Source organism: Gemmatimonadaceae bacterium, assembly GCA_036496605.1.
Classification (GTDB): Bacteria; Gemmatimonadota; Gemmatimonadetes; order Gemmatimonadales; family Gemmatimonadaceae; genus AG2.
In genome coordinates this window covers 1-55,696 of sequence record DASXKV010000020.1, presented here as the reverse complement: position 1 = coordinate 55,696, position 55,696 = coordinate 1, and the positions used below count along the sequence as shown (strand labels likewise).

Annotated in this window: 60 protein-coding genes and 2 tRNA genes (1 of these 62 cut by a window edge); 29 read left to right on the top strand and 33 right to left on the bottom strand. The window is 63.7% G+C overall.

From position 1 onward, the window contains the following. From VGH98_07515 to uvrA, 11 genes are all read right to left on the bottom strand, one after another. Positions 1–31: transfer RNA gene (locus VGH98_07515), tRNA-Tyr, on the bottom strand; it reaches 52 nt to the left of the window's first position. Between the two features lie 93 nt (positions 32–124). After that, positions 125–197, bottom strand: a tRNA-Thr gene (locus VGH98_07510). 138 nt (positions 198–335) lie between these two features. Beyond that, positions 336–1,748 (bottom strand): cysteine--tRNA ligase, encoded by a 1,413-nt coding sequence (gene cysS, locus VGH98_07505; protein HEY2375810.1) that lies wholly within the window; start codon positions 1,746–1,748, stop codon positions 336–338. A gap of 31 nt (positions 1,749–1,779) precedes the next feature. After that, positions 1,780–2,310 carry an ATP-binding cassette domain-containing protein gene (locus VGH98_07500; protein HEY2375809.1) on the bottom strand — a complete coding sequence of 177 codons (531 nt, stop codon included), beginning with the start codon at positions 2,308–2,310 and terminating at the stop codon, positions 1,780–1,782. A 128-nt stretch (positions 2,311–2,438) separates the two neighbouring features. Beyond that, positions 2,439–3,539: a DUF1611 domain-containing protein gene (locus tag VGH98_07495; GenBank protein ID HEY2375808.1), complete on the bottom strand. Its 1,101-nt coding sequence runs from the start codon at positions 3,537–3,539 to the stop codon at positions 2,439–2,441. Then, positions 3,536–4,732: an AI-2E family transporter gene (locus VGH98_07490; protein ID HEY2375807.1), complete on the bottom strand. Its 1,197-nt coding sequence runs from the start codon at positions 4,730–4,732 to the stop codon at positions 3,536–3,538. The genes VGH98_07495 and VGH98_07490 overlap by 4 nt, the downstream gene beginning before the upstream one ends. Then, the gene (locus VGH98_07485) at positions 4,729–5,529 is read right to left on the bottom strand and encodes a PspA/IM30 family protein (protein ID HEY2375806.1); all 801 of its coding nucleotides are present in this window, start codon (positions 5,527–5,529) and stop codon (positions 4,729–4,731) included. Before VGH98_07485 ends, VGH98_07490 begins: the two co-directional genes overlap by 4 nt. 12 nt (positions 5,530–5,541) lie before the next feature. Beyond that, complete coding sequence (locus tag VGH98_07480; GenBank protein HEY2375805.1) at positions 5,542–5,946, bottom strand: YbjN domain-containing protein; 405 nt, start codon at positions 5,944–5,946, stop codon at positions 5,542–5,544. A gap of 205 nt (positions 5,947–6,151) precedes the next feature. Next, on the bottom strand, positions 6,152–7,030 hold the full coding sequence (sdaAA, locus tag VGH98_07475; GenBank protein HEY2375804.1) for an L-serine ammonia-lyase, iron-sulfur-dependent, subunit alpha: 879 nt from the start codon (positions 7,028–7,030) through the stop codon (positions 6,152–6,154). Positions 7,031–7,146: 116 nt separating this feature from the next. After that, positions 7,147–7,821: an L-serine ammonia-lyase, iron-sulfur-dependent subunit beta gene (gene sdaAB / locus VGH98_07470; GenBank protein HEY2375803.1), complete on the bottom strand. Its 675-nt coding sequence runs from the start codon at positions 7,819–7,821 to the stop codon at positions 7,147–7,149. 33 nt (positions 7,822–7,854) lie between these two features. Continuing rightward, the gene (gene uvrA / locus VGH98_07465) at positions 7,855–10,695 is read right to left on the bottom strand and encodes an excinuclease ABC subunit UvrA (protein HEY2375802.1); all 2,841 of its coding nucleotides are present in this window, start codon (positions 10,693–10,695) and stop codon (positions 7,855–7,857) included. A 128-nt stretch (positions 10,696–10,823) separates the two neighbouring features. Between uvrA and cutA the strand changes: the two genes are divergently transcribed. From cutA to VGH98_07430, 7 genes are all read left to right on the top strand, one after another. After that, a complete protein-coding gene (gene cutA, locus VGH98_07460; protein HEY2375801.1) occupies positions 10,824–11,156 on the top strand; it encodes a divalent-cation tolerance protein CutA in 333 nt (110 codons plus the stop codon). 86 nt (positions 11,157–11,242) lie between these two features. Then, entirely contained in the window at positions 11,243–11,935 is a 693-nt protein-coding gene (locus VGH98_07455) for a tetratricopeptide repeat protein (protein HEY2375800.1), read from the top strand. After that, on the top strand, positions 11,932–12,435 hold the full coding sequence (locus VGH98_07450; GenBank protein ID HEY2375799.1) for a macro domain-containing protein: 504 nt from the start codon (positions 11,932–11,934) through the stop codon (positions 12,433–12,435). Before VGH98_07455 ends, VGH98_07450 begins: the two co-directional genes overlap by 4 nt. Continuing rightward, entirely contained in the window at positions 12,432–14,003 is a 1,572-nt protein-coding gene (locus tag VGH98_07445) for a transglutaminase-like domain-containing protein (protein HEY2375798.1), read from the top strand. The genes VGH98_07450 and VGH98_07445 overlap by 4 nt, the downstream gene beginning before the upstream one ends. A gap of 72 nt (positions 14,004–14,075) precedes the next feature. Beyond that, the gene (locus tag VGH98_07440) at positions 14,076–14,834 is read left to right on the top strand and encodes an ABC transporter ATP-binding protein (GenBank protein HEY2375797.1); all 759 of its coding nucleotides are present in this window, start codon (positions 14,076–14,078) and stop codon (positions 14,832–14,834) included. Between the two features lie 10 nt (positions 14,835–14,844). After that, positions 14,845–16,560 carry a hypothetical protein gene (locus tag VGH98_07435; GenBank protein ID HEY2375796.1) on the top strand — a complete coding sequence of 572 codons (1,716 nt, stop codon included), beginning with the start codon at positions 14,845–14,847 and terminating at the stop codon, positions 16,558–16,560. Positions 16,561–16,733: 173 nt separating this feature from the next. Further along, complete coding sequence (locus VGH98_07430) at positions 16,734–17,000, top strand: hypothetical protein (GenBank protein ID HEY2375795.1); 267 nt, start codon at positions 16,734–16,736, stop codon at positions 16,998–17,000. A 71-nt stretch (positions 17,001–17,071) separates the two neighbouring features. Here the strand turns inward: VGH98_07430 and VGH98_07425 are convergent, their stop codons facing one another. The 9 genes from VGH98_07425 to VGH98_07385 all read right to left on the bottom strand — a co-directional run bounded on the left by VGH98_07425 (position 17,072) and on the right by VGH98_07385 (position 24,131). Further along, entirely contained in the window at positions 17,072–17,572 is a 501-nt protein-coding gene (locus tag VGH98_07425; GenBank protein HEY2375794.1) for a zinc ribbon domain-containing protein, read from the bottom strand. Further along, positions 17,569–18,171: a cytochrome c-type biogenesis protein CcmH gene (locus VGH98_07420; GenBank protein ID HEY2375793.1), complete on the bottom strand. Its 603-nt coding sequence runs from the start codon at positions 18,169–18,171 to the stop codon at positions 17,569–17,571. Before VGH98_07420 ends, VGH98_07425 begins: the two co-directional genes overlap by 4 nt. Positions 18,172–18,186: 15 nt before the next feature. Next, positions 18,187–20,223, bottom strand: a complete 2,037-nt coding sequence (locus tag VGH98_07415) for a heme lyase CcmF/NrfE family subunit (protein HEY2375792.1) — start codon at positions 20,221–20,223, stop codon at positions 18,187–18,189. Then, on the bottom strand, positions 20,220–20,675 hold the full coding sequence (locus tag VGH98_07410) for a cytochrome c maturation protein CcmE (GenBank protein HEY2375791.1): 456 nt from the start codon (positions 20,673–20,675) through the stop codon (positions 20,220–20,222). The genes VGH98_07415 and VGH98_07410 overlap by 4 nt, the downstream gene beginning before the upstream one ends. Positions 20,676–20,709: 34 nt before the next feature. After that, positions 20,710–20,922, bottom strand: a complete 213-nt coding sequence (locus VGH98_07405; GenBank protein ID HEY2375790.1) for a hypothetical protein — start codon at positions 20,920–20,922, stop codon at positions 20,710–20,712. Between the two features lie 115 nt (positions 20,923–21,037). Continuing rightward, the gene (locus tag VGH98_07400) at positions 21,038–21,355 is read right to left on the bottom strand and encodes a DUF2279 domain-containing protein (protein HEY2375789.1); all 318 of its coding nucleotides are present in this window, start codon (positions 21,353–21,355) and stop codon (positions 21,038–21,040) included. A gap of 1 nt (position 21,356) precedes the next feature. Then, the gene (locus VGH98_07395) at positions 21,357–22,007 is read right to left on the bottom strand and encodes a uracil-DNA glycosylase family protein (GenBank protein HEY2375788.1); all 651 of its coding nucleotides are present in this window, start codon (positions 22,005–22,007) and stop codon (positions 21,357–21,359) included. Next, positions 22,004–23,029: an S-methyl-5-thioribose-1-phosphate isomerase gene (gene mtnA / locus VGH98_07390; GenBank protein ID HEY2375787.1), complete on the bottom strand. Its 1,026-nt coding sequence runs from the start codon at positions 23,027–23,029 to the stop codon at positions 22,004–22,006. Before mtnA ends, VGH98_07395 begins: the two co-directional genes overlap by 4 nt. Before the next feature lie 58 nt (positions 23,030–23,087). Then, the gene (locus VGH98_07385) at positions 23,088–24,131 is read right to left on the bottom strand and encodes a hypothetical protein (protein ID HEY2375786.1); all 1,044 of its coding nucleotides are present in this window, start codon (positions 24,129–24,131) and stop codon (positions 23,088–23,090) included. A 111-nt stretch (positions 24,132–24,242) separates the two neighbouring features. On the opposite strand from VGH98_07385, the gene VGH98_07380 reads away from it, so the two are divergent. The 5 genes from VGH98_07380 (at position 24,243) to VGH98_07360 (ending at position 29,609) form a co-directional block, all read left to right on the top strand. Then, positions 24,243–25,022: an enoyl-CoA hydratase-related protein gene (locus VGH98_07380; GenBank protein ID HEY2375785.1), complete on the top strand. Its 780-nt coding sequence runs from the start codon at positions 24,243–24,245 to the stop codon at positions 25,020–25,022. Next, on the top strand, positions 25,019–26,164 hold the full coding sequence (gene recF / locus VGH98_07375; GenBank protein HEY2375784.1) for a DNA replication and repair protein RecF: 1,146 nt from the start codon (positions 25,019–25,021) through the stop codon (positions 26,162–26,164). The genes VGH98_07380 and recF overlap by 4 nt, the downstream gene beginning before the upstream one ends. Next, on the top strand, positions 26,157–26,468 hold the full coding sequence (locus VGH98_07370) for a DUF721 domain-containing protein (protein ID HEY2375783.1): 312 nt from the start codon (positions 26,157–26,159) through the stop codon (positions 26,466–26,468). The genes recF and VGH98_07370 overlap by 8 nt, the downstream gene beginning before the upstream one ends. Positions 26,469–26,648: 180 nt before the next feature. After that, a complete protein-coding gene (gene gyrB / locus VGH98_07365; GenBank protein HEY2375782.1) occupies positions 26,649–28,604 on the top strand; it encodes a DNA topoisomerase (ATP-hydrolyzing) subunit B in 1,956 nt (651 codons plus the stop codon). Between the two features lie 267 nt (positions 28,605–28,871). Further along, on the top strand, positions 28,872–29,609 hold the full coding sequence (locus VGH98_07360) for a hypothetical protein (GenBank protein HEY2375781.1): 738 nt from the start codon (positions 28,872–28,874) through the stop codon (positions 29,607–29,609). On the opposite strand, the gene VGH98_07355 is transcribed toward VGH98_07360, so the two are convergent. Then, positions 29,606–32,188 carry a glycoside hydrolase family 3 N-terminal domain-containing protein gene (locus VGH98_07355; GenBank protein HEY2375780.1) on the bottom strand — a complete coding sequence of 861 codons (2,583 nt, stop codon included), beginning with the start codon at positions 32,186–32,188 and terminating at the stop codon, positions 29,606–29,608. The two genes, VGH98_07360 and VGH98_07355, sit on opposite strands and share 4 nt — an antisense overlap. A gap of 507 nt (positions 32,189–32,695) precedes the next feature. Continuing rightward, positions 32,696–33,250: a DUF4136 domain-containing protein gene (locus VGH98_07350; GenBank protein ID HEY2375779.1), complete on the bottom strand. Its 555-nt coding sequence runs from the start codon at positions 33,248–33,250 to the stop codon at positions 32,696–32,698. 225 nt (positions 33,251–33,475) lie between these two features. Between VGH98_07350 and VGH98_07345 the strand changes: the two genes are divergently transcribed. Continuing rightward, the gene (locus VGH98_07345) at positions 33,476–34,717 is read left to right on the top strand and encodes a tetratricopeptide repeat protein (protein HEY2375778.1); all 1,242 of its coding nucleotides are present in this window, start codon (positions 33,476–33,478) and stop codon (positions 34,715–34,717) included. Positions 34,718–34,736: 19 nt separating this feature from the next. Here the strand turns inward: VGH98_07345 and VGH98_07340 are convergent, their stop codons facing one another. Next, the gene (locus tag VGH98_07340) at positions 34,737–34,979 is read right to left on the bottom strand and encodes a hypothetical protein (GenBank protein ID HEY2375777.1); all 243 of its coding nucleotides are present in this window, start codon (positions 34,977–34,979) and stop codon (positions 34,737–34,739) included. Between the two features lie 80 nt (positions 34,980–35,059). Continuing rightward, positions 35,060–36,394, bottom strand: a complete 1,335-nt coding sequence (locus VGH98_07335; protein HEY2375776.1) for a thymidine phosphorylase — start codon at positions 36,392–36,394, stop codon at positions 35,060–35,062. 122 nt (positions 36,395–36,516) lie between these two features. Between VGH98_07335 and VGH98_07330 the strand changes: the two genes are divergently transcribed. Beyond that, complete coding sequence (locus VGH98_07330; protein HEY2375775.1) at positions 36,517–37,284, top strand: hypothetical protein; 768 nt, start codon at positions 36,517–36,519, stop codon at positions 37,282–37,284. On the opposite strand, the gene VGH98_07325 is transcribed toward VGH98_07330, so the two are convergent. After that, positions 37,281–37,754: a YtxH domain-containing protein gene (locus tag VGH98_07325; GenBank protein ID HEY2375774.1), complete on the bottom strand. Its 474-nt coding sequence runs from the start codon at positions 37,752–37,754 to the stop codon at positions 37,281–37,283. The genes VGH98_07330 and VGH98_07325 overlap by 4 nt on opposite strands. 151 nt (positions 37,755–37,905) lie before the next feature. Between VGH98_07325 and VGH98_07320 the strand changes: the two genes are divergently transcribed. The 5 genes from VGH98_07320 to VGH98_07300 are packed head-to-tail and all read left to right on the top strand — an operon-like array spanning position 37,906 to position 42,736. Then, positions 37,906–38,295, top strand: a complete 390-nt coding sequence (locus VGH98_07320; protein HEY2375773.1) for a response regulator — start codon at positions 37,906–37,908, stop codon at positions 38,293–38,295. After that, complete coding sequence (locus VGH98_07315; GenBank protein HEY2375772.1) at positions 38,285–39,364, top strand: diguanylate cyclase; 1,080 nt, start codon at positions 38,285–38,287, stop codon at positions 39,362–39,364. The genes VGH98_07320 and VGH98_07315 overlap by 11 nt, the downstream gene beginning before the upstream one ends. Further along, entirely contained in the window at positions 39,267–40,121 is an 855-nt protein-coding gene (locus VGH98_07310; GenBank protein ID HEY2375771.1) for a GAF domain-containing protein, read from the top strand. Before VGH98_07315 ends, VGH98_07310 begins: the two co-directional genes overlap by 98 nt. A gap of 6 nt (positions 40,122–40,127) precedes the next feature. Next, positions 40,128–42,176, top strand: coding sequence for an NAD-dependent DNA ligase LigA (ligA, locus tag VGH98_07305; GenBank protein ID HEY2375770.1), 2,049 nt, complete (start codon positions 40,128–40,130; stop codon positions 42,174–42,176). Next, on the top strand, positions 42,176–42,736 hold the full coding sequence (locus tag VGH98_07300; GenBank protein HEY2375769.1) for a V4R domain-containing protein: 561 nt from the start codon (positions 42,176–42,178) through the stop codon (positions 42,734–42,736). The genes ligA and VGH98_07300 overlap by 1 nt, the downstream gene beginning before the upstream one ends. Positions 42,737–42,840: 104 nt before the next feature. On the opposite strand, the gene VGH98_07295 is transcribed toward VGH98_07300, so the two are convergent. After that, the gene (locus tag VGH98_07295; protein ID HEY2375768.1) at positions 42,841–43,368 is read right to left on the bottom strand and encodes a phosphoribosyltransferase family protein; all 528 of its coding nucleotides are present in this window, start codon (positions 43,366–43,368) and stop codon (positions 42,841–42,843) included. 224 nt (positions 43,369–43,592) lie between these two features. On the opposite strand from VGH98_07295, the gene VGH98_07290 reads away from it, so the two are divergent. The 4 genes from VGH98_07290 (at position 43,593) to VGH98_07275 (ending at position 47,530) form a co-directional block, all read left to right on the top strand. Then, a complete protein-coding gene (locus VGH98_07290) occupies positions 43,593–44,003 on the top strand; it encodes a tetratricopeptide repeat protein (protein HEY2375767.1) in 411 nt (136 codons plus the stop codon). Position 44,004: 1 nt separating this feature from the next. Next, the gene (locus tag VGH98_07285; GenBank protein ID HEY2375766.1) at positions 44,005–44,769 is read left to right on the top strand and encodes a ParA family protein; all 765 of its coding nucleotides are present in this window, start codon (positions 44,005–44,007) and stop codon (positions 44,767–44,769) included. Beyond that, entirely contained in the window at positions 44,766–45,593 is an 828-nt protein-coding gene (locus tag VGH98_07280) for a hypothetical protein (GenBank protein HEY2375765.1), read from the top strand. The genes VGH98_07285 and VGH98_07280 overlap by 4 nt, the downstream gene beginning before the upstream one ends. 98 nt (positions 45,594–45,691) lie before the next feature. Continuing rightward, the gene (locus VGH98_07275) at positions 45,692–47,530 is read left to right on the top strand and encodes a long-chain fatty acid--CoA ligase (protein ID HEY2375764.1); all 1,839 of its coding nucleotides are present in this window, start codon (positions 45,692–45,694) and stop codon (positions 47,528–47,530) included. A gap of 48 nt (positions 47,531–47,578) precedes the next feature. Here VGH98_07275 and VGH98_07270 read toward each other — a convergent pair whose 3' ends face one another. Genes VGH98_07270 through VGH98_07260 form a run of 3 tightly spaced genes read right to left on the bottom strand, consistent with a single transcriptional unit; the run spans position 47,579 to position 49,373 of the window. Next, positions 47,579–48,211, bottom strand: coding sequence for a hypothetical protein (locus VGH98_07270; GenBank protein ID HEY2375763.1), 633 nt, complete (start codon positions 48,209–48,211; stop codon positions 47,579–47,581). Between the two features lie 11 nt (positions 48,212–48,222). Continuing rightward, a complete protein-coding gene (locus VGH98_07265; protein HEY2375762.1) occupies positions 48,223–48,936 on the bottom strand; it encodes an SDR family oxidoreductase in 714 nt (237 codons plus the stop codon). Positions 48,937–48,959: 23 nt separating this feature from the next. Further along, positions 48,960–49,373 (bottom strand): 6-carboxytetrahydropterin synthase, encoded by a 414-nt coding sequence (locus VGH98_07260; protein ID HEY2375761.1) that lies wholly within the window; start codon positions 49,371–49,373, stop codon positions 48,960–48,962. Positions 49,374–49,726: 353 nt separating this feature from the next. Here VGH98_07260 and VGH98_07255 point away from each other — a divergent pair, with 353 nt between their 5' ends. Further along, positions 49,727–49,903, top strand: coding sequence for a hypothetical protein (locus VGH98_07255; GenBank protein ID HEY2375760.1), 177 nt, complete (start codon positions 49,727–49,729; stop codon positions 49,901–49,903). 10 nt (positions 49,904–49,913) lie between these two features. Here the strand turns inward: VGH98_07255 and VGH98_07250 are convergent, their stop codons facing one another. Next, positions 49,914–51,158, bottom strand: coding sequence for an anion transporter (locus VGH98_07250; GenBank protein HEY2375759.1), 1,245 nt, complete (start codon positions 51,156–51,158; stop codon positions 49,914–49,916). 57 nt (positions 51,159–51,215) lie between these two features. Here VGH98_07250 and VGH98_07245 point away from each other — a divergent pair, with 57 nt between their 5' ends. Then, positions 51,216–52,055: a YdcF family protein gene (locus VGH98_07245; GenBank protein ID HEY2375758.1), complete on the top strand. Its 840-nt coding sequence runs from the start codon at positions 51,216–51,218 to the stop codon at positions 52,053–52,055. On the opposite strand, the gene VGH98_07240 is transcribed toward VGH98_07245, so the two are convergent. Beyond that, entirely contained in the window at positions 52,052–52,342 is a 291-nt protein-coding gene (locus VGH98_07240; protein ID HEY2375757.1) for a hypothetical protein, read from the bottom strand. The two genes, VGH98_07245 and VGH98_07240, sit on opposite strands and share 4 nt — an antisense overlap. 122 nt (positions 52,343–52,464) lie before the next feature. Here VGH98_07240 and VGH98_07235 point away from each other — a divergent pair, with 122 nt between their 5' ends. From VGH98_07235 to VGH98_07220, 4 genes are all read left to right on the top strand, one after another. Then, on the top strand, positions 52,465–52,929 hold the full coding sequence (locus VGH98_07235) for a hypothetical protein (GenBank protein ID HEY2375756.1): 465 nt from the start codon (positions 52,465–52,467) through the stop codon (positions 52,927–52,929). A gap of 252 nt (positions 52,930–53,181) precedes the next feature. After that, complete coding sequence (locus VGH98_07230) at positions 53,182–53,442, top strand: hypothetical protein (protein HEY2375755.1); 261 nt, start codon at positions 53,182–53,184, stop codon at positions 53,440–53,442. A 48-nt stretch (positions 53,443–53,490) separates the two neighbouring features. Further along, complete coding sequence (locus VGH98_07225) at positions 53,491–53,985, top strand: hypothetical protein (GenBank protein HEY2375754.1); 495 nt, start codon at positions 53,491–53,493, stop codon at positions 53,983–53,985. After that, a complete protein-coding gene (locus VGH98_07220; GenBank protein HEY2375753.1) occupies positions 53,982–54,374 on the top strand; it encodes a hypothetical protein in 393 nt (130 codons plus the stop codon). The genes VGH98_07225 and VGH98_07220 overlap by 4 nt, the downstream gene beginning before the upstream one ends. A 6-nt stretch (positions 54,375–54,380) precedes the next feature. Here the strand turns inward: VGH98_07220 and VGH98_07215 are convergent, their stop codons facing one another. Together VGH98_07215 and VGH98_07210 are read right to left on the bottom strand one after the other, a co-directional pair. After that, complete coding sequence (locus VGH98_07215; GenBank protein HEY2375752.1) at positions 54,381–54,539, bottom strand: hypothetical protein; 159 nt, start codon at positions 54,537–54,539, stop codon at positions 54,381–54,383. An 824-nt stretch (positions 54,540–55,363) separates the two neighbouring features. Continuing rightward, the coding region (locus tag VGH98_07210) for a hypothetical protein (GenBank protein ID HEY2375751.1) at positions 55,364–55,696 on the bottom strand (333 nt) is incomplete at its 5' end.

Genomic DNA, 55,696 nt, shown 5'->3' with positions numbered 1-55,696 from the left:
CTGCTCCCGTTGGCCGCTTGGGTACCCCACCGGACACGCGCCTCCCTTCCTCCGCTTCGCCCTCCACCCTCGTGCTACACGCGCGCTCTCGGCGCTCGACGACGAACGGTGCGTCTCGTCCGAGAGCTGACGGTGGGAATCGAACCCACAACCGCCGGTTTACAAAACCGGAGCTCTGCCGATTGAGCTACGTCAGCAAGGGCCGTTTTTGCGCGAGACTCGTACAATAGTCGGCCAGAAAATGAGTGTCAAGCCGCGACCTCACGCGGAGTTACGGCTCCCTTCGCTCGCGCGGCCAATCTGGAGTCGTTCGCGATGCGCTCGCTCTCCGTCCACTACCTGCTCAAACGCCATGTCGTTCCCTCCGGCGTGTCCTCGATCTGTACGCCTCGGTCTGCCAGCTCCTGTCGAATCCGATCCGCCGTGGCGAAATCCCGCTTCGCCCGCGCCTCCCGACGAGCCGCCAATCGCTCCTCCACCCACACCTTCAGCGCCGATTCGGCTTCCTCGGATTCAGGGACGATGTCCAGGACGCCATTGACCCGGGCGAATGCTTCGCGCGCCTTGACGATCGCCGCCGCGTCGTTGCCACCACGGTCAAATTCGGCGTTCGCCCGGTTGACGAAGACCGACAGCGCCGCCATGGCCTCCGGCGCATTCAAGTCGTCGAACAAGGCAGACTCGGCATCGCGGGTCAGCTCGTCGGCCGCCTTGGCCAGCGCGGGAGTGCCCCCGCTCGCTCGCCTCAGCCGGTCGGCGAAGGTGCCGATTCGCCGCACGGCGTCGATCGACGCCTCGAGCGCCTCCTCGGTGAGGTTCAGCTCCTTCCTATAATGAGTGTTGTAGACGAAGCGACGCGCGGCCGCGGCCGGTATCCGCGACTCTCGCATGTCCTTCACGGTCGTCACGTTGCCGAGACGCTTCGCCATCTTCGCGCCCTCGGTTAGAAGGAAGGCTCCGTGACACCAAAAGCGTGAAAAGGTGCGATCGGTCGCGGCTTCTGACTGGGCGATCTCGTCCTCGTGATGCGGAAAGATGAGATCGATGCCACCGCAGTGGATGTCGAGTGTTTCGCCGAGCAGATCGATCGCCATCGCCGAGCACTCGAGGTGCCAACCGGGGCGACCGCGGCCCCACGGCGAATCCCACGCCGCGTGGACCCGTTCGTCTTCCGGCTTCGCCGCTTTCCAGAGAGCGAAGTCCTGGGCGTTCTCTTTCGAGTAGTCGTCCTGCGCGACACGCGCGCCGGTCTTCACCTCGCGCTTGTCGAGCCGTGACAACCTGCCGTACGAGGGAAAGCGATCGATCGCGAAGTACACGGATCGATCCTCTGCCTGATACGCCACGCCCTTGTCGATGAGCCGCTGCACGAGCGCGATCATCTGCGGCACGTAATCCGTCGCCTTGGGATAGGCCTCTGCCGGCTCGATGCGGAGATAGTCGCGGTCACGGAAGAAGATCTCCGTGATTGGCTCGGTGACTTCGCGGATTGTCTTTCCCTGCTCCGCCGCGCGACGAATGATCTTGTCGTCGACGTCGGTGAGGTTCATGACCTGACGCACCTTCCAGCCGCGCAAGCGCAGCGTGCGCCGAAGGAGATCGACGAAAAGAAAGGTGCGAAAATTTCCTAGGTGCGCAGGGTTATAGACCGTTGGACCGCAGCTGTAGATGCGGACGGTGTCGCCGTCGGCAGGAGCGAACGGCTCGACTTGGCGAGTGAGCGTATTGTAGAGCCTGAATTCCTGCATTCGCGAATGCTAGACGCACCCGGAATGACGGTCAACGGACGACGATCTCCGCAACCCTCGATCTCACGGACGCGTACATCGTCGGCGCGATTGAAGAAAGGCGACCGCGCTCGATGCGCAGAATGCGATCGGCAATTCTCTCGACCGCCCGTGCTTCGCGCGCGGCGACCAGCATGGCGGCGCCAGCCTCGCGCGCACGACGTGCCGCCGATAGCAACACAAAGGCCGCGGCAACGTCACCATACACTCGATCGACGTTGTCGATGAGCGCGAGATCCCACGCCGGCGCGTCCGCGCACGCCTTGGCATGCAGGACATCGCGAAAATACATGGCATGTCCGGCCCGATCGATGACACCGTCATCGCAGGCGAGCGAGCCAGCCGCACAGAGCAACAGCGTCGTTTTGCCGGCGCCTTCGGGACCGACGACCGCTACGACTTCCCCGCACTTCACGTCGAGGTGGACGTCGTGGAGCGCGCGAGCGCTCGCCGTACATCCCACCAGTCCGGCCCGATACGTCTTGCTCAAGCCGAGAACGCGAACCACACAGGCACTGCTCACTGCCGCTCCTGACAACGTTAGGCGAATGACTAATGCGGTGCGCCCCGATCGCACAACCGTTCGCTGTCCCGAATCATCATTTCACTTGCGTGGTCGTCAGTCGAGCCCGGATCTTTGTGCCGCCGCGTTCAGCGCTGCGATTGCGACGCCGAAAGCCGGTTGCGATGGTGGACGGCACCAAAACGCCCTCGGTGGAATTCATCGATCGCGTCGATGATCGGCGTGGGATCGAAGCGAACGGGATCGGTTGCCGGCAGTTCGGTCTCGCGCATGGCGCGGTCAATTGCGGCGCGCGCATCGTTTTCGCTCAGATCGTAGGTGTTGAGCGCCACCGCGATGACTGGCGCGGGCCTCAGAGGCGCGACGGCCGCTTCTTGCATCTCGATGAACTCCGCGAGCGGTGGAATCTTCACCCAGGAATGGTTGTTGATCGCCGTCCGCGACGGCTGCGCGCACATGATCATCGCGTGCGGAAGCGAGCCGTGCAGCAGGCCGTAGGTCACGCCCGAGTAGCTCGGGTGAATGATGGAGCCCTGCCCCTCGACGAGAACGATGTCGGCTTCCTTGCCCGCCTGTAGCGTTAGGCGTTCGGCTGCCCCAGCAATGAAATCGGCGATCACCGCGTCGACGGAAATGCCCCAGCCCTCGACGAGGATGCCGGTCTGTCCGGTCGCCGCGAAGGCGACACGCATGCCGCGCGCGCGCATCGCATCGCGCAGCTGCAGCTGCGTCGTCATCTTGCCGATGTTGCAATCGGTGCCGACGGTGAGGATGACCGTCGCGCGATCGTCGAGCTCGCGCACGCGTCCCCGCGCGACGTCGATGTCGTTAGGCGGCCGCCGCAGATCGTGGATCGTCACGCCCGTATCCCGAGCGCACGCGGCAAACTCGTCGTCGTCGCCAAGCAGCGTGTGGAGACCGCTCCAGATGTCGAGCCGGTGATCGATGGCGTCGAGGATCAGCGAGCGCCAGCTCGCCGGCAGCTGACCTCCCGGCGGCGCGATGCCAATGAGCAACGCATTTGGCTTTCGCCGGAGACCTTCCGCGAGCGAGGCAACGACGGGGATCGCGCCCCCGAAGCCGAGGACGTCCTGCGCAGTCTGCCCGGCGCGCGTCGAGTCGATGACGGCAACGACGCTCTCGGGCGTGTACCGGATGCAGGCATTGGCTGTCTTCGACCGAAGGGGGCTGAAGGCGCCTTCGGCGAGAATGAGAAAACGCGAATTCATTGAGTGCCGTGTCGTCCGTTCGTCGTGGTAACTTCGGCGATGGACACGACGTCGATTGGCGGTCCCGCGGGCACGAGGACGCCGCCGCCGGGCGCTGGCAGTCGCAGCACGAGCGGCCGCTCGCGCGTGGTACGCCGGAAGCCCTGCCCTTCGTAGATGCGTGTGATGAGGATGCGTCGCACGATCACCATCAACATCGCGAGTGTCGGCAGCGCGACGATGAGTCCGATGCCGCCGAGCAGCTGGCCCATGATCAGCACGGACATGATCGTCAGCACCGGCGGGAGATCCACCTTCTTCGACATCGCGTACGGGGACACGATGTTCCCCTCGGTGAGGTGCACAATCACGCCGACACCAAGGACGGCGAGTGCACGGAAGCCGCCATTCGGCGTGTTGAGCACGAAGAGCGCCGGCAGCGTCGTCGACAACAACGTGCCGAAGAAGGGAATGATCGCGACGAGCCCGGTGAAGATCCCGAACGTCAGGGCAAACGGAACGTTGAGGATATAAAGAAAGATCGCGGTCAGCGCGGCGAGAAAAGCCATGACGAGGAGCTGCCCGACGATGTACGAGCGCAGCGTGTCGCCGAGGTCACCGAGGAGGTCACGAACCAGGTCGCGATGGATCGGCGGGAACAACGCGATGAGCCACTCGCGATAGAGCGCGGGGTGGAGCGACAGGTAGATCGCGATGACCGAAATCGAGAAGATGCTGATCGCACCCTGGACGACGCTCAACACTCGCGTCGGTATGGTGGCAAAGGTGCTGGAGATTTCATTGTAGATAGCGCCGAGGATCTTGTGCTCCCCCGGGGGCCAGAACTCTCGGAGCGCCGGCACACGGCCGATCGTGCGATCGAGGCTATCCTCCCAACCGGTGATGTAGTTCGGGAGCACCTTGATCAGTGCCTGGGTCTGCGAGATCACCGGCGGGACGAGGATATAGAAGATCGCGACGACGCCGGCGAGGCTCAGCAGCAGCGACGTCAAGAATGCCAGCCGCTCCGGAAAGTGCCATCGGCGCTCGAACCATCCGGCGACCGCCCGCAGGTAGAGCGACAGCAGAACGCCGATGAAGAGCAGGATGAGAACTTGCGCAACCCTGGCAAACAGCCACAGTCCCAGAACCGTGAGGACTGTGGCCGTCAGAATTGGCGCAAATTTGAAGCGTCGCGGTGAATCGTTGCTCAACTTCCCTTTTTCTCGCTCTCGATGTCCTCGTCGATCTCGGCGTGCACTGTCTCTTCGTCGTGCTTGGCGTTACCGCCACCGATCTGACGCTGGGCCTGCGCCGGCGACGGTGGCGGAAGCATTCCCATTTTCTGCTTCAGCTCGATCAATCGCATGTCGACGCTCGTCGACGCCGCACCTCGCTCGAGCTGCTTGAATTGATTCGAGAGCTGGTCGCCGGTGAACTCCTCGTCAATCTCCACCGCGGCTTTGAGCTGCCGCTCGTTCTGCTCGATGCGCTCTTCCATCCGCGCGAACGCCTCGAACGCCGACTTCTCGGAGAGCGACGACATCGTTTCGGCGATGCGCTTCTGTGCCTGCGCGCGTCGCTGGCGCGCGACGAGGAGATTCTTCTTGCGCTTCGCTTCCTCGATCTTGTCGTTCAGATCGCGGAGCGAGTTCTTGAGCTTCTCGGTCTCGAGCCGGTGGGCTTCCCACGTCTGCTCGAGCTGCTGCGCATGCGACATGTGCTCGCTCTGTCGAACGAGCGCCTGCTTCGCCAGATCTTCGCGATTTTCCTGGAGCGCGAGCATCGCGCGTTTTTCCCAGTCCGCGGCCTGACGATATTCGCCATCGGCCTGGTCGCGCAGCCGCTTCTCGTCCGCGATCGCCGTTGCGACCTGCTGCTTCGCCTTGGCAAGCTGCGACCGCATGTCGACGAGTATCTGACCGAGCATCTTCTCGGGATCCTCGGCCCGAGAAATCAAATCATTGATATTCGACCGCAGCAGCGTCGACAGTCTATCGAAGAGTCCCATGTTGGATTGGCCTCAGTGTGCCTGCCGATAGGTCCCAAGCTCGCGCAAGTGCGACGCGAGAGCGAGGCTGATGCTCTCGTAGGCGGCCTGAAACTCCTCGTAATCCAGGTGCGCAAGCTCGAGCGCCTCCGTCATGACGATCGAGTCTTCCTCGATGCCATACGACCCGTGGACCAGATCCGTCGCGTTTAGCTCGAGGAGACGACGACTGAGCGTAGCCAGTTCGTTCTCGTTCTTCGGCAGCGACATCACTTTCACGCGCATCAGCACGACCGGCGGCGTGTAGTTCACGACGACCGCGAAATCGAGCTCGCCGCCGGGTTTGACGATCCACAGTCCGGGCTCCACCTCGCGATAACTCGCGCCTTCAGCGCTGATGCGATCGAGGAAGCCTTCGACGTCTTCCTTGGTGACCATCGCTTGACCTGGTTTGAAGTACGTGAAGCCCACTACGGGAGTCGGGGATAGAACGGTTTCGACAACGGTAGCGTGCAGAGGGTAGAAGGCAGAGGGTAAGAGCCTCCGCCGGCGCAAGATAGCGCCATGCCGAGCGATGAGACAGACACGCATCGACATACGCTCTGCCCTATGCCCTCCGCCCTCTACCCACTACCCGCAAACCTCAGCCTTTCTTGATCTGCACCAATCGCTCGCGTGCCAGCCGACGACCCGTAGGCGTTGCAGCGAGTCCGCCGCCGGCGGTCTCGCGATAGCGCACGTCCATCTCACGCCCGATCTCGCCCATGGTGTCGATGACTTCGTCGGCCGGGATCGCGAAGGTGATTCCGGCAAGCGCCATCTCGATCGCCGCGAGCGCGATCGCGGCGCCCGTCGCGTTACGGAAGACGCAAGGAAGCTCGACCAAACCGCCGAGGGGATCGCACACGAGGCCCAACGTGCCCTGCTGCGCCAGCGCGACCGCGTGCGCGACTTGTGTCGGTGTGCCACCGAGCATCTCCGTTGCTGCGCCCGCGGCCATCGCCGCCGCCGCTCCCGTCTCGGCCTGACAACCGCCCTCGGCTCCGGAAAGCGAGGCCCGCTCCGCGACGACGGCACCGATCAAGCCGGCGGTGGCTAGCGCGTCGACGATTTGCTCATCCTCGAGCTTGCGCGCGTCCGCGAGTCCGGTGAGCACCGCTGGCAGCACGCCGGCACCGCCGGCGGTCGGTGCGGCGACGATCACTCCCATAGCGGCATTCACTTCCTGTACGGCGAGCGCGCGAGACAGGATATCGCGAAACGGTGTGTCAGCGAGCGGGCCGGCGGCCGCCGTGTGCAGCTTGGCCGCGTCACCGCCGACGAGCCCACTCGCCGAGCGGAGCTCGCCGGTGAGTCCCTGCGCGATCGCACCGCGCATCACGTCGAGCGCCCGCTGCAAGGCTCCGCGTATCTCGGCGACAGGCCGGCCCTGATCGCGCGATTCCGTTTCAAGCGCCAACTGGGCGAGGCTCTTCTTCTGTGCCTCGGCGTCGCGGACGGCTTCATGGAGTGAGCGATACATGACTCAAAGTTGCTAGGGGCTAGGGGCTAGGGGCTAGGGCTAGGGCTAGGGCTAGGGGCTAGGGCTCTTCCGCCGTCCTCTAACACCCAGCAACAAGCACTCAGTACCTCCTCTCTTCACGCGGAAACCTTGTCGAGCCGGAACGCCCACTTCACCCACGAGAGGGTCCGAATCTCATCCCGGACCTTTTCGTCCGGCACGTCGTCGGTTTCGATGACCATGAATGCATCGCCCCCGCGCTCTTTTCTCGTTAGGCGCAACGTCGCGATATTGATGTGATGGTCGGCGAGAATGCCGGCGATGCGCGCGACCGACCCGGGAATGTCCTCGGCGACGAGTACGACCGTGTGATAGTTGCCGGTGACCTCGACCGGATAGCCATCGATCTCGGTCACGAGGACGCGCCCCGCCCCCAGCGACGAGCCGACCATCACCGACTTGCGATCGCCCCGCTCGACGGAGATGCGCGCCGTGTTCGGATGCACGACGCCTTCCTCGCCGAGCTTCGTTTTCTCGAATTGATAATCGAGCCCTTCGTGCTCGGCGATCTCGAGCGACGTTCGTAAACGCTCATCATCGGGACGAAAGCCCATCAAGCCGCCGACGATTGCCTTGTCCGTACCGTGCCCTTCACCCGTGCGCGCGAACGAGCCGTGCAGCTCGATGCGCGCGCGCTCGGGCGTTCCACCGACGAGACAACGCGCGAGTAATCCGAGGCGGCACGCTCCAGCCGTGTGCGAGCTGGAGGGGCCGACCATCACCGGGCCAATGATATCGAGAAGGCTGACCATTTTCTCAATTCGCTGTGCTCAGGGTGACAACCGTTACCCAATGGCTGAAAGTGCTCGCCGCGACTGCCGCTTCCGCTCGAGCAAGGGCTTGAGGTAGTGCCCCGTATGACTGTCCTCAATCATCGCGACTTCTTCCGGCGTTCCCGCGGCGACAACAGCGCCGCCGCGGGTCCCGCCCTCCGGCCCGAGATCGATGATCCAATCCGCTGTCTTGATCACGTCGAGATTGTGCTCGATCACGAGCACCGTGTTCCCCCGATCGACCAGACGATGCAACACGTCGAGCAGCAGACGCACGTCCTCGAAGTGCAGGCCGGTCGTCGGCTCGTCGAGGATGTATAACGTGCGGCCTGTGTCTCGCTTCGAGAGCTCGGTCGCGAGCTTCACTCGTTGCGCCTCTCCACCGGACAGCGTCGTCGCGCTCTGGCCAAGATGGATGTAACCGAGCCCGACATCGTTTACGGTCTCGAGCTTCTGTCGAATCCGCGGTTGGTTCTCGAAAAAGTGCAATGCGTCCTCGACGGTGAGCTCCAAAACGTCGGCGATGCTCTTGCCGCGGAATCGCACCTCGAGCGTCTCTCTATTGTAGCGCTTCCCCTTGCACACCTCGCACGGAACGTAAACGTCGGGGAGGAAGTGCATCTCGATTTTGACGAGGCCGTCGCCCTGGCACGCCTCACACCGACCTCCCTTCACATTGAAGGAGAATCGGCCAGGGCCGTAGCCGCGAATCTTCGCTTCCGGCAGTTCGGCGAACAGCTCGCGAATCGGCGTGAAAAGTCCGGTGTACGTTGCCGGATTCGAGCGAGGCGTGCGACCGATTGGGCTCTGATCGATGTCGATGACTTTGTCGATGTGCTCGAGACCAGTGATCCGCCGGTGCTGCCCGGGAATGACACGCGCCCGATAGAAATGCCGCGCGAGTGATCGATGGAGAATGTCCTCGATCAACGTCGACTTCCCCGAGCCCGACACACCCGTCACGGCGACGAATACGCCTAACGGCACTTCGACGTCGAGATTCCGCAAGTTGTGCTCGCGCGCGCCCTCGACGCGAATCACACGCCGCCGATCCACAGAACGGCGGCCACTCGGCGTGCGGATCTCCATCTCGCCGCTAAGGTACTTGCCCGTGATCGAATTCGAGTTCTGCACGATGTCGCGGATCGTCCCCACGGCGATCACCTCTCCACCGTGCTTTCCGGCGCCAGGACCAAGGTCGATGATGTAGTCCGCGGCGCGCATCGTCTCTTCGTCGTGCTCGACGACGATGACGGTGTTTCCGAGGTCGCGCAGCTGCTCGAGCGTGGCGATGAGACGGGCGTTGTCGCGCTGATGCAGCCCGATCGACGGCTCATCGAGGATGTACAACACGCCCACGAGTCGCGAGCCAATCTGCGTGGCCAGGCGAATGCGTTGCGCCTCGCCGCCGGAGAGCGATTCGGCCGCTCTGCCTAACGTGAGATAGTCCAACCCCACGTCGACGAGGAAACGGAGCCGCTCGCGCACTTCCTTGAGGATCGGACCGGCGATCTCCGGATCGATGCCCGGACGTCCGTGACCGCGCACCGGAACCCTCTCGAAGAACTCCAACGCCTCCGTGACGGCAAGCTCCGTGAGCTCCCCGATGTTCCGGTCGGCCACGGTCACGGCAAGGGCTTCGCGCTTGAGCCGGCGTCCGCCACACTCGGCACACGGCACCGCAACCATGTAGGCCTCGAGCTCGGCCCGCACGGTGTCCGAGTCCGTCTCTGCATAACGACGCTCGATGTTGGCGAGCACTCCTTCCCACTCGAACTCGCCCTTCTTCTTGCCGCCGTCGCCGCCGAGGATCGTGTCGCGCACGCTCTTCGGGAGCTCGCCCCACGGCGCGTTGAGATCGAACTTGAGCGCGCGAGCGATCGCCGGCAGTACGATCTTGCGCAGATATCCCTGAGGCTCTCCCCAGGGAATTATCACACCCTCGAGAATCGAAATGCGCGGATCACCGAGGATGAGCTCTTCGCTGACACGCCGTCGCGTGCCGAGACCGCCACACGCGGTGCAGGCGCCAAAGGGCGAGTTGAACGAGAAGTGGCGCGGCTCGAGCTCCGGCAACGAGATACCGCAGGTCGGGCAGCCATACCGTTCCGAGAAGAGCTCGACGTGCTCGTCCTCCGCTCGGCTCACCTGCACGAGTCCGTCCGCGAGCTTCAGCGCCGTCTCGAGCGAGTCAGCGAGTCGTCCGCGATCTTCCGCGCGCACGACGAGACGATCGACCACTACCTCGATGGTGTGATTCTGACGGCGATTGAGCTTCGGCGGATCGGAGACTTCGATCAGCTCTCCATCGACATACGCGCGAATGAATCCTTGCTTGCGCACCGTCTCGAAAAGCTCGCGGAACTCGCCCTTTCGACCTTGCACGAGCGGCGCTCGCACCTCGATGCGCGCGCCTTCCGGCCATGATAGGATAATGTCCGCGATCTGGCCGGCGCTCTGGCGCTGAACGGGCCGGCCGCAGTTCGGGCAGTGCGGCGTGCCGACCCGTGCGTACAGCAGACGCAAGTAATCGTAGATCTCGGTGACCGTGCCCACCGTCGATCTCGGATTGTGGCCCGCCGACTTCTGTTCGATGGAGATCGCCGGCGACAATCCTTCGATCGAGTCGACGTCGGGCTTCTCCATGAGACCGAGGAACTGCCGCGCGTACGCCGACAGCGACTCGACATACCGTCGCTGCCCCTCGGCGTAGATCGTATCGAACGCCAGCGAGGACTTTCCCGAACCCGACAGGCCGGTGACTACCGTCAGCCGATCGCGCGGGATCCTGACGTCGATGTTCCGAAGATTGTGCTCGCGCGCGCCGCGAATGACCAGTGCGTCTTCTGCCATAGCCAGGGAAAGCTGTGGCGCGAACCGGATCGAGACAAGGGAAAGGGTCGGTGGTGGGCGGAAGGTTGCTGGTGGTTGGTTGCTGGTGGCTCGATACATTGCACCAGTCACCAATCACCATCCACCACGTGCACACCGACGCCATCGTCGTTCTCACAACCGTCGCCTCCGAGGATGAGGCCGTAAAATTCGTACGGACCTTGCTCGAGCGTCGGCTGATCGCCTGCGGGACACTTCTTCCCGCCGCTCGGTCGCTTTATCGCTGGCAAAGCAAGATTGCCGACGAGCGTGAAGTGGTCGTACTCCTCAAGACGCGATCGGCGCGATTGGAATCGTTGCAAACTGCTTTTGGCGAGCTGCATCCGTACAAAGTGCCGGAGCTGCTCGCGCTGCCGGTTTCGGCAGGGTTAGGCAAATACCTCGATTGGATCAATGGCGAGACTTCTTTGGCCTTGACGTGAAGATGACGCAGTCGAAGAACCCAACGGACCGCTCCGATGCGAATCGTGAAGCTCGGAGTCCACAGCAGCCGCCTGAGCAAATACCGATGGAGATCGATCGTAGCGCCGCACCGGTTCCCGCGCCGCTCGCGGATGCGAGCAGCGGGCCAGCCGATCGAGCGCAGCGCGAGAATGATCCGGTCGCACGGGCGGCGGAGCTCGCGAACAACGGGGATCTCATGGAAGCGGCAAGCGCATATCGCGCACATCTCACGCGTCATCCGGATGACGTCAGCGCGCGTCGCGGGCTCGCCGATGTTCTCGAGCAAAACGGCGACTTCCTCGGCGCGCTCGGGGAGCTCGGACGCGCCATCGACGCCCAACCTGACGATGTGTCGCTGCTTTGTGGACGCGCCGCGGTCCAGATGGCACTGCAGCGGTATGAGCAGGCCGAGGCAGACCTTCGCCGCGCGGCGAAGATCGATGTCGACAGCGCCGAGGTGCTGTTCAACCTCGGCGTGCTCTTTTGCAAGAAGGCGCGGTGGCGTGAAGCCATAGAGCCATTGCAACGCGCGGCGGAGCTCGATCCATCCAATCCCCAAGGGCACTATTACCTGGGCGAGGCGTACAACCAGACGGACCAGCACAAGCTTGCGTTGGCGTCATATGAAGAAGCCGCCAAGCTCCAGCCGTCGAACTACCGTGCCCTGAAGGGCGTCGGAATCGTCCTCGACAAGCTAGGGCGGCCGGCCGAAGCCACCGCCGCATACCAGAGAGCCCGAGAAGCCCAACGACGGTGATTCGAGTCCGCATCGATGATCTCGCGTTCTTCGACGGAGAGGCAATCGTCCGGCCGGTGAACGAAGATCTCGGTGCGACGACACCGCTTCTCCGGCGGCTCGAGCTCGCCGCGGGGGCGCAATTGCACGATCAGATTCGTCTTCAAGAGCCGCTGCCGGTCGGTGCGGCCGTCGTCACGGCGGCGGGAGCGCTTTCCGCGAAGTTGCTCGTGCACGCCGTTGTAATGAGTCGCAACGAGCGCGTGACCTCCGATTCCGTGCGTCGAGCGCTGACGAGCGCGCTGCAACGCGTCGAGTCGTGGCAGATCAAGGATGTCGCCATCCCGCCTTTTGGACTCGGCGCCGGCAATCTCGAGGTCGACGAGAGCGCGAAGATCATGCTTGGTGTGATTTCTCAGCACCTGCTCGGTGCACGCTATCCCGAATCGATCACGCTCGTCGCCGAAACGCCTGAGGAAGAACGAGCCCTGTCACTGGCGCTCGCCCGGATTGGCCCATGACTACGCGACTCCGCCCCACGAGTCCGCGGGCGCTGGCGGCGTTGCTCGTGCTCCTGCTCTGGATGGGCGGGCTCGGATTTCTCGTTAGGCGCGAGTACTTCCGGCCGAATACGGAGCGTCTCGCGGAAGCAGCGATGCGCGTTTCGCCGGGCGCGGTGTATTACGCGGTGATGCAGGGCAATCGGCAGATTGGCTTCGCGTCGTCCTCGATCGACACGGCGACGACGACGATCTCGGTCGACGACTACCTCGTCGCCGATTTGCCGGTGGGCGGCCGAACGCATCGCGCGTCGGCGCGCACCCATGTCGTGCTCACGCGCGCGCTGCGGACGAAGGCCTTCGTCGTCACCTTCGAGGCTGACGCGGGACCAATCGTGGCCCGCGGTCGCGTTCTCGGTGACTCCCTACTGATTCTCATGCTTTCCACCGGCAATGATGCGCCGGTGGACACGCAGCGCATCAAGCTCTCCGGGCCGATTCTCCTGCCCACGCTCCTCCCGCTCGCCGTTGCCCTCGGCGAACAACCGAAGGTTGGCCGCAAGTACAACATGCCGGTCTTCGATCCTGTCGGTCTCACGCCGCGCGATGTGTCACTCCGCATCGCCGCCGAATCGAGCTTCGTTGTGAACGACAGCTCGGCGCTCGATCGAGCGACGGAGATCTGGCATGGCGTACAGCCCGACACGTTGCGTGCCTACCAAGTCGTCACCGATACGGGCGCAGGCGCGGCCGGCTTCTCGGGCTGGATCGACGAGCAGGGACGAGTCATTCAGACGTCACAGCTGGGATTCGAGTTGCGACGTTCGCCGTACGAGGTGGCATTCGAGAACTGGCGACTCTCGACGGTCAAGCGCGTCGTGGCGGAGCCGATCTCGGAGGACCGCGACATTCTCGAGACGACCGCGATCGGTGCGAATCGGCGCGTCGATCCGAACATTGCATCGCTCCGTGTCACGTTAGGCAACGCCGACCTCCGCGGCTTCGATCTCCGTAGCCCGCGCCAGAGCATGCACGGCGACACGATGATCGTGACGCGAGAACCACCGGAAGCACTCGCTGCGCCATATGCGCTGCCCGACGGCGGCCGGAAGATACTGCCGGAGCTCACGATGGCCGAGCCGCTCGTACAGAGCAATCACCCGGACATCGTGCGTTTGGCGCGGCGGCTTGCGCGCGGCCAGCACGATCCACGCATCGTCGCCCAGCGAATCAATCAGTGGGTTTATGATTCGCTCACGAAGCGTATCACTTTTGGTATTCCCAGCGCACTTCAGGTGCTACGGGCGCGCGGCGGGGACTGCAACGAGCACGCGCAATTGTTCGTCGCGCTGGCGCGAGCGGCAGGCATCCCAGCGCGCGTCGACGCGGGCCTCGCCTACATCGACGGCAAGTTCTACTACCATGCGTGGCCGGAGGTCTTCCTTCGCGACTGGGTATCGGTCGATCCGACCTTTGGCGAATTCCCCGCCGACGCTGCGCACCTGCGCTTCACCGTGGGCGGCTTGGGACGCCAGGCCGAGATGATTCGTCTAATGGGAAGACTGAAACTCAACGTACTGAGGGGCTAGAGCCTGGGGGCTCGGGTGTATCGATCCGGCTCGTTTCTCTAGCCCCTAATCCCCTAGCCCCTAGGCTCTCCGATGATCCGGCTCTCGTCCCTGTCCAAGCGCTACGGCTCGTTCACCGCCGTCGACAGCATCGATCTTTCGGTGCCGCGCGGTGAGCTGTTTGGGTTTCTCGGGCCTAACGGCGCTGGCAAGACGACGACGCTCCGCATGATCGCTGGTATCCTGCGTCCTACCGCCGGCCGCATCGAGATCGCGGGCATCGACATCGTCGCCGATCCGACGGCGGCCAAGTCCAAGCTCGGATTCATTCCGGATCGCCCTTTCATATACGAAAAGCTCACCGGCGCGGAATTCCTCCGATTCGTGGCCGGACTCTACGATCAGAGCGGCCCAAAAATCGACCATCGCGCGCGCGAACTGCTTGCACTGTTCGACCTCGAGGAGTGGCGCGACGAGCTGGTCGAGAGCTATAGCCACGGCATGCGCCAGAAACTGATCATCTCGAGCGCGTTCGTTCATCGTCCCGACGTCATCGTCGTCGATGAGCCGATGGTCGGTCTCGATCCGAAAGCGGCAAAGATCCTGAAGGATCTCTTCCGCGAGTACACGCGTCGCGGCCATACGATAATGATGTCGACGCACACGCTCGAGGTCGCGCAGGCGTTGTGTGATCGGATCGGGATCATCCAGGGCGGGAAGATTCGCGCGTGCGGCACCATGGACGAGCTGCGCCGCGATGCCGAAGCAGGCGCAACGGGCCTCGAGCACATCTTCCTCAAGCTCACAGGCGAGAACGCGGCGCGCGAACTGGTCGCGGTCTTGAACGCGTAGAGGGCTGAACGTGGATCCGAGAGCGGACACGGAGCCAGTCGGCGTACCGAATCCTGGACTTCTTCACCTGCTATTGCCGAAATACCTAACGGCGAAATCGCGCGCGCTCGCTGGCGAGCGCCGTCGCGGCGCGCGTTGGCTCGTCCTCGGAGTTTTCGGTGTGTTCTTCTGGGCGTTCATCTTCGGCGTCGTCTTTCGGCTGCTGCGGTATTTCCGGGACGTGCAGGAGATTGGTCCGTTGCTCGCGGGGAAGCTGCTCGGCCTGATTCTCATCGGCTTCTTCTCGATCTTGCTGCTGTCGAACGTCATCACCGCGCTCTCGAGCTTTTTTCTCGCGCGAGACCTCGACCTTCTGGTCGCCGGACCAGTCGATTGGCTCAAGTTGTATGGCGCGAAACTGCTCGAGACGCTCGTGTACTCGAGCTGGATGGTCTTGCTGATGGCCGTACCGCTTTTCGCGGCGTTCGGCGTGGTGTTCTCTGGTGGCTGGTTTTTTCCGCTCGTCGTCGCCGCGCTGCTGATTCCCTTCTTCGTCATTCCCGCGGCAATCGGCTCCGCCGTCACCCTTCTCCTCGTCAACATTTTCCCGGCGCGGCGGACCCGCGATATCCTGAGCGTGATCGCGATTCTGACGGCGAGCGGAATCGTACTACTCTTCCGCCTCGTCCGGCCGGAGCGCTTCGCCAAGCCCGAGGGTTTTCGCTCGCTCGTCGATTTCATCACGCTGCTGCGGACGCCGACGTCGCCGCTGCTGCCTAGCGAGTGGGTGCAGCGCGCAACGATGGCATGGCTCACCTACAAGATCGATCTCCTTCCCTGGTATCTGCTCTGGTCGACTGCTGCGGCAGCGGTCGTACTCGGCGCGCTGCTGCACTGGCGCCTGTATCCCCAAGGCTTCAGCAAGGCGCAGGAGAGCGCCGAACGGTGGGTGCGGGGGACGCTGCTGCGCCGGTTCGCCGATTGGGCACTCGCACCGTTAGGCGTGTTACGTCGGGAGCTCGTCCTCAAAGAGCTGCGAGTCTTCTTTCGCGACACCACGCAGTGGTCGCAGCTGCTGCTTCTTGCAGTGCTGGTCGTCGTGTATGTGTTCAACATCAAGTTTCTCCCGCTGAAGGGCGACGGCATGACGTTTTTCCTGCGCAATGTCGTGCCCTTTTTGAATCTCGTTCTGGCTGGCTTTGTGCTCGCCTCCATCGCCGCGCGCTTTATTTTCCCTGGAGTGAGCCTCGAGGGGCGTACGCTGTGGCTGCTGCGATCGAGCCCCATGTCCGTGCGCGATCTGCTGTGGTCGAAGTTCTGGGTCGGAACGCTGCCCCTTCTCGTGCTGGCCCTCGTCATCGTCGGCGTGACGAACTATCTGCTCCAGGTGAGCGCGTTCATGTTCGTGGTGTCGGTCGTGACCATCGCGGCGATGACGCTTGCGCTCGCGGGTCTCGCCCTTGGCTTTGGAACGCTGTTTCCGCAATTCGAAACCGAGAACGCCGCGCAGATTCCAACCTCGTTCGGCGGCCTTCTCTTCATGATGGCGTCGGTGGCGGTCATCGGCGGCGTCGTGGTCCTCGAAGCGCGTCCGGTGTACGGCTATTTGAGCGCCCGCGCTTTTGGGGGCCCAAGCGACATTGGCGAGATGGTCCTCGGCTTCGGCCTCGCCGCCGGGCTCTGTCTGTGCTCGACGCTCGTTCCGATTCGTGTTGCGTTGAGACGACTCGCCTCGATCGAGCGATAAGAGACAACGCCGCCATACGGGGCAACGCCGTGCGTCGGTTGCGCCCTCGATCAGCTGCGCCGTCAGGCAGTTACGCGCTTCCCGCCAAGACTGTGACGCCCCGGTGAAAGCGAGGGTCGATGATGTCAGGCCACGTTTTCTCGTGTGCCCCCACCCACCCTTTCGGAGGAAGTATGAAGCGCCTCACCATCGCCGCGGCTGCCGCGGCTCTGATGCTTGCTGTTGCTCCACGGCTCCACGCCCAGGCCACGCAGCAGGCGAAGCCGGACACGACCGCCGCTGCGAAGAAGGGCGCCAAGTCGTCCAAGAAATCGGCCTCCGCCAGCGCCGCTGCGCCCAAGTCGGAAGCGTCGGCCAAGACGGCCAGCACCAAGTCGAAGAGGGCCAAGAAGTCGACCAAGGCCAAGACCGACAGCACGGCCGCGAAGAAGAGCGAATAAGTTCTATCTGGTTCGAACAGAAAGCCCCGGACGAGTCGTCGTCCGGGGCTTTTGGTATCTTGAGTGTCTGCTCATGCCGCGAGTCGATGGCCGCACGCCGCGCAATAACGCGCGCCTGGCTCCTCGACGTGCCGTCCGCACTGCTCGCAGCGCCCCGCCAGATAGCGACCGCACTCGGAGCAGAAGATCGCGTTCGGCTCCGGCCGTGGTCCGTGCACCGCACACGTCGGACGCGCCGCTCGATAGGCCCGGATCGCCGTCTCGACATCGTCGTCGTTGGCGGCGTCGGTCTCGGAGTGTGGAACCGACGCTCGCATGCTCGCGAGTGCCTGACGAGTGTACTGCTCTTTGAGCTGCGCGTAGTCTGCCTCGGAGAGCTTGCCAGTCGCACGATCGAACTCGATCTCCCGGAGCGCGGCGACCGCGATGTCGTCGGACAAGGCACGCGGACGCTTCGTCGCGGCTACCGGGCGCGACCGTGCCGGCTCGAAGAAGAGCGGGTATAAGACGAAGCCGAGCGCGCCAATGGCGAGCAGCGTGCCCACGACGAGCGCAGCGATCGCTGCGCTCATCGATCGTCGCGCACTGCTTGTTCGAGCCGTGCGATCTCGTCATCGGTTGCGCCTTCGGGACGCGCGGATCGCTTCGGCGCGGACACGACCGCGGGCGTCGTCTTCTTCCAGTTGCGCAACACGACGAGGACGAACGCCGCCCCGCCCGCGAGCGCGACAAATGGCGCGAGCCAGCCGAAGAGATTGAATCCTGCTGCCGGCGGCGCCATGAGCACTCGCTCACCATAGGTGCCCACGAACGCCTCGATGATCTCCTGCGCACTGTAGCCGCCGGAGACGAGCGCCATGACGTCGCGGTGCATCCCTGGAGACACCTGGCAGGTGAAATCAGTCGTACGACACGTGTAGACGTCGAGCGTGCACCCGCACTGGCAGCGGATGCGGTGCTCGAGGTCGTCCCGCTCCGCGGCGCTGACGACGATGCGCGCCCCTGGCTTCGGCGGCAGACGGACTGGCCGCGACGCGGATTGATCCATCGCGAACAGGTTGGCCGAATCGAGTCGGCTCCCGGCTTGCGGCGCCTGCGCACCGAGCGAGGGGGCAAGGGCCACTCCGGCTGCCCCCGCGATGGCACGCGTGAGAAAGTCCCGCCGTTGCATCAGCAATTACTCAACTCAAACCATGGCCGCGGCAACGGGCTCGGCGTGGGCCGGCGCGAGCACGGACACGTAGCCTGCCTGACGAACACGGCGCCGTTCGGCCTGGGGCCACATGACAATCAAGCCGCCGATCGCCATGAGCGCGCCACCGAGCCACACCCACACGACGAGCGGGTTGAAGGTCACGCGCAGCTCGGCGACGTCTCCGCGAACGCCCGCAAGCACGACGTACGTGTCCAATTTCGCCGTCGTCCGGATGCCGACTTCGGTCGACGGGTCGAACGTCGGCCGCTCGGCGCTGTCGAAATACTGGCGCTTCTCCGACTTGATGAACCCCGTCGGTTGCCCATCACGGAACGTCTCGAGGGCGACAGACGTGACCATGCGATTCTCACGCTTGTCAGTCGAAGCGCCCTGGCTGACGAAGCGCCAGTGATGGCCGTAGGGATCATTCGTCTCAAACTCCTGTCCCGTCCGCAGCGTGATATCGTACTCGCTCTTGAACGCGAGCCCCGCGAACGCGGCGAAGAGCATCACGATTCCGGCATGAACGATGTAACCGCCGTAGCGCCGGCGATTCCGCGCGACGAGCCTGACGAATCCAACGGGAATGCTCTCGCCGTGAATGGACCGTCGCGCCGAAACCCCCTTGTAGAACTCCTGGATGATCGTTGCGGAGACGAAGGCCGCGAGGGTATAGGTCACGATCGCGTACCCGCGCCCCATGCCTAACGCCGCGAGCAGGCCGCCGAACACGACAGCACTGAGCGCCGGCACCAGAAATTGCCGCTTGAGATTCGCCGTCGATGCTTTGCGCCAGGCAATGAGTGGCCCGATCCCCGTGAGCGCGAGCAGCAACAACCCGAGCGGGCGATTCACCGCGTTAAAGAAGGGCGGTCCCACGGTGATCTTCTGTCCCCGCACCCATTCGGACAGGATCGGGAACAGCGTCCCCCACAGCACGGCGAACGCGATCCCGACGAGGACAAGATTGTTGTACAGGAATGCCGCCTCACGGCTCACCATGCTCTCGAGCTCCGCCTTCGCCTCGAGGCTCTTGAGACGCGTTGCAACGAGATAGATCGTCGTGCCTGTCGCAAGGAAGAAGAACGCGCCGAACCACGATCCCACTGGCGACTGCGCAAACGAGTGTACGCTCTCGACCACTCCGCTGCGCGTTATGAACGTACCGAAGATCGAGAGCAGGAAGGTTACGACGACGAGCACGACATTCCACTTGCGCAGCATCCCCCGCTTTTCCTGAATCATGATCGAATGCAGGAACGCGGTGCCGGTAAGCCACGGCAGGAACGATGCATTCTCGACCGGATCCCATGCCCAATAGCCGCCCCATCCCAGTTCGACGTATGCCCACCACATGCCGAGCACAATGCCACAGGTGAGGAAGAACCAGGAAAGCAGCGACCATCGCCTAACGACCGCGAGCCATTCGGCGTCGAGTCGGCGCGTGATCAGCGCCGCGATGGCGAACGCGAACGGTATCGCCGTCGCAACGTAGCCGAGGTAGAGGTTGGGTGGGTGGATCGCCATCCCCGGATTCTGGAGCTGCGGATTCATTCCCCGGCCATCCATCGGCGTCCAGTCGAGGCGCGCGAATGGATTCGCCTTGAAGCACGTCGTCGCGAGGAAGAAAACGAGAATCGCGCCTAACGTGCCGGCTGCATACGGAATGAGCGCTCGATTGCGGTCACGATTCGCGTAGACGGCGATCGCCGAATAGAGGGACAGGATCAGAGCCCAGAAAAGCATCGAGCCGGCCTGACCGCTCCAGAACGCCGTGAAGACGTAGACGTTCGGCATGTTGGCGCTGATGTGACCGGCCACGTACTCGAGCGAGAAATCCCGCGAGAGCAGCGCCGTCCACAGACCGATCGATGCGGCGAGCACCATGGCGAAGGTCGCGTAGATCGCGCGTCTCCCGCTTGCGATCAGATCGTCGCGCTGAAGGGCGCCGCCGGCGAAGGAGACCGTCGTCGCCCAGGCCGCCATCAGGAGCCCAACCCACAATGCCAACTCCCCAATGAGAATCACGCGCGTGATCCTCCGCCGGCCGCGCTCTTGTAGCCGGGCGTGTCGCGGTATTTCTCCGGAGCGTTCTCATAGCGAGACGCGCACTTTGCGAGCAAGGTCGTCGCGCGGAAGGTGCCGTCACGCCCCATACGTCCCTCGACGACGACGTCGACGCTATCGGTGAACGTGTCGGGCGCGATCCCGCGATACACGACTGGCAACGTTCGCGCGCCATCGGTCACGCGGAAAGCGTACTCACGTCCGCCTGGATCGCGCTGAATCGAGCCCGGCACGACACGCGCCCCCACCTTCACGCCAACGTCGCGGAAGGTCGAATCGGCCGCGAGCTTTGCCGAAAGCTCGGTCGGCGTCATGTAATAGACGCCGGTCTGCTTGATCGAGCTCGCCATCAGGTAGCCGACCGGGCCAAGGACCAGCAGGCCACCGAGCAAAAACTTCGTTCGCGCTTTCATGTCCGTAATCCGTTAGGCAATTCCAAACGATGCATCACCCGCGGCGCTCACCCGCGAGCCGCCGCACGCGTGCCATCACCGAGTCCAGGTCGGCCTCCGCACGCGCACGCTCCTCGGGACTCCAGACGCCGATGTTGCGATTCATTTGCCGAACTCGCTCCAGCATTTCCTCGATCAGTCGTCGGAGCTCCGGGTTGGACCGGCGATCGTGCAACGATTCACTCGACGGCTGCTCATGAGTGGGCACCGGACTTGGCGGTTTGGCCATGCGTCGGAACGGTTGGAGGGTCCACCGGTAAATCGCCGAGCCCGTCGATAGTTCAACCTGGCGCAATATAAGGCAAGCACTCGTCGCCCGGTCCTCATCGGACCGACTGCTGGAGCAGAAGCGTCGCCGCTGCCGCCCCCGCCGCGTCCCATGTGAGATCCCGCACGCTCGGCGTTCCTCCGCTGTGCGCATCCCATACTTCTTTCCCCACGCTCACTGCTGCAGTGATCCCCGTCGCGGCAACCAATGACGCACTATGGCTTGCGCCAGTGGCACGAACCGCACTGTAGCCTACGCTCTGCACGAAGGCGCCCATGAAGAAGTGCTTCACCTTGTCCACGCCAAACCAGCTGTCGCCACCCGGATGGTCACCGGGACCGTGGAGTTGTAAGACGAGAAGGAGTCGAAGCATTTCAGGCGACGTTCTGCGCGCTAGCTCTTCGAACGACACCGAGTTGGCCGAGGCGCGCGCCGATCAACTGGAGCGAACCAGCCAGCAGCAAGCCATGATCGCCCTGATGGATCCAGCTGCTCGCGCCAGAGGGATGCGGCAGCGGTATCGCGACGCACTGCCCAGCGACATGATCGACCATGTGCTCGCGGCCGATCAAGTCCTCGAGCGGAAGCCGGGGCAGAAAGCGTTCGATCGCCAGCCGGCCAACCGGAATCAAGAGCCGCGGCCGAAGGAGCTGTAGTTCCGCGTCGAGCCAGCCTGCGCAGTTCGCACGCTCATCGAGCGACGGCACGCGATCACCACGGCCGCTCGGACTCGGTCCGGGGTAGCAGCGAGTGACGGCGGCGATGTAGATGCGATCGCGCGCGGTCGCCTCGTCCAGTCCGATTCGCTCGAACCATCTGAAGAGCGTCTTGCCTGCTCGTCCGGCGAACGCGTGTCCACCGCCGCTCTCGACCCGGCCGGGTGCCTGACCGACGAGCATCACGCGCGGGCGTCGCGCGAGCGACACGATCGGCTGAACATCGCGGAGCTCGCATCGCCGGCATGCCGAAAGGGCGCGGCAGTGTCTCTCGAGGTCCTGCGCGAGCTTGCTCTGCCTAACGGTCATCCAAGTCGATACGGCGGGCGGTGAACGCCGCGGTCGGTGACGATCGCCGTCACCAGATCCGCGGGCGTGACATCGAATGCTGGATTATAGATGCAGACACCGGCCGGCGTCGTCATGGTGGTGCCGAGGTGTGTTATTTCGTCCGCGTTTCGCTGCTCGATGACGATGTCGCTGCCGCGTTCGGTTGCCGGATCGAGCGTCGAGGTCGGCGCGGCGACAATGAATGGCACATCGTGGTACCGCGAGGCGATCGCAAGGTTGTATGTCCCGATCTTGTTGGCAACATCGCCGTTCGCGGCGATCCGATCAGCGCCGACGAGACAGAGATCGATTCCCCGCTCGCGCAGGAGGGACGCCGCCATACCGTCCGCCAGCACGGTGACCTGAATGCCGGCGCGCTGTAGCTCCCACGCGGTGAGCCGGCTGCCCTGGAGTAACGGCCGTGATTCGTCGACGAAGACTTCCACCGAACGACCATTCTCGACGGCGACGTAGATGGCGGCGAGGGCGGTGCCAATGCCGCCGGTCGCGAGCGCGCCGGCGTTGCAGTGTGTGAGAACGCGAGCGCCGTCTCTCAACAACGGTGCGCCGTGCTCGCCGATCCGCCGACACATGCGGCGATCGTCCTCGAGAATCGACGACGCTTCGTCATGTAACGCGGCGATGATCGCCATGCCATCGCCGCTCACTCGCTCGGCGCACCGCAGCATGCGATCGAGTGCCCACGGAAGATTCACCGCCGTCGGCCGCGTCGCTCGAATCGCGGACGACGCCTGGCCTGCACGCGTGAGCAGCGCCTCGCGTGTACCTCTCGCGTTAGGCGCCAGCGCGACGACGAGTCCCATGGCGCCGGCGATGCCGATCGCGGGCGCGCCACGCACGGCTAACGTGCGGATGGCGTCCGTTACGTCGTCCAGGGTCCGAAGGTCGCGCTCGACGAGCTGGCCGGGAAGTAGACGCTGATCGATGATGCGCACGCCGAGCCCATCATCGGACCAGCGCACGGCTTCAATGATTTGCACCGGGGAAAGTTAGTCATCGTGTCATCGGGAGAAGCGAAGTTCCGCCGGAGTGCGTGCATCAGGCAGCGTCTCGCTCGTCCTCCTCCTCGTGCCGCGGACGTCGACGGCGCTCGGGGAAATGGCGATCGAGGAAACCGATGAGGGCTCGCTCTTCGGGTGAATGTGCCTGGCCTCGATTTGCGGCGGCACGGCGCGCTGGTGGAAATGCGATCGCGTCACCCTCGTCGACGTAACGCGCGATCACGATGGGATGCACGTACGACTTCCGGCAAATCGTCGGTGTGTTGCCGAGCTCCGACGACACGAGTCGCATCGCGAGCGCGACGTTGCGTTTGGCTTCGCGCTCGCTGTGTGGTGCGCCCAGTTCGGCGAGCACGGTCGCCGCGCGGAGCGTCCCGCCCCACGTGCGAAAGTCTTTCGCACTGAACTGTCGGCCGAGTCGATCGTGCAGGTAGTTGTTCACATCGCGCGCCGTGACGTCGCACCAGCCGCCGTCGACGCTGCGATAGCGGAAGAGGCGCGAGCCCGGCGCGGCGAGCTGCCGTGCGACCAGCTTGGAGAGCTCGCGGCTCACGATCACCTGGCGTTGCTTCTTGTTGCTCTTGCCGAGGTATGAGAGAACGACGCAATCGCCATCGATCGATACATGCTTCTTGCGCAGCGTCGTTATGCCGAACGTGCCATTTTCGCGGGCATACCGCTCGCCGCCAACGCGGCAAAAGCTTTCACTGATGAGCCGCAGCACCGTCGCTGCGACCGTCTCGCGGGAGAGTCGGCGCTGCGCGGCATCGCGGCGGAGCACGGCCCGCATTTGCGGCAACGACTTGGCAAGCTCACGCACTCGGTAATACTTCCGCAGCTCTCTGCGCTCGACGGCGCGCTCGTGGTAGCGATATTGCCTTCGGTTGCGCGCGTCGTAGCCCCATGCCTGGATGCGACTCTGCGCACTCGCGGCAATGCGCACGTCGCGCCACGCCGGCGGAATCCGCAGTGTGTCGATGCGATGAAGCGTGCGCTTGTCCCGGACGGCGCGGCCCGCTTCGTCGACGTAGCGAAAACCCGATCGCTTCGTGCCTTGGCGGAGTAACCACTTGGTCGCCATACGACAGTAGGGGAGGGCAAGAAGGAGACCCGAGTCAATTAGATTCCTCGCGACCGTCGTTCCCGCCTTTCTCGAGTCTCGTCTTCGCCTTTCCCTCCCCGCTGGCACACCATGGCTTACCAGCATTTGACGTTGTCCGTCCAGGATCGCATCGCGACGCTGACGGTCAACCGCCCCGACAAGCTGAACGCGTTGAACGGAGTAACGATCGGCGAGCTCGGAGTGGCCATCGACGAGTTGCAATCGCGCGATGACGTGGCGGGCGTGATTCTCACCGGGGCTGGTCGCGCGTTCATTGCGGGTGCGGACATCTCCGAGTTGTCGGGCCAGAGTGCGCTCGAGGGCCAGCGACTGGCGCGTCGCGGCCAGGAGATCTTCCGGCGCTTCGAGACGTGCTCTAAACCAACGGTCGCCGCGGTGAATGGATTTGCGCTCGGCGGCGGCTGCGAGCTGGCGATGGCGTGTCACATTCGCATTGCATCCGAAGCAGCGAAGTTCGGGCAGCCGGAGTCGAAGCTCGGCCTCATTCCGGGGTACGGCGGGACGCAGCGGTTGCCACGACTCGTCGGGCGCGGGCGCGCGTTGCAGCTGCTCCTCACGGGGGAGATGATCGACGCGCAGGAAGCCCATCGCATCGGGCTCGTGAATCGTGTGGTGCCGGGCGATCAGCTGCTCGCCATCGCGGCGGCGATGATTCAGCAAATGCTCATGAATGCGCCGCTCGGCCTCGCCGCCTGCATCGAGATGGTCGACCGCGGTCTGGAGATGCCACTCGACGACGCGCTCGCGCTCGAGGCGACGTGCTTCGGCGTGCTCATCTCGACGCGCGACACGGCGGAAGGCACGCGAGCATTTCTGGAAAAGCGACCGCCCCGATTCGCCGGCGCGTGAGCAGCGTGGCCACCGCGGCGCGGATCGATACACTCTCGATCCGCGACTTTCGCAATCTCGAACGTATCGACTTGACGCTTCCCGGGAACGGGATGCTCATCGTCGGGCAGAATGGTCAGGGGAAGACGAACCTGCTGGAGGCGATCTACTACTTGCAGCTGCTCCGATCGGTGCGAGGGGCTCGCGATCAGGATCTTGTCCGTTTCGGCACCGCTGGATTTCATCTCGGTGCTCACGTCGCGAGCGATCGCGTGAGTGAGATCGGTGTCGGCTTCGAGCGCGTCGGCAAACGAAAACGCGTTCGGCTCGACGGCGTCGTCTGCGAGCGGCTGGGTGACGCGGTCGGGGCGATGCCCGTGGCGATGTTTTCGCCCACGGACGTGGAGCTCGTCGCGGGCGCACCCGCCCTCCGCCGGCGATTCCTCGACATCCTGCTTGCCGTGAGCTCGCGGGCCTACCTGCGCGCGCTGCAGCGATACCGGGCTGCGCTCGTCAGGCGAAACGCCGCGTTGCGGGATATGGCGCGTCTTCCGGCCGCCCGCACCGACGCGCGCGTCGAGGTCTGGGAGGAGCCACTCGCCGAGTACGGCACAGTGCTCTGGGCCGAGCGCGAAGGCTGGGTGGAGAGCGTCGCGACACGCTTCGCCGATCTCGCGCGCACGATTGGCGGCGACGCCCTCGCCATCCGCTATGCGAGCGCGGCTCCCCCACTCGAGGGCACCGATCGCCGCGCCTCGCTGGCGCGACTCTTCGAGCAGCAGCGCACCGCCGACCTGCGCTTTGGCCTCACGCGTTCCGGTCCACACCGTGATGATTTGCTCATCACGATCGCGGGCGCGGACGGCGTGTCACGCGAGCTGCGCGTCTTCGGCTCGGCGGGTCAGCAGCGCACGGCGGCGATCGCGCTACGGCTGCTCGAAGCCGCGACGTTACACGACCGACGCGGCGGCGCTCCGCTGGTTCTGCTCGACGATCCCTTCGCCGAGCTCGACGCGCCGCGGACGCAGCGCATTGTCGACCTGCTGTCGGAGAGCGGGCTGGGCCAGACGATTCTCGCCGTGCCGCGCGAGACCGACGTTCCGGGCGGCTTGCCGAAGCTTCAGCGTTTTCGAATCACGGCCGGAGCCTTACGCGGTGAGTGAGCGGAAGAAGAGGAAGCCCGAGCCCGTCGCGAACGTCGTCGCCAATTTCCTCGACCAACGCGGACTGCGGGATCGCGTCGAACAGGCTGGGATCATTCCCGAGTGGGCGCGGCTGGTAGGCGATCAGATCGCGGCCGTGACGGAGCCGCTCTCGATTTCCGCGAATGGGACGCTCTTCGTCGCGGTGCAGACGAACGCGTGGATGAACGAGCTGTCGTTGTTGGAGCCGGAGCTCCTGAGGTCGCTCAATACGAGGGCAAAACGGGCTCCGATCAGGAGGATACGCTGGCAGTTGGCGCGTTGAGGCGACGGGCCCGCCGGTGTTCATGGAAGCGGAGCTCGGCGAAAAGTGATAAGTCGTTGGGGCAATGAAGTTTGCAGCGGAAATCACGGGTTGCGATACGCTGTGTCGGAGGTTAGCTTTTTCAGGTTGGACCGGCGCAAATTTTCGGATTTTCTTCGGATGTGATCGAGGCGGTATTTCATGGCGAAAGGAACTGAGCAAGCGCAGTCTGGCGAGCGATACGATGCCGGACAGATCCAAGTCCTCAAGGGGCTCGAGGCTGTTCGAAAACGCCCCGGCATGTACATCGGATCGACGTCGGAGCGCGGGCTCCACCACCTGGTCTACGAGGTCGTCGACAACTCGATCGACGAAGCGCTCGTCGGCTACGCCGATCGCATCTCGGCCGTGATTCACCAGGATAATTCGATCACCGTCGAAGACAACGGGCGTGGCATTCCCGTCGACATTCACCCGACGGAGAAGATGCCGGGCGTCGAGCTCGCGATGACGGTGCTTCACGCCGGCGGCAAATTCGACAAGAACACGTACAAAGTCTCCGGCGGCTTGCACGGTGTCGGCGTGTCCGTCGTCAACGCGCTGTCGGAAAAGCTCAAGGTGTGGGTGAAGCGCGACGGCAAAGAGTATTACATGGACTTCGAGCGCGGTAACACCAAAACCAAGCTCAAGGTTCTGCGCGAGGTGCCAAAGAAAGAGAGCGGCACGACGGTCTACTTCAAGCCGGACGATCAGATCTTCACCGATCTGGTTTATCGATTCGATACACTCGCGATGCGATTGCGCGAGCTCTCGTTCCTCAACAAGGGCGTTGTCATCACGCTCAAAGACGAGCGTCCGGGCGAGGAGAAAGAGGAGACCTTCCACGCCAAAGGTGGCCTGAAGGAGTTCGTGCAGCACCTGAACGACAAGCGCAAACCGCTGCACGCCGAGGTCATCTACTGCGAGACGACGAAGGACGACATCGGGATCGAGCTCGCCCTGCAATACAACGACGGCTACAACGACACCGTGTTCTCGTTCGTGAACAACATCAACACGCACGAGGGGGGCACGCACCTAACGGGCTTCAAGGCGGCGCTGACGCGCGTCATCAATCAGTACGCGCAGAAGGGCGGTTTCCTGAAAAAGGCGGACTTCACACTGTCGGGCGATGACGTTCGCGAAGGATTGACGGCAGTGTTGTCGGTCAAGGTACGCGAGCCGCAGTTCGAGGGGCAGACCAAAACGAAGCTCGGCAACTCCGAGGTCGAGTCGGCGGTGAAGACCGTCGTCAACGAGTGGCTCGGCTCCTATCTCGACGAGCATCCGCGATCGGCCAATATCATCGTCGAGAAGGCAGTGTCGGCGGCGCGCGCGCGCGAAGCGGCTCGTAAGGCGCGCGATCTCACGCGGAAGAAGTCGGCGCTCGATGTGGGCCACCTGCCCGGTAAGCTGGCCGACTGCACACTGACCGATCCCGCGCTCTGTGAACTGTACCTCGTCGAGGGCGACTCGGCTGGCGGCTCGGCGAAGCAGGGACGCAAGCGCGAGTTCCAGGCGATTCTGCCGCTCCGCGGAAAGATCATCAACGTCGAAAAGGCGCGCATCGACAAGGTGCTCTCGAACGAAGAAATCCGAACCATCATCACCGCGATCGGCACCGGCATCAAGGAAGAGTTCGAGATCGGACGCGCGCGCTATCACAAGATCATCATCATGACGGACGCGGATGTGGACGGCGCGCACATTCGCACGCTGCTGCTCACGTTCTTCTTCCGCCAGATGCCGGAGCTGATCGACGCCGGCTACATGTACATCGCGCAACCGCCACTTTTCCGCATCGCAAAGGGGAAGGAGGCGTTCTACGCGTACGACCTCAAGGAGCGCGATGAGATTGTGAAGCGCTTCGGCGGTGGCGGCAACGGCGATGGTAAGGGAAACATCAACATCCAGCGCTACAAGGGTCTGGGTGAGATGAACAAGGATCAGCTCTTCGACACGACGATGGATCCGGAGCGTCGCACGCTCCTCAAGGTGGCGATGGAGGACGCGGTGCTCGCCGACAGTGTTTTCCAAACACTCATGGGCGACGACGTCGAGCCGCGGCGCGAGTTCATCGAAAAGAACGCGCAGTTCGTCTCGAACCTGGACATCTGAGATTCCGTCTGGAGTCAAAAGGGGCAGGGCGACCCACGTCGTTCTGCCCTTTGATTCTTGGCGGACGAGCTCATTGCGGGTTGATGCACCAGGCGACAAAGTTGAGTCTCTGCTACACCTTTCCCTGGCAGCCGCATCATCATGCCGACCACGATAACCGCATCTGAACTTGGCGCTGCTCGAGCGCGTCTGGGTCTTACTGCAGACGAATTTGCAGCGGAACTCGGGCTGCCTCCCCACAGTTACGCTGCCTGCGAGGCCGGCCGCGTGAAGTTGCCGAAATACCAAGCACAAGTCGTCGCGTTCCGTCTCGCATGCGCCGAGCGAGACGAGGCATTTGCGAAGAGCGGTCTGCCGACGTGTCGATGGACCGAGCAGTGGGAGCGCGAAGCGCCCGCCAGCGACGCGTCGCTCGAGTCGCGTATCGCGTACGGCGAGCGAGCCGCGCTCCACGCGAAGATGTGCACGATCTGCCAGGCACGTGAGAAATTCGAAAAGGAGCACTTTCCCGACATGCCGCAGCTTCCGGTCGCCGGCTGGATGCGGGTGCTGGGGAGCGCCGCGAACTGGGTCGAGGCACGCCCGGAGTGGACGCGTCCGGCCATCTACGGAGCAGCGATTCTCGCGGCGGTAACCTCAGTTCGTGCTGTCTTCATGCTCCTAGGTGCGGTTCGCCAGCCACGGCTTCTTCTCCCGGCGCTGGGTGCTATCGTCTTGGCCTCCGCCGGCGGTGCAGGCGGTGGACTCGTTTACTCCTTGATCGGGCGACCGGTGCGTCGCGTGCCGGTGCTGGGTCCGTATCTCGCAGGCATAATCACCGTCTGCGGGTATTTGGGGTCTGTCTTGATGCTCATGACCGTCGCGGGTGATAGGAGGGAGCTCACGAAGAACGGAATGGCCGAATCGCTTGTTACTTTCGGCCTCGTGTCGATCTTCTTCGGGCTGATCGTCGGCCATCTGTGGTTCCGTCAACGGCGCGACCGATCCCAGACATCCAAATCCTAACGAGTCGACAGCTCTCCCCGAAGGCGGATGTCCTTCGACGACGCGCCAACCAGGACGATCGTCCTGCCCGCCGGCAAGCGCCACCGCATGCGATCGTCGAGAACGCGGAGATCGCTCGCGTTCAACAGGAACGTCACGTCGCGTGCCTCGCCAGGAGCAAGATGCAGTCGGCCAAATGCCTTCAGTGCCATCACCGGCTGCGCGACGGGCGAGACGACCGGACGCACATATAGCTGTGGGATTTCGTCCCCTGCCCGCGCGCCGCTATTGCGCACGCGGAATGTGATTCGTGCGCGCCCCGTCGCTCCGATCATGTCGGGCTCGATTCTCAACGCGCTGTACTCGAACTGCGTGTAACTCAATCCGAAGCCAAAGGGAAACGCGGGCTCGCCCGTGAGGTCGACGTAGTCGTCGCCGCGGCCCGTCGGTTTGTGATTGTAGCGAAGCGGCAGCTGTCCCTCGGTCATCGGAAAAGTCACTGGCAATCGACCACCTGGATCGTCGTCGCCTAACAACACGTCGGCAACGGCATCGCCGCCCTCCGTTCCGGGATACCACGCCATCAGTACGGCGCCGACCTTGTCGACCCAGCGTGACATCGTGATCGCGCTGCCGCCGACGAGAATGACGATCACCGGCTTGCCGAGCGCCGCCACACTCAGGATCAGATCCTCCTGACGCCCCGGAAGGGCGAGCGATGAGCGATCGCGAAACTCCCCTTCTTCGATGCCCGCGACGACAATGACGACGTCGCTCCGACGCGCGAGGGCAACGGCGGAGTCGATTTGCTGCTGCTGAAAGTCGGCCGCGGTCGTGTCCCAGACGAGACGTACGCGAGCGTTGCCGGCGCTCTCGAAAAACTCCAGCCGGAGGTCGTGCGTCGAACCGGGTGAGAGCGGAACAGGAACCAGTGCAGTGCGATACGACTGCTTGCGCCAGTTGTCGATCAGCAGCTTGCCGTCGAGGTACAACCTGTAGCCGTCGTTCCCTTCCACGCCGAGACGACGCGCACCACTCGTCGGAGCGCGTAATCGTCCCGTCCAACGCACCGAGTACCAGCCGACCTGGAGCCTGCGCGAGGGCGCGTTGAAGGTCCAGTGAAAATCGATATTCTCGTCGATCCGCGTACGACGCGGCATTCCCTCGAGCGCGATGTTATCAAAGTACTCACCACGTAGCGGGTCCAGATATTGCGCCGGGACCACGCCGTAGTCATCCCTCGATCGGCCGGGACCGGCGGCGTAGTGCACGCGGCCGCCGAGTCGGGCACGCAGTCCTTCCAGAATGGACAGGCCGTGAGCGCTGTCGAGCGTATAGCCGCCCAAACGGGCGTCGACGGCATCCGTGCCGATCAACGCAACGCCGCCAACACTCGCGGCTAATGGCAGCATGCTCCCGCGATTCGCGAGCAGGACCACGGACTTGCGCGCCACGTTACGAGCGAGTGCGCGTGAACCGACGCTGTCCGACCCAGGAGACGCGCTGTCCGCGTCCACGTATGGATGCTCGAAGAGGCCGAGTTGGAACTTGGCCCGAAGCACCCGGGCGACGGCGCTGTCGATTACCCTCTCAGGAATAGCGCCGCTCTTGAAGGCCGCAAGGTAGGGAGCGTGGTCGTTGTACTCCGCCTGGAAGATGACGTCGAGCCCCGCCTCGAGTGCATTCTTCGTCGCGGACCTCGTGTCCGCCTCAGTGCGATGTAAAACCACGGCGCCACCGACCGCCGATTCATCCGAGATGACGAACCCTTTGAATCGCCAATCATGCTTCAATGTGCCGTCGAGCAGCGCGCGGTTCTGTGAGGCCGGGATCCCATCCACGGAGTTGTACGCGGCCATTACGGAGCGAGCGCCAGCATCGAGGATCGCGGCGCGAAAGGGCGGATAGAAAAGCTCCTGGAGCAAGCGCGCGTCGATGTCAATCGGATAGCTGTCGCGTCCTCCTTCACCGACGTTTGCGACGAAGTGCTTCGGCGTGGCGATCACACTCTGTCGCTCGAACGCGCCGACATAGGCCCGCGTCATGACCGACGCGAGCACCGGATCTTCGCCGTACGTCTCCTCCACGCGGCCCCAGCGCACATCCGTGGCGAGGTTGACCACCGGTGACAGCACCTGGCGTATCCCGCGGGCGCGTGCTTCGCGCGCCATATGCGATGTGACGTCACGAACGAGCTCGGAATCGAACGTCGCGGCAAGCGCAATTGCGGCGGGATAGACGACTGCGCCGCTCCGCATCACGCCGTGTACGGCCTCCTCGAACGGAATGATCGGAACGCCGAGCCGTGTTGAATCGACGAAGTAATGCTGGAGCGCGTTCTGGAGCTGGGCATCGCTTCGCGCATCCGTCGCACTCCGGTTCTGCAGTCCGAACACTCCGTGCGAGTAGTCCGCCGCGGAATCACGTCCTCCAGGGAGCATGAAGAGCTGCCAGAACTTCTCGTCGAGCGTCATGCGGCCGAGGAGGTCGCGGACGCGAATGTCGATCGGGAGTGCCGGATTCCTGTACGGCGCCTGACCGGCCGCGCGATCCAACAGCAGGACGACGGCGCCTAACGCGATGAAGAAAGTTCGTTTCACTATGGGTTGGCTCGTTAGGCTCCGCGCCGACAGCGACGAACTCGACAGTGCCGCTGCCGCACGGATTCCAATATCGGGTTCTTAGGGAAATTTCGGGAAAGCGCGAGCTTGAGCTCACTGACGAGAATCGCCCTCATTCGGGCCATGCGCGTCCCGACGGCCCTCCAAGCCTGTGCCGCGTGGACAGTCCACGTTTTTTGCGACGCGAATTCCGCGAATGTGAGCGAATCGTATCCAGCTCCTTTCAGTAGCTATCGTTTCTCGATGGAATCGACGAAGCGATAGAACTTTTGGGTGGGATTCGCCCTCCTTCGCGCCATTCGCGTCCCAAAGCTCTCCAAGGCTGCCTCGCCATGCAGATCTCCGCATGGCATTACGCGCGTTTCGGTTCTGGCCGACCTCGAATCGACTTATCCCAACATTCGCGAAGAACCCAATATCTCGCCGTCCGGCGGTCCGAGCCAACCCGTGGTCCCAGGCCGTCGGGCCTGGGACCGTCAGTTCGTCCTAGGAGTGAGCCGCGGGAAGCTTCTTCGCGATCGAGTTCACGACCTTGCCCAACTCGTTGACGTACTTATTGGGATTGTTCGAGACCTGTGCGACGCCCTGACCGCGCCACAACAACTGGCGCGAACCGGGATCGACGAGATCGACGATAACCGTGCCTTTCTCGTACGGCGTCACCGAAGTGTACTCTCGCGGCCAGCCGCGCCAGGTATACCCGTAATTATACGTCCGAATGTCCAGCGCCTGATTGGCTGCGGCGTAGACCGCGACGTCGAGATCCGCGCGCTCGCCGTCGGCGGGACGATACCCACGCGCCTCCAGCGCCTGCCGCACGTCCTCGCGCAGCTTCTGATTGGTGATCGAGTTCGCCAGCATCGGATCGTTCGAACCCAGACTCGCTCCGTCCGAACGCGATGGCACCGGCAGAATCCTGAATGTGGACCGACTGGCCGTCGAGAAACTCGGTGCCGATTCGGTCTGAACGTGGACGTTGCTTCCGCCACTGCATGCTGCGGCCGCCAAGGCGAGCCCAGCGACGACAAATCGGGGATTCATAACTGCCTCCTCACTGAAGGGGCTGTCGGGCAACGCACGGCCCGGACCCGCCATCTTCGCCGCGACTGACCTCGCGGGCGCCAGCAGCCGTTAGGTGGGTCTTCTTTGTGCGCTGAGCTCGACGGAATGACCCCTGGCGAGCCCTTGAGAAAAGACGCAGCCCGTGCGCATGATACGAGCATCCAGGCTCGGCAGCCCTCGCCAATGCACACGGTCTATCGGCGTATGCTCGGCTTAGCGGCCTTCACCGGCTCGGTGTGGGCGATCGGCTGTCAACCGATCGCGCCGCCACCCCCACGGTCGCGACCGTTGGTCACGCGATACGACTCGGCCCTGGATAGCGCGGCGCGAGAGAAAGGCCCGGTATGGCGAGCGTCGCACTATCCGATCGCCAACCTTCACGGACCGTATCCGCGACCCGCCCTCGGTGATTCCGCGGCTGACCCGAACGATGCGCTGTCGTATTACCGATTGGGCGATAGTGTGCGCCGAGTCCTTCCCGGTCTCGCCGATCAGGCGTTCTACTGGGCGTTGCGGCTCGACCCGACCTTTTCCGACGCCTACTACGCGCGGTTCAAGCTGCTGCGCCAGCAGTTCCCCTGGCGCGCGATGCCCGACGGCGCGATCCGACGGATCTTTGCGGTGGAGCCTAACGTGGCACTCGCGACCGATTCACTTGCCACGATCGCGCTCGCGTACAGCCCGTTCCTCGAGGGTACGCTGGACATACCGCCATGGATCATCGGCCTGAGAGGGGCTCAGGCGGACCGTGACCCCGTCACCGCGGGCATGCATGCGTACGGCGTCGGTAATTACCGAAAGGCGGTCGACGAGTGGGCGAAAGCAATGCGGAAAGACCCGAGTGCCGTGATGCTGCGGATCCCGCGCGCCTACGCGTGGGTGCATCTCAACGAACCTGACAGCGCGATTGGCGATCTGACGACGCTCGTCCAGCGTTTAGAAAGTATTCAACGCGATTCGACGGTTGCGCCATACGTGTCGAAGGAGTTTCTCTATTACTCCATCGGCTCGCTGCATGCGAGCCGGCACCGGTATCGTGAAGCGCGCGCGGCGTACGAGCAGGCGCTCGTGGAGAATCTTGGTTTTTACATGGCCCACGTGCGCCTCGCCGCCGCCGCGGCGGCACTGCACGACACGGCGACGGCGCTGAACGAGCTTCAGACCGCTCTGCTCATTCGAGCCGATGACCCGCTCGCGCTCGTGTTTCAGGCGAGCCTGTTGTTGGGATCGGGAAAGATCACCGAGGCGGAACACCAACTCCGGACGGCCCTGAGCGCGGACTCGGACTACGCGCTGCCGCACGTCTTTCTCGGCCTTGCCGCCGAACAGCGCAACGACACGACCATGGCGCGGCTGGAGTACGGGCTCTATCTGGCTCGCGCGCCGCGAAACGCCGTCGAACGAGGCTGGGCCAGTACGCACCTCAACATGTTGTACAGCCGTTAGGCAAGCTTCGACGATTCGCTCAGATCTCGCTCCGAGCGCCGCGAGCGAAGGCGAAGAGTCCGCGGCCGATGATGATGTGGACGGCAATCAGCGCGAGGACGGCGATTCCAACGGAGATCCACGTCACCATAGCCTGGGTGATGTCGATGCCACCGGTGCGTCGAGGGACGACGGCGATCGCGATGACGACGAAAACAAAAACGAAGAGCGCGATGGCGCCGAAGGCGCTTACGGCGATCAGCTTTGCGATGCGAGGAGGCATGACAAGAGCGAGGAGCTAGGGGCCAAGGGATTACTGACTGCTTCGCTGACAACAGCAAAGGACACGCCGAGCATGCGCGATCAGATGCCTGGTACGACCTCCACTCCGGCACTGCTCACGCGATGTGAAACGAGCGGAAGTGGAGGATCGGCTTCGTCGGAAACGACTATCGCTTGACGCAGCGCCTGGCGGCCCGCCTCGACACCGGCGCGATCCCGCGCGAAGATGGTCGCCAGCGGCTCACCCTGCTCGACCCAATCACCGGGACGCGCGGTGATCACGAATCCCACGCTGGGATCCACACGGTCTTCCATCTTTGCGCGGCCGCCGCCGATCGCGATGATGCCACGTCCGATGACCTTCGGCTCGACGCGCGCAACGAATCCTCGTCGCGGCGCGCTGAATAGCTCGCACTCGGCCGCTTGCGGGAGCACGGCGGGGTCGTCGACGACGCCGGGATTGCCGCCCTGCGCTTCGATGATCTTCTGAAAATGCTCCGCGGCCTTGCCTGTACCGATGGCCTTTTCCATCTGCCGGCGGGCCTCGTCCGGCGTCAACGACGCGCCGGCCATGAGCAACATCTCAACGCCGAGCGCATAAGTCACCTCGAGCAGATCAGGCGGTCCTTCACCCTTCAAGGTGTGAATGGCCTCCTCGATCTCGAGCGCGTTGCCGCAGGCACGACCAAGCGGTCGATCCATTGCCGTAATGAGCGCGACGACGGGGCAGCCGTGGTCGGATCCGAGGCGGATCATCGCGTCGGCGAGCTCGAGCTCGCGCTCGAGCTGCGGAAGAAATGATCCGCTCCCGCGCTTGATGTCGACCACGAGGCCGGTGAGATCCTCCGCCAGCTTCTTGCTCATGATCGAGGCAGCGATGAGCGGAATCGACTCGACCGTGCCCGTCGCGTCTCGTAAGGCATACATCTTTCGATCCGCCGGGGCGATCTCCTGCGTTTGCCCAATCAATGCGCAGCCAATGGCCTCGATCTGTGCACGGGCCTCGGCCAGCGTTAGGCTCGTCCGAAACCCCGGGATTGATTCGAGCTTGTCCAACGTGCCGCCGGTGTGGCCGAGGCCGCGGCCGGACATCATCGGCACGGTGACGCCAAGCGACGCAATCAGCGGGGCGAGAACCAGCGACACCTTGTCACCGACACCGCCCGTTGAGTGCTTGTCCACGCGCGCGACTGCGAGATCGGCGAGCACCAGGCGTGCGCCGCTGCCAAGCATTGCTTCCGTCAACGCTGACGTTTCCTCACGATCGAGGCCACGAATGAAACAGGCCATGAGGAACGCGGCCATCTGATAGTCGGGGACGTGACCAGCGGTGTACGCCAACGTTAGGGCCCGCCACTCACCCGGCTCGAGTCGCCCGCCATCCCGCTTTCGTTCGATCAGCCGTTGCGCGAGCATTGACCGGTCTTCGGGGTAGACCTACGTTGGCGCCGGTCCACGGACGGCGGACGCGAGCGCCCCGGACGAGCGACGAGCGTTGCTCGCTTTCGGTCTCTCTCACGCATCAGGGAGCTTCGGGTATGAGCATTCGCATGAGCATACGCGCGACGGTGGCGACCGCAATGCTCCTCATCACGCAGGTCGCCGCTGGACAGAGCGCGGCTGAGCACATCGCTCTCGGCGACAAGGAGTTCACGGCGCGCAATCTGGCGGCGGCGCTAGAGCAGTACGAAGCCGCGGTCGCCGCCGATTCGTCGAGCGTCGAGGCGCTGTGGAAGGCGTCGAACGCCGCTGTCGATCTCGGTGAATTCAGCGATGCCGAGCGGCAGAGCTATTACGCACGCGGTGAGCAGCTTGGACGACTTGCGGTAAAGGCCGATCCCAACTCGTCGAACGCGCACTTCGCACTCGCGAAAGCACTCGGTCGTGTCGCGTTGTCGAAAGGGAAGCGCGACAAGGTGAAATACGCCGGCGTCGTTCACGACGAGGTCCAAGCCGCACTTCGTCTTGATTCGTTGAACGCGGGCGCGCTGCACGTTCTCGGCATGTGGAACGCTGAGATCATGCGCCTCAGCGGATTCGAGCGGTGGGCGGCCAGAAATCTGCTCGGAGGCGGGGTCCTGGGCGAGGCAAGCTGGGAGAACGCGCAGCGGTATCTGGAGCGCGCGGTGGCCCTAGAACCGAATCGGATTACGCATCGCCTCGACCTCGCGGGCGTGTATGCCGATCGCGACGAGAGCGCGAAAGCGCGCGCGGAATACGAAACGATCGCGAAGCTGCCGGTTACAGACTACAACGATCCACGATACAAACAGCTGGCCGAAGAACGGCTCCGGGCGCTGCACTAATCATCGGCGAGGTCGCCGTTGTGCCGCTCGCGCCGCTCATCGTGATGGCGGAAGGTGCCGCTGAACTTGCGAGCCAGCCTGCGCCGGCCGGTGCGTGCCGCATAACGAAGCTCGTGTCGCAAGTCGTCCCACGCCGTGGCGGTGCGCGCGCGCAGATGACGACCGCGCCGCGCCAGATTGTGCCGCGCGTCGGCGCCACTTTGCGGCGCAAACAAGAGCGCCGCACCGGCGCCAACGGCCGCGCCCAGGAGCGCGCCGGCGGCGAAGATCGCTATGTGCTGCCAGTCGAGCTCTCCGTCCTCGCCGGACTGCTCCGGGTACGGTCGAGCCGCGCCGCGGGATCTAATCGGAAGCTCGCGCTCGAGGAGGCGGGCGCCCGCTCCGCGCCGCGCCCGCGTCGCCACTGGCGAATCGATCGTCGCGCTTGACGCGGTACGTCTGGAGCGAGAATCCTTCCCGGCATAAGACATCGAGTCGAACCTCCTGTTGTGTGGTAAGAAACTTGCGAGCAAGACAACAGATTTCCGGTATTCACCGGTCTAGGGCATCCATCACACACCGCCGCACGCCACTCTGATCCCACCCCATCGCGCTGGCCAGAGCCGGCGTGTGAGAAGACTCATGTCCACGAACGGCAAGACGGTACTGCTGGTTGAAGACAACGAAGACAACCGCATCGTCTATTCCACGATCCTGCGTCACTTCGGCTACTCCGTAACCGAGGCACTCAATGGCGAGGAAGGCATCGCAAAGGCGCGGTCGGAAAAGCCGGACCTGATTCTCATGGACATTTCGATTCCCATCATCGACGGATGGGAAGCGACGCAAGTGCTGAAGCACGATCCGGAGACTCGGCAGATTCCGATCATCGCCCTCACGGCGCATGCGCTCGCATCGGATCGCGAGAAGGCGATGGAAGTCGGATGTGATGGATATCTGGCAAAGCCGTGCGAGCCACGCGCCGTGGTCGCCGAGGTGCAGCGATTCCTCGGGAAGGACAATGGCAGATGAGCTGGAATCACCGGCGCGCATCCTGATCGTCGACGATCACGAGGACAACATCGAGTTGTTGCGCGCGCGACTGGAGTCGTGGGGTTACACGACCGAGTCGGCCATGGATGGTGGTCAGGCATTGGAGAAGGTCGAGGCCGAACCGCCCGATCTGATCCTCCTCGACGTCATGATGCCGCACATCGACGGAATGGAAGTCGCGCGCCGCGTGAAATCGAACACGAACCTGCCCTTCATTCCAATCATCATGCAGACGGCGCTCGATACGACCGAAGACAAGGTCGAAGGACTCGAGGCGGGCGCTGACGATTACATAACGAAGCCGATCGAATTTCCGGAGCTCAAGGCTCGGCTGCGTTCGATGCTACGCATCAAGCGTCTGCAGGAAGAGCTCGAGGAGCGAGAGCGGCAGCTCCTCGAGGCGAATGAGCGGCTGCGCTACATGTCGCAGACCGACGGACTGACGGGACTCGACAATCGCCGACATCTCGAGCAACAACTCGACGCGATGTTCGCGCATGCGAAGCGACTCTCCGAGCCGCTGTCGTGCGTCATGTGCGATCTCGACCGATTCAAGGCTGTGAACGACACGTACGGCCACCAGGCGGGAGACGCGGTGCTCAAGCAGTTCGCGCGCATTCTGAAGAACGAAGCACGCGAAAAAGTCGACCGCGTCGGGCGGTACGGCGGCGAGGAGTTCATGCTCCTGTTGCCGGGAACAGTGCTCGACGCGGCGGTAACGTTCGCGGAGCGGGTGCGCAAAGAGGTCGAGTCGCGTACATTCACCTTCGACGGCGGCACGATCAAGCGCTCGGTAAGCTTCGGCGTCGCCGGATGGCCCCATCCCCGCATTGCGAGTTGCGATGCACTGGTTCGCGCGGCGGACGACGCGCTCTACGTTGCTAAAGAGACGGGTCGGAATCGCGTGATCCGTTTCGACAGCGACGCTTTCAACGCGCACACCGCCGAACATGAGTCAGAGCAACTCGACGAGGGGAGCAACGACCGGGAACGACCCATCGGCGAGCAATCCGGGGTCGCCGACGTCGGAGGCGAGCTTCGGCCATGACGACGAGGTGGCGCGGCTGCGAAGCCGCGTCGCCGAGCTCCAGCGCGAGCGCGATCATCTCGTTGCAGTCGTCGACATTCTGCAGGAAATCTCCTCATCACTGCACTTCGTCGACATTTTACAGAGCATTGCTCGCAAACTCGGCGATGCGTTTGGGCTCGACCGCTGCGCGATCTTTCTCGCCGGCGAGAAGGACGAAGTGCGGCTCGTCGCGAGCTACGAAGATCCGGCGATTCGCAATCTGGTCGTCGATCTGAATCGCTACCCGGAATTGAAGCGCGCCTTCGACTCGAAGGAGACCGTCTTCATTCCGGATGCAACGACGGATCCGATGCTGCGCTCGATCAAATCGGCGCTCGATACACGGAATGTGCGATCGATCGTCGTCGTGCCGATTCAATGGCAGGGCACGGTGATCGGAGCGATTTTTCTGCGCACGGAGCGCGACGCCGAGCCGTTCTCCGACGCAGACGTGCATTTCTGCCAGGTTGTCGCGTCGCTCACGGCGAAGGCGCTGCGCAACGCGCATCGGTTCGAGACCCTGATGCGCTCGCAGAAGGGAGCGAACGAAGTTCAGCGGCGGTCCGAGCTGCAGCGCATCGCGCTGATCGGTTTTGTTCGGCGCCTCCTGGATCGTTACGCAACCACGGAAGATCATATGTGGGCGGAAACGCTCTTACCGAAGGCCTCCGATCAGGAGCTGGACCGCCTGGTGTCGGTCGCGATGCAGGTCCTCGAAGAAGAGTCACGGGGCTAGTCGCCATTGACGGACGTCCATCACGATCTCGCCGCGCGCGCCAAGTGGCTTCGCGAAGAGATCGAGCGCGCCAACTACGAGTACTACGTCCTCGACGCACCGACTCAATCGGACGCCGAGTACGATCGGCTCATGCGCGAGTTGAAGGAGATCGAGGAGCAGCACCCGACGCTCCGGACGCCGGATTCCCCGACGCAGCGTGTGGGCGCGGAGCCGCAGAGCCAGCTCACGAAGCATCAGCACCTCGTGCCGATGTTGTCGTTAGGCAATGCGTTCAACGAGGACGAGCTTGCGGCATGGGAGGAGCGCATCGTCCGCATCGCGGGTGAGGAAGTGCGTCGCGCCGGATACAACTGCGAACTCAAGATCGACGGCGCGGCGGTGAGTCTCACCTACGAGGACGGAATTCTCGTCACCGGCGCGACGCGCGGAAACGGCACGATCGGCGAGGACGTCACGCCAAACATCCGCACGATTCACGAGATCCCGCTCCGACTCAAGGGCAGCGGACACCCGCCGCTCATGGAGATTCGTGGCGAGGTCTACATGCCCTTCAGCGGATTCGAGAAGATGAACGAGGAGCGCGTGAAAGCCGGCGAGCCCGTGTACGCCAATCCGCGGAACTCGGCGTCCGGATCGCTCCGCATGCTCGACTCGTCGATCACGGCGTCGCGGCCGCTGCGATTCTTCGGCTATGCCATCGCGGTCCCAACCGGAGTGCGGCTCGCGATCGAGCGGCAGTCGGAACTACTCGACCTGTTGGCCGAGTGGGGTATTCCGGTCGCGCCGAACCGTCAGTGCTGCGGATCGCTCCAGGAAGCACACGAATGGGCGCGCGCGCTCGAATCACGGATCCGCGCCTCTCTCGATTTCGCGATCGACGGCGGCGTCGTGAAGGTGGACAAGCTCTCGCTGTGGGAGGAGCTCGGCATCGTCGCGCGAGAGCCTCGTTATGCAATCGCGCGCAAGTTCGCGCCGGACATCGCCGAGACGAAGCTCCTCTCGATCGAGGTGAACGTTGGGCGCACGGGGGCGCTCAATCCATTCGCGATGCTCGAGCCGGTCGAGATCGGGGGCGCGACGGTGAAGCTCGCGACGCTGCACAACTTCGACCTGATACGCGACAAGGATCTGCGACCGGGCGACTGGGTTCAGGTCAAGCGAGCCGGCGAGGTGATCCCCCAGGTGATCGGGCCGATCCCGGAGCGGCGCGACCCTAACGAGCCGCCGAAGAGGGTTCGCGCGCCGACGCACTGCCCGGTGTGCAGGACTCCCGTCGAACGAGACGAGGAGGAGGTCGCGATCTACTGTCCGAACGTCGCGTGTCCAGGACGGCAGCTCGAGGGTCTCGTCCATTTTGCGTCACGCGGGGCAATGGACATCCGCGGTCTTTCGTACGCTCGCATCGAGCAGCTCATCAATGCAGAGCTGATCCACGACGTCGGCGATCTGTACTCGGTGACGGCTGACCAGCTACTCGAGCTGGAGGGCTTCGCGCAGAAGAGCGCTCAGCAGCTCGTCGCCGCCATCGAGGCGTCGAAAGCCCAGCCGCTCTCGAGGCTCCTCTTTGGCCTCGGTATTCGGCATGTCGGCGCGACGGCCGCAGAGCTTCTCGCCAGGCACTTCGGGGATTTACCCGCGATCTCCGAGGCGTCCGCCGACGATATCCTCGCAATTCGCGGCATCGGCGAAACGATCGCCGTCGCGGTCACCGCGTTCTTCGACGACGCGTCGGCGCGGAAGCTCGTGAAGAAGCTGGCCGGCGCGGGCGTCAATTTCACTGAGCCGAAGCAGGTCGTTGCCAGCGGTGCCTTCAAAGGTCTCGCAGTCGTCATCACGGGAACCCTGCCGACGCTTTCGCGCACGGCGGCTACGGAGTTGATTGAGGCGCAGGGGGGCCGCGTCACGAGCAGCGTGTCGAAGGCGACGGACTTCGTCGTCGTTGGCGACGACGCCGGCAGCAAATTGGAGAAAGCACGCACACTCGGCGTCGAGACCATTGACGAAGCCGAGCTTCTACGACGAGTGGGTATGACCGAAGCGGAGACCAGCTGATGGCGCACTCGATCGACCTGCCGGCAAATGCGATGGTGGGAATGACGCGCGAGACGCTCGTCGCACTGTGTGCTTCCCTGCTCCGCGAAAACGGGCCGCAAGCTGCGATGCATCTGCAGAATGCCGGTTACGCCGGCGGCGCGACGCTGTTCGACGCATTCACGGAATGGTTGAAAGCGGGCGGGTATGGTGCGCCCGAGGCACAACCCGCGACCAGGTTCGGTCAGAGGGCAACGCAATTTTTCGGAGAGCTCGGCTGGGGCTCGCTCGAGCTGGGCACCGTGGGCGACTCGGTCGCGACGGTCGACAGCGGCGATTGGGCCGAGGCCGATGCGTCGACGGGTCTCGAGTTCCCTGGCTGCTATCTCACGACGGGGCTATTCGCCGACTTCTTCGGCCGTCTCGCGGGCAGCCCGCTGGCGGTGATGGAGGTCGAGTGCCGGTCGATGGGTGCGCAGCGCTGCCGCTTTCTCATCGCGAGCGCCGAAGTGATGCAGCACGTCTACGACGCTATGGGCAATGGCATGGCGTACGATGCTGCTGTCGCGAGCGCAGGATAGAGCTGGTGCTAGTTGCGGGTTGCTGCTCAGGCGGATTGGCTGCGAGCCAAGCTCGCGAGCGCTCCTTCTGCACCAACGACGAATAACCAACCACCAACCACCAACTACGTCCCGAGCACGCCTGCGTAGAGTGGATTCGTAACCAACTCGCCGTCGATGAGGATCTCGCGATCCCAGGGCAGCACGATCGTGCTCTCCGTCGCGATGGAATGAAAGTCGGGCTCGTACGATCCGGTCTTGAATCCGACGGCGGTGCGCACGGCCGCGGCGCCAGCGCTGGTGAGCGCGCTGACCGCGAGACGCATCGTGTCGCCGCTGTCGCACGTCTCGTCGACGATGAGGACACGTCGATTTCGAACCGCCGACGGGACGCCGCCGAGCACGGCAGGTATGTCGCGTGGCGCGTCGGCACCATAACGGCGGCTGACGACGATCGAATGAAACTCACGATCGAGGATCGCTGCGATCACGGCGCCTGGAATGACGCCGGCGGTAGCGATGCCGATGACGATTTCAGGATCGTAGGCGCGCGAGACTTTGAGGGCCAGCGCTCGCGACAGCTCGCCAAAGAGCGGCCACTCGACGTTGAAGACGCCCTTGGAGTGTTCGACGGAAGTGCGGCGAGGTGCCATGGTAGTAGTTAGTGATTGCCGATTGGTGGTGGTGGGTGCCTAGACCAGTGAGCAGCCACCAAGCACCAGTCACCGTGGCAAAGCTAGCCCTGACCGCAATCCGTGCATAGCTTTGCCGCCTGGGCCGCGTCGCGCCCCGCCTGAGCGACACCCGCTTCACTGCCCTTCCGTCCAAATCAATGTCCTGGTGGAGCCGCTTAGTCGGCGGTAAGTCGCAAGGCGGCATGAAGCCGCAACGCCTCGATTATCTGAGCGAGGCGCTCGCACTGGAGCGGCAGGGTGACTTTGACGCCGCACTGACGTCGTATCGTTTGGCGCTACGCGATCGGCCGAATGATCCGAAGATACTGCAGAACATGGCAATCGCTTTTTCCAAGACCGGTCGCTTGGATGACGCGATCCGGTGTTATCGTCGTTCGTTGGAGATCGCGCCGCAGTTGTCGGGTTCGCACTACGGGCTCGCGTTCCTCCTCCTCAAGCGCAACGACCGCGCTTCGGCGGAGAAGCACCTGCAAGCATTTCTGGCGAAACCGCCTTCGAGTCCGGAGGCGGAGCGCTGGGTGCGGCACGCAGAAATGACGCTGGAGGAACTGCGCTCCGGCGTCGATACCATCTCGGAGGAACCAAAGCCGTAACGTGGGGCGCGTGCTCGCGATTGTCAGCCAAAAGGGGGGCGTGGGGAAAACGACGACGGCAATCAATCTCGCCGTCGCGATGGCTCGCCGCGGCGTGAAGACGCTGCTCGTCGACGTGGACCCACAGGGATCCGTGCGATACGGGCTCGGAATGCTCGCGCCGCATTATCGAATGGGAGTTTCGGATTATCTCAACGGCCAGATCGAGATGCAGGAGATCATCCGCGCGACGGCGCTGCCGTGGTTGCGGGTGGCGCTGGCGGGCACGATCGCGGACGGTGGGACACATGAGGATTATCACGTCCGCTTTGCAAGCTCCGCTCGCTTCGAGGAATTGCTGACGCGTGCCCGGGAGCGCGGCTACGTCGTCGTGATCGACACGCCGCCGGGACTCGGACCGATCGTGCAGCGGGTGCTGACCAACAGCGATCACGTCCTCGTGCCGCTGCAGTGCGAGCCGGCAGCGGTGCAGACGACGGCGCAGATTCTGCGCGGTATTCGCGGCGTGGTCAGTCAGAACCAGCAGCTCACCTTCGACGGAATCCTGCTCACGATGTACGAGCCGGGCAATGCCGTGTCGGAGCGCGTCGCGGCGCACGTGCGCGCGCAGCTCCCACAGCTCGTCTTCGACGTGGCGGTGCCAAGGACGATCGCTTCCGTGGATGCGGTGGCCGCTGGCCAGCCGGTGGTGCTGCGCGCACCTAACGACCCGGCGTCCCGCGCGTACACGACGCTCGCCGACCAGTTGGCACCGCGGCTGCAGTGATGCGACGCGCTGGGGGACTCACCGCGCTCGTCGCGCTCTGGATCGCCGCTGCGTGCCTCGACATCACGTCGAACGTGCCGAAGATCGGCTCGATCACGCCGGTCATCCTGCCGTCGCCGTCGGTTGTCGTCAATGACGTGTCGCGAGATACGGGCGGGAGTCCGACGCCACTGCACGTGACAGTCTTCGCAACGAACGGCGACTCACTACTGCCGGAAGACGTGATTGTGAGGTTCTACGCCGTGGATTCGACAGGTGGTCTCACCGTGGACAGCGCGACGGGCGTTGCGCATGGCATCTCGCTATCACCGGCGGCGGCCGTCGTGGCAACAGTACGTCAAGCAAATGGCGTCGGTGCCTTCGTCCAAACGCCGACAATGTCACTGCCGGTCGTGCCAATCCCTGTCGGGGCAACAAGAGGGCCGGATACCACTTTTCTCTTTACGCCATCGACCGACACGCTTTCGTCTACGCTACTCTCTCCACCACTGACGGTTACGATACTTGCGTCCGACACCGTGGTTCAGAAGTACGTCGTCTCATATCGAATCGCCTACATGCCTCCGACGAAGTCTGGCGCGACTGGTCCAACCCTCAAGCTCCGAGGGAGTGGCGCGGACAGCACCGTCGCCGTGACGAACGCGGCTGGGCAAGCCTCGCTTCAACTGCGACTCAGGCAGTCAGCCATCGATGCGAATCTCTTTCTGGGACAGACAACCGACTCGGCTGTTGTCGTCGTCCGGGTCCAATATCAGGGGCAACCGCTGCAGATTACCCAAGACGACACATTCGTCATACCCATCAAGTTGAATCCGAATCCGTAGCTACGTCAGTTGTCGCATACCCGTAGTTGCATTCGCGGGCTAGTAGTTGTCAGCAGCAGCGCTCTTCATACCGAGCGAAGACGACAACGGAGGTTTCGATGATCGCTAGCGGTGGCCCGCGGAATTCGGCACCAGGCACGCTCAACCACCTCTTCTTCGAGGCCGTGCGGAAGTTCGACCGGCCGGACGCGCTGCAGGTGAAAGTTGGCAGCACATATCAGCCGATCTCGCACCGCACGCTCGCCGAACGCGTGCGTCGCGCTGCACTCGGCCTGCACGCGTTAGGCATCAAGCAGGGCGAGCGGGTCGCGATCCTTTCCGAGAATCGCCCGGAGTGGGCAATTGCCGATTACGCGTGCCTCACCGCGGCGCTCACGGACGTCCCGATCTACCCGAATCTGCCGCCCGACCAGGTCGCGTACATCCTGCGCGACTGCGGAGCCACGGCGATCTTCGTGTCGACGGCGGCCCAGGCCGACAAGATCAGACAGATCCGTCGCGAGTGTCCAGCGCTGCATACGGTGATCGGCTTCAGCGCAACGCGCAACGACGGCGTCGACCTGACGATGACGGAGCTGGAGGCGAAAGGCACGGCGGCGGAGTCGCCGGCGTCGATCGCCGCGTACCGCAGCGGCGCCGACATGGTGCGTCCGGACGATGTCGCGACGATCATCTACACGTCAGGGACGACGGGTGAGCCGAAGGGCGTCATGCTCAGTCATGACAACATCTACTCGAACGTTGTGGCTAGCGCGGTTCAAATACCTTTCGCTGGCAAGGACAGCTGCCTCAGCTTTCTGCCGCTGTCGCACATCTTCGAACGAATGGCCGGGCACTATCTGATGCTGCACGTCGGCGCGTCGATCGCGTATGCGGAGTCGATCGACACGGTGCCGATCGACATGCAGGCGGTGAAGCCAAGCCTCGTGCTATCCGTCCCGCGCCTGTACGAGAAGATGTATGCGCGTGTGCTCGAGAACGCGCTTGCGGGCGGGGCGATCAAGAAGCGGATCTTTTTCTGGGCGCGTGGCGTCGCCGAACGTTGGGCGACGGAGAAGCTCGCTGGTCGTTCGCCCGGCGGTTTCCTGGCGATGCAGTATTCGATCGCGCAGAAACTGGTCTTCTCGAAGCTCAAGGCACGAACCGGCGGCCAGCTTCGCTACTTCGTGTCGGGCGGTGCGCCGCTCGCGCCCGAGATCAACAAGTTCTTCTATGCCGCAGGACTCGTGATTCTCGAGGGATACGGCTTGACCGAGACGTCGCCGGTAATTGCGGTGAACACGCCGTCGGCGTTCCGCATCGGCACCGTCGGCAAGCCAGTTCCAGGCGTCGAAGTCATGATCGCCGGGGACGGCGAGATCTGCACGCGCGGTCCGCACGTGATGAAGGGTTACTACAACAAGCCCGACGCGACGCGCGAAGCGATCGATGACGAGGGCTGGTTCCACACCGGCGATATCGGCGAGCTCGAAGACGACTTCCTCCGCATCACGGATCGCAAGAAGGACATCATCGCGACGGCCGGTGGTAAAAAGATCGCGCCGCAACCGATCGAGAATAAAGTCAAGACCAATAAGTACGTGTCGCAAGCCGTGATGATCGGCGACAAGCGCAGGTTTCCGGTGCTGCTCGTCGTTCCGAACTGGGAGCAACTCGAGAAATGGGCGCGTTACAGGAATATCATCTGGACCGACCGCGCACAGTTACTCCAGATGCCGACGGTGCACGCGAAGATGGAGAAGGAAGTTGGCGAAGAGCTGCAGGGACTCGCGCGCTTCGAGATGCCGAAGAAGATCGCGCTACTCGAGAATGATTTCTCGATCGAGCGCGGGGAGCTGACGCCGACCTTGAAGGTGAAGCGGAGAGTGATCGATCAGACGTACAAGTCGGTCATCGACGCGCTCTACGTCGACGAAGGGGAGCCCGCCGGCGTGTGAGGTCACTTGTTATCCTGAGTGACGCGAAGGATCTGATGACGACACGGATCAGCGACGCCGTGTGAGGCCGATTATCCCGGACGACGCCGCTGCGCGCTCCGCGAGCCAGTGCCGGTCGTCGCGCGCCAGCTCAGTCACGCCGTCCGGGAATACGAGCCCAACGGGGGCGAGGAGACGTCCACCGGGCGCGAGAACCTCGATCGCGTTGGCCATCTCTTCCGCCGACGTGAGTGCGCCGAGCGCGATCGCGCGGGCACTCGTCGCGGCGAGTGGAAACCTTCCATTCGGTGGCATCGTTAGGCCGGACAGTCCGGCGCCCATGACGATGCCAGTTGGCGGATTGACGAGCATCAGCTGCACGTCCGTGAGGTCGCGCAGGCGAAGGGCATGGCGGCCCGTGTCGCCGACGAGAATCACGTAGCCGTGCGCATCCGATAGCCCGAGCAGCGCTGCCAGGCGCAGCGCCTCGCTCTCGTCAGGCACGTCCCCGTCCATGCGTGCACGGGGAGCGTCGCCGAAGCGCGCGATGCCATCCACAATCCGAAACTCGGCGCGGCAAATTGGGCAGCCGAGCGTGCCGGACATGACATCGCGACCGGCCATCCCGTCGGCGGAGAGCACGAGCCACGTCTCCGCATGCGGATTCGGACAGCGCAGAACGTCGACGAGCTCGATGAACACAATGCGAGTCCTCAGCTGCGTGAAAGCCGGATCAGCTCGATGTCGACGTCGGGCGGCTGGGTCAGTGCAAAGAGCACTGCCGCGGCCACGGCGTTAGGCAGGAGCATCCGCGAGCGTGGCGTGAACCCCTCGCGTGAATCGGGATCGATCTCGTCCCAGAGCGACGTATCGACGGGCCCGGGTGAAATCAGAGTGATGCGAACCCCAGTCCCGTGGAGCTCGGCGCGCAGAACGTCGTGCAACGCACGCAGTCCGTGTTTGCTCGCGCCGTACGCGGCGTTCTCGGGAAAGCTCGTATGATCGGCAATCGAGCCGATGCTCACGATGTGCCCGGCGCCGCGCTCGAGCATCGCGGGCAGGAACGCGCGCACGAGCCGGAAGGGCGCGACGAGATTGACGTCGAGCGCAGCGGTGAGCGCCTCGGGCGTCGTCGCGTCGATCGCCGCGGGACGGAAAAGTCCCGCGTTGTTGACGAGAATGTGCGGGAAGGCGCCATCGCGTTCGATGGCAGTGATGGCGCGCTCGACCGCTGCGCCGTCGCCAACGTCGCATGGCAACGCGCGCGCACCGAGCTTCGACGCCAGCTTGTCGAGCGCGCGCTCGTCACGAGCCATCAGCGTGAGACTCGCGCCCGCTTCGGCGAGCGCGGTCGCGATGGAGAGGCCGATGCCGCGCGATGCGCCGGTGACGACGGCGCGATGACCGGCGAGCGGCGTGGCGCTCACGGCTGCCTAACGGCGGCGGCCAGTCACCGGCCGTCGTACTCGACGTAGTTGTTCGGCGTTTCCCAGAGCACGAGGCGCGTCAAGCGGCCCGGCGTAACGTGGGGCTCGATCGCGCGCCACATACCGACGACAATATTCTCCGTCGTCGGGATGACACCGTGCATGAAATCGACCTCGAGATTCAGGTTTCGATGATCGACTTTGTCGACGACCTCGCGCTGCACAATTGCCTTGAGCTTTGCGAGGTCGATGACGTAGCCCGTCCGGTCGTCGACAGGACCGGTGACAAACACGTCCAGCGTATAATTGTGCCCGTGCCAGTTCGGATTGTTGCATTTCCCGAACAGCGCGCGATTCTCTTCCTCGGAGAGCGCGGGATTGTGCACGCGATGCGCCGCGTTGAATTGCATGCGGCGGACGACGGTGACGGTGGCCACTGGTGCTGGTTGCTGGTTGCTGGTTGCCTGCGGAATATTAGCGCGAGTCGGAGATCAACTACCAACTACCAACTACCAACCACCAACTACCAGCTACCACCAACCACCCAGAACGAGTCGAGCCCCGCGGTTTCCCGCGAGGCTCGAGAGGTCGGAACGAAGAAGGGTTTTGCGAAGCCCAGTCGAATGTATGAGGCCCTCACCACGCCTTCCGCCTTCCCCCGCACTGGGGGCATGACGTCAGCATAGATTATCGAACCCACCGAATGGACTTGTTGGCTCGAAAACGATGGTTCTCCGCCCCGAAATTCTCCTGTAAGAACGTCGCGCAATCTACGAGCGCGAAACGAGGAATGCAATCAATGGACATCGGCATCATCGCGGCAATCGCACTGCTCGTCATCTGGGCAATTGGCACGCTGCTCGACGGTCCAGGCTGGATTCACCTGCTGCTGACGATCGGCGTGTCGATGCTCATCTGGCGCATCGCTGTGCGCGGTGATCGCGCACATCCGAGGCCCAAGAAATGATACACCGCGTTCATCTCGCGAATATGACGACCCAGAGAATTCCCCATAACATGGTCCCGATCGTCGCCGGTACTCCCACTTTGAGATAGTCGACGAATCCAATGTGCTCTCCGCGCGCGCCCGCGCGCTCGGCAACGATGAGGTTGGCCATCGAGCCGATCAGCGTGAGGTTCCCGGCGAAGGTCGAGCTCATTGCCATCACGACCCACACGAACTCCGGATGCGCGGTTCGCGGCGCGATCGGAAGCCAGAGAATGACCGCAGGCACGTTCGATACGAGGTTCGAGAGTGCGAGCATCGCCGCGGTCACCACACTGGCATCGTGAAGACGCGCGCCTGACAAATGTGCCGCGCTGGCAGAGGTCAACTCCTGTACCAGCGGCACATCTCGCACGCCACGCATGACGACAAAGAGCGCCGCGAAGAACAGCAGCAACTCCCACTCGACGTTCGCGAACGCCTGGGTGGGGTCGCGCCGCGCGACGGCGATGAGTAGCGCCGCGGCGGAGATCGCAACGAGCGGCATCGACAACCCGGCGAGCCAGCCCGCAAGCGCACCGGCAAAGAGCAGGAGCGCCTTCGTTACGAGCGCGCGATCGAAGGGATGCTCGACGACCAATGTCTCGCCGGCCGTTAGGCGACGGACTGGTCCGGAAAAATCACGCCGATGCACGACGGCCAGTACCGCAAAGACGATGGCAAGTCCGCCGACCGATGGCAGGGCCAGCAGTCCGACGAATCGCGCGAAGGGGATGCCGCTCGAGACGCCGATGAGCATGTTCTGCGGATTCCCCGTGGGCGTCATTGCACTTCCGACGTTGGAGCCGAGTGCGATGCCAAGGAGGTACGGCAACGGCCGGAGGCCGAGCGGCCGCACGACGGCGAGCACGAGCGCCGGCAGCACGAGACAGATTGTGTCGTTGACGAAAAAGGCCGACAAGAGCCCGCTCACGCCGACGACCACGGCAAGCAGCGACGTCGGCGCGTGCGCATACCTAACGATCCTGGCTGCGATCCACTCGAAGAAGCCACCGATCTCGAGGTACGCCGTGAGGAGTAGCACGCCGAGGAGAAAGACGATGACATTCATGTCGATCGCTGCGTATGCATCGGGCAGCGCGAGCCCGCCGATGCTCACCATCGCCACGGCGCCGAGCAGCGATGCCGCGGGCCGGCTCAGGCGCAGCCACCGCAGCCCCTGAGCGGCGATGAGCAGATACGTAACGAGTAGAATCGCGAGGCGAATCGAGGTCACGTTCGGATAACAGGAGAGTTTCGTGATCGGGCAGTTCAATAACACAGCCTGCGAAAGATGACGACGACACGCCCGTCAGGATCACCCCTGCGCTCGACCGACGAGCTGACTCGCCTGCGCATGTGCTTGGGCGGCGCCTGCGCGCTGATCGCGTGGCTCGCCTTCGGGGCTCTGACCGGCGTGGGCAAGACGCCGTCGCTTCTCTACCCTCTTGCACTCGTCGTCACGCTCGCGGGCGCACTGCTGGCGCTCACGCGAGCAGGGGTGCTGCTCTGGGCAGCGACGGCGCTGGCGGTCGGCTCCTTCTGCCTCGTCGCCATGACGCCCTTCGTCACCACGGTGTTGCCGACGAAGAACCTCGTTCGCAACGACAAGCTGTCGAAGGACTCGCTCGGCGCCGTCATCGTGCTCTCGACCGGGATTACCCCAGACTCACTGCTCGCGCCCGAGGCACTCGACCGTCTCCTCACGGGGCTCGCGCTGATGCGCGATAGCATCGCGCCCGTGCTCGTCGTCACGCAGCCACGCCGACAAAGCGACGGTATCACGGCCGCTCCCGATCAGGCTCGGGTGCGCGCGCTCGTCCTGCGTCCTTTCCCGATGTTGACGGTCGACTCCGTGCACGTGACACACGACGAAGCCGTCGGCGCGTGGCGGCTCCTTCATCAGCGCGGCGTCACGCGCGTGGCGGTCGTCACCTCACCGCTGCATACCCGCCGCGCCTGCGCGACTTTCGAGCACGTCGGCTTCACCGTCAGCTGTGTGGCGGCGGCCTCTCGCGTGTACTCGGTGGATCGCGCTCAATCCGCCGACGATCGGCTCGATCTCTTTCGCGCGTGGTTGTACGAATGGGCGGCGTGGATCGAGTATCGAGGTCGCGGCTGGGTGACTCGTTAGGGCGTCGTTGGTGAGCCAGGATGCGCGTCGTGGTGATGGCGACGTCGACGGCGGCGACGCATCCGATGGCGCGCCCAGCGCTTGATGCCCGGCCAGCCGACGGCCACGAGCAGCACGACCACGGCAAGCGGAACGGCGACCCCCGCGACGTCCAGCACATCGCGGAACGTGTCGTCAGGCGTCGACTGTTCGAAGGTCTGCGGCTGCTGAACAACGGCAACGAGCACCACACCTCCGGCGTGGCTCCCCGATCGAAGCTGTCGGGACAGACCGCTGGAGTCAATCACGTCCGAGCCGTTACTGTTCGATAGGTGAAAGTGGACGGAAGCCGGGGTCATCCTTGAGAATTTGGTGACGTGGCTCACGAGATGCGGCATGACCCACCGGATCCCCCTCCGCGGAGTGACAGATGTATAGAACGCTCATCGCCGGCATGGTCGTGCTCGTTTCAGGCTGTCTTTCGTCGCCGATCGTCGCGCCATCACCGCTCCTCTTTCATGCGTCGCGGCCGGCAACGCAGGCAACTCAGATCGCGGCGCTCACGCTCGCCAGCGCCGGCTTTCGCGTGGCGCAGAGCGATTCGCAAGGAACGACATTGACCGCCAATCGCTGGGCGACGCACAACGGAAACGAGGACTTCGTTCGCTGTCGCTATCCCAAGGGGTCGGACGCAGCCGCCAATCGCGCCACGACGCTGTTTATCACCTTCCGAGCGCAGCGAGATACGACGTCCGGCAGCGCGGTGACGGTCGGCGGCCGAGTGTTGACGTCGTATCCCGGCTATCAAGGAACGGCAATGGAGATCGCGCCGAACGACACCGATTGCGTGAGCAATGGCTCGATCGAGCGCCAGCTCGAGACCGCACTGCGTTGAGCCGGGCGAAGGTTGCCCTAGCAATCTTCGGCTCGTCTAGCGGCTGAACCCGCCTCGGTGGTTGAGGTCCCAGGTGAATCTCAGAGAATGGGACCTCAACTGTCTTTCGTCGGGTATATGTTCCGATCGGCGCGAAGCGAGCGCCGACAATAAGTAGTTCCCTCCATTCGCGAGCGCTGCGCATCCCACCGACAGCGCTGATCCCAACTCACGGCATTCCACCGCGCGCTCTCAGCGCTCCATGGGTCAATCATGCCATTTGTTCTCGTCGCGGCCGCGATCGCGGCCCTGGGTTTGTCCGCACGTGAGGTTTCCGTCCGACACGAACAGCACGACGTCGTGACGCGCGCGGAAGCGCGCCTGCTCGCAGTGCACGATCCCGCGTGTCAGGATTCCCTGCGATTCGCGACAACGGACAGCGCGCGCGCTACGATCGTCGACGGCTGCACACAGCGCATTATCGCGAGCGGGATGCATGTGACGCCGGCGCATCGGGTGGCCGATAGCAAGTAACACTGCGGCGCTCCGCGACGCGGCTTCATATGCTGGTAGACTTGGTGAATGATTTTTCGACAGGTCGTCGATCGATTGGGGAGGCCCGCGCACTCGATTTGCAGTAGAGTTCGCCCTTTTCCGCCCGCCTCCGCGGAGTCCGCCCTGCCGCCGTCGGTCAACGAGCCGTTCATCGAAGCCATTGTCGAGCGAATCCGCGACGTGGTCGCCAGACAGTCGGCGGATTCGCTCGACGCATTTGCCACGACCCTTGTCGTTCCTTTGGGGGAGTTCAGGACGCTGATCAATGACCGCGAGCAGTCGATCGACGCACTGTTTCTCATTGAAGTCGTCGCTGCGTTCGTTCATGAATTCGCAGTCGATCCCGAGTGGCTGCTCACGGGCCACTACAACCTCGCGACGCACCGCGAGGCCCTGCTGATGGTCGAAGATCGCTCCGTCACCGGAGCACGCACGCTGCGGGATTTCGTCCATGAGCACTTCGAGCGATTACGGAGCGCAGCCACGTACCTCTCGCTGCCACCGACCAGAGCCAGTCAATGAACAGCGAACCTCTGCCGAGCGAGAGCGCTCGTAGCCCGATTGTTGGCGCGACCTTGCAAGCCGTGTTGCTGTTCAGCGATGGCAGCATGGACTCGATTGCAGTCCCGGTACCGCTGCCGGAGGCAATCGTCCGCGTCCAGCCGGCCGCGCCGGCCATCGAGCTGCATTTTCGCCGCGCACGGTCGGCGGACAGCGTCGTACGCTATGGTGAAGAGCTGACGCCGTTGGCAGATGGCGGCGCCGCGACGTTTGATGCGTCGGAGAGACGATGCACGCGGTGTCAGGCCGTGCGCGGGCTCTACTATGTCCCGAAGCTCGCGCCTAACGAGCCAATTGTCGCAGCGACGGCGGCGTACTGTGACGTCTGTTATCCCAAGGCGGCGGTCTAAGCCGGGTCACTCGGGACGTTTCATCGAGATGCTGATCTGGGTCGCCTGAGCGAGATATCGCTCGAGCTCCTCGGGCGAAGCATCTTCCCAGGCGATAGGAAAGGGCGAGAGGCGCCGGCGCTCCCGAGCATTCTCAAACACGAGCCACGCTTTCGTCGCAGCCATTTGCTGAGAGTGGGCGGGTCGTCGTATGGTGGGTTCGGCTCGCACGATGACGTCGAAGACCTCCCACTCTACACCCTTTGTATCAGTAAAACGCCGGCGAGCCATCAGCTGTCAAGAGATGGTGAAGTCATGAAGTTGCAACGCAGTACCGGGATTTTGACGACGAGATGACCGGATTGGTCAACGCGAGCAGCTTCTCAGATTTCCCAATTGGACGCCCGGCCCGTTAGGCGAGTCGGCGATCTTCGCCGTTCTCATAGTGCAGAGCGCCGAGGCGTCGCCGACCTCAGCGCCGACTTTCGCCGGCTTTCTCCGGTGCCGTAAGGACAGTCCAAGCTCACCTCGCGTGCCGAGGGGAGCCGCAGTTTCTAGCAGCTTCGATTGCTGTTCATGCCCAGAGCGTCGGGTGACACGCGATCCAGTCGGTGATGCCTGAAATCGACATCCCTCGATGGTCCAGACAGGCAGATGTCGCTGCCGCTGCGCCACAACTCGTAGAAGTTGTACTTGAAAAGCCCGTGGCGCGGGTCGTGTCGCTCCGTGACAATGCGGGCAAGAAGCTCGGCGCTCACTGAGGACGCTGCTTCGCCTGCAACACCGCCGTAGGCCCACACAGCAGTGCAGAGAGCGCTGTACATGGGTGAGGGCCATCGATCCACAGGGATTTCCCGCGTGCAGCCTGAGCTAAAGAAACCGACCGATGGATCTGTCGCGGCGAGGAAGGAATGAGATCGTGGCAACGTTCGAAAGCTCCTGAATGTGTGAGACCGAAAGATATGCTGAGTCCGCCGCTTCTGGAAACATTGCACGGCCGCGAAACCTCATCACCGTCGCTCAACTAGCGAGCGCGCATCAGCATCGGGGTCATAACGCGCCGACGTCGAGTGCGCTGGCCGGCGCGGGAGATCCGCGCGCCGAATCCGCGGAGCTCCTTTCCGGCCCGCGTTCGGAATCGATCCGTCGGCGACCAGGTGCCGCAGATGGTCGGCACTGTAGCCACTCGCGCGAGACGCCTCCTCGAGCGATAGCACGGCCTCAGCTTCAGCGCGCTCGAGCTGATCGAGATCGTTCAGGATCTCGCCGGCGATAGCCGCACCGTTCACCAACGCGCCGAGCCGCTGCAACTCGGCGCGCCGTAGCTCCCAGCGCTCGCGTAG

Excerpts from the sequence above, each read along its gene's own strand:
- cysS (HEY2375810.1), bottom strand. The coding sequence starts at position 1,748 with ATGCAGGAATTCAGGCTCTACAATACGCTCACTCGCCAAGTCGAGCCG.
- VGH98_07495 (HEY2375808.1), bottom strand. The coding sequence starts at position 3,539 with ATGAATTCGCGTTTTCTCATTCTCGCCGAAGGCGCCTTCAGCCCCCTT.
- VGH98_07485 (HEY2375806.1), bottom strand. The coding sequence starts at position 5,529 with ATGGGACTCTTCGATAGACTGTCGACGCTGCTGCGGTCGAATATCAAT.
- VGH98_07480 (HEY2375805.1), bottom strand. The coding sequence starts at position 5,946 with ATGGTCACCAAGGAAGACGTCGAAGGCTTCCTCGATCGCATCAGCGCT.
- sdaAA (HEY2375804.1), bottom strand. The coding sequence starts at position 7,030 with ATGTATCGCTCACTCCATGAAGCCGTCCGCGACGCCGAGGCACAGAAG.
- sdaAB (HEY2375803.1), bottom strand. The coding sequence starts at position 7,821 with ATGGTCAGCCTTCTCGATATCATTGGCCCGGTGATGGTCGGCCCCTCC.
- uvrA (HEY2375802.1), bottom strand. The coding sequence starts at position 10,695 with ATGGCAGAAGACGCACTGGTCATTCGCGGCGCGCGCGAGCACAATCTT.
- VGH98_07455 (HEY2375800.1), top strand. The coding sequence starts at position 11,243 with ATGGAGATCGATCGTAGCGCCGCACCGGTTCCCGCGCCGCTCGCGGAT.
- VGH98_07445 (HEY2375798.1), top strand. The coding sequence starts at position 12,432 with ATGACTACGCGACTCCGCCCCACGAGTCCGCGGGCGCTGGCGGCGTTG.
- VGH98_07440 (HEY2375797.1), top strand. The coding sequence starts at position 14,076 with ATGATCCGGCTCTCGTCCCTGTCCAAGCGCTACGGCTCGTTCACCGCC.
- VGH98_07430 (HEY2375795.1), top strand. The coding sequence starts at position 16,734 with ATGAAGCGCCTCACCATCGCCGCGGCTGCCGCGGCTCTGATGCTTGCT.
- VGH98_07425 (HEY2375794.1), bottom strand. The coding sequence starts at position 17,572 with ATGAGCGCAGCGATCGCTGCGCTCGTCGTGGGCACGCTGCTCGCCATT.
- VGH98_07420 (HEY2375793.1), bottom strand. The coding sequence starts at position 18,171 with ATGCAACGGCGGGACTTTCTCACGCGTGCCATCGCGGGGGCAGCCGGA.
- VGH98_07410 (HEY2375791.1), bottom strand. The coding sequence starts at position 20,675 with ATGAAAGCGCGAACGAAGTTTTTGCTCGGTGGCCTGCTGGTCCTTGGC.
- VGH98_07400 (HEY2375789.1), bottom strand. The coding sequence starts at position 21,355 with ATGCTTCGACTCCTTCTCGTCTTACAACTCCACGGTCCCGGTGACCAT.
- VGH98_07395 (HEY2375788.1), bottom strand. The coding sequence starts at position 22,007 with ATGACCGTTAGGCAGAGCAAGCTCGCGCAGGACCTCGAGAGACACTGC.
- VGH98_07385 (HEY2375786.1), bottom strand. The coding sequence starts at position 24,131 with ATGGCGACCAAGTGGTTACTCCGCCAAGGCACGAAGCGATCGGGTTTT.
- VGH98_07380 (HEY2375785.1), top strand. The coding sequence starts at position 24,243 with ATGGCTTACCAGCATTTGACGTTGTCCGTCCAGGATCGCATCGCGACG.
- gyrB (HEY2375782.1), top strand. The coding sequence starts at position 26,649 with ATGGCGAAAGGAACTGAGCAAGCGCAGTCTGGCGAGCGATACGATGCC.
- VGH98_07350 (HEY2375779.1), bottom strand. The coding sequence starts at position 33,250 with ATGAATCCCCGATTTGTCGTCGCTGGGCTCGCCTTGGCGGCCGCAGCA.
- VGH98_07345 (HEY2375778.1), top strand. The coding sequence starts at position 33,476 with ATGCTCGGCTTAGCGGCCTTCACCGGCTCGGTGTGGGCGATCGGCTGT.
- VGH98_07340 (HEY2375777.1), bottom strand. The coding sequence starts at position 34,979 with ATGCCTCCTCGCATCGCAAAGCTGATCGCCGTAAGCGCCTTCGGCGCC.
- VGH98_07335 (HEY2375776.1), bottom strand. The coding sequence starts at position 36,394 with ATGCTCGCGCAACGGCTGATCGAACGAAAGCGGGATGGCGGGCGACTC.
- VGH98_07330 (HEY2375775.1), top strand. The coding sequence starts at position 36,517 with ATGAGCATTCGCATGAGCATACGCGCGACGGTGGCGACCGCAATGCTC.
- VGH98_07325 (HEY2375774.1), bottom strand. The coding sequence starts at position 37,754 with ATGTCTTATGCCGGGAAGGATTCTCGCTCCAGACGTACCGCGTCAAGC.
- VGH98_07320 (HEY2375773.1), top strand. The coding sequence starts at position 37,906 with ATGTCCACGAACGGCAAGACGGTACTGCTGGTTGAAGACAACGAAGAC.
- VGH98_07315 (HEY2375772.1), top strand. The coding sequence starts at position 38,285 with ATGGCAGATGAGCTGGAATCACCGGCGCGCATCCTGATCGTCGACGAT.
- VGH98_07310 (HEY2375771.1), top strand. The coding sequence starts at position 39,267 with ATGAGTCAGAGCAACTCGACGAGGGGAGCAACGACCGGGAACGACCCA.
- VGH98_07300 (HEY2375769.1), top strand. The coding sequence starts at position 42,176 with ATGGCGCACTCGATCGACCTGCCGGCAAATGCGATGGTGGGAATGACG.
- VGH98_07295 (HEY2375768.1), bottom strand. The coding sequence starts at position 43,368 with ATGGCACCTCGCCGCACTTCCGTCGAACACTCCAAGGGCGTCTTCAAC.
- VGH98_07290 (HEY2375767.1), top strand. The coding sequence starts at position 43,593 with ATGAAGCCGCAACGCCTCGATTATCTGAGCGAGGCGCTCGCACTGGAG.
- VGH98_07275 (HEY2375764.1), top strand. The coding sequence starts at position 45,692 with ATGATCGCTAGCGGTGGCCCGCGGAATTCGGCACCAGGCACGCTCAAC.
- VGH98_07255 (HEY2375760.1), top strand. The coding sequence starts at position 49,727 with ATGCAATCAATGGACATCGGCATCATCGCGGCAATCGCACTGCTCGTC.
- VGH98_07245 (HEY2375758.1), top strand. The coding sequence starts at position 51,216 with ATGACGACGACACGCCCGTCAGGATCACCCCTGCGCTCGACCGACGAG.
- VGH98_07235 (HEY2375756.1), top strand. The coding sequence starts at position 52,465 with ATGTATAGAACGCTCATCGCCGGCATGGTCGTGCTCGTTTCAGGCTGT.
- VGH98_07230 (HEY2375755.1), top strand. The coding sequence starts at position 53,182 with ATGCCATTTGTTCTCGTCGCGGCCGCGATCGCGGCCCTGGGTTTGTCC.
- VGH98_07225 (HEY2375754.1), top strand. The coding sequence starts at position 53,491 with ATGATTTTTCGACAGGTCGTCGATCGATTGGGGAGGCCCGCGCACTCG.
- VGH98_07220 (HEY2375753.1), top strand. The coding sequence starts at position 53,982 with ATGAACAGCGAACCTCTGCCGAGCGAGAGCGCTCGTAGCCCGATTGTT.
- VGH98_07215 (HEY2375752.1), bottom strand. The coding sequence starts at position 54,539 with ATGGCTGCGACGAAAGCGTGGCTCGTGTTTGAGAATGCTCGGGAGCGC.